Raw genomic sequence first — 42,132 nt, forward strand, 5'->3', positions numbered from 1 at the left:
AAATATGGTGCATTCTTATTTACCGAAAGTGGTGCAGTTGTAATTACCGATTACACACAACTGGTCACAATTAGCGTAGAATGGATCATAACAAAAAAACGATCCATTTTCTTTTAAAAACTACTAGTCTCTTCATTATAGTCATAATTAAACTGTCAACCTCCTCCTTGTAAAAAGAAAGGATTAAAAACGCATTTAAAAATGTAGTTTTAATTTTTGCTATCCTAATTATTCTCCCAGCTCCTCGGAATTTGTAATTCCGTGGTACAGATACAGGGGATTTGTAATCCCCGTAATTGCCAAAAGTAACACACGGTGAATAGGTTTCGGAAAGCAGAACCGAACCGCTTGTCCCATCATGTGATGGTTCGATGATGCGATGAATCGGGCTGTTCGGTAGTTGCAACGCCGATTCCGGATTGTCAGGTTTTTACTTCTGGCAGTTTTGCCCAAATCTTTTTATCTTTAGAAACAGTTCTTAATTGGTATAGCAACTATGGAAAAGCCCCAAGATAAGATCAAAGAACCCATTGCCGGTTATGGACACTATTCCTATGCGGATTACCTTTCCTGGCAGTTGGACGAGATGGTGGAGTTGATCAAGGGAAAGGTCTTCCGGCAGGCCGCCGCCCCAAGGCGGATTCACCAGGAAGTCTCGATGATATTGGCTAACAGGTTTTATGAATTTTTGAAAGAAAAAACTTGCAAAGTATATCCGGCACCCTTCGATGTGCGGCTTCCGGTAGTATCAAGGCGACACGAGGATATTGACACCGTGGTGCAGCCGGATCTCTGTGTGGTCTGTGATCCGGAGAAACTGGATGAACTGGGCTGCGTGGGTGCCCCGGACCTGATCGTTGAGATCCTCTCTCCGGGAAATAACAAGAAAGAGATTCAACTAAAATACGAAGTGTACGAAGCCTCCGGTGTGAAGGAATACTGGGTGGTACATCCCGACGAGCGTACCTTGCTGATTTACACCCTGAAAGCCGGAAAATACCTCCCCTCCCGGCTGTTTACTTTTGGGGATCGGGTAAGGTCCATGGCGCTTCCTGGTTTTGAATTGGATCTGGATGGGGTGTTTGGAGAGTTGTAAGTTCACGTTAGACAGTTTTATTCAATTATAATAAATGGGAGCACCCTGATCCTAAGGACAGGTAATCTAATAGTATATTTGTCGACAATTTTTGACAATTATTGGTTACTCTTGTCATCTAAAGATGACAAAACTATCTCTTACCTGTCCGAATCGGGTGATTTTTATGCACCCGGAATCATTATTGAAGTAGAGGGTAAAAAATAAAAATCCACCCAAAATGAACAAATCCCCCCTTATTTTAGCTTTTCTCAGCATTTTAATCGTTACGATCGCTTGCTCAGCGCCTAAAAACCGTAATCAAACCTCAGAAGATGTACCAACTCATTTTTTGCAGGATAAAACGTTTTTGGAAAAATACGATCCCCAACTTGTAGAGTTGAGTACGGAAGACAAACAGGCCAAAGTCCTGGTATCCCCCAAATACCAGGGCAAGGTTTTTACTTCCACCGCAGCAGGGGACGATGGAGAAAGCTTTGGCTGGATAAACTACGAGGCATTTGAAGGGCCCCTGAACAAGCACATGAATGCCTATGGTGGCGAAAGCCGCCTATGGCTGGGACCGGAAGGAAATACCTACTCTTTGTTCTTCGAACCAGGGAAAAAAATGGAATTTGAAAACTGGCATACCCCTGCAGCCATCGACCACGAAGCCTGGGAAAAAATCGAGGCAAGCCCCAGGGAATTATCCATGGCCAAATCCACATCGATTACCAACTATCAGGGCACCGAGTTTGCATTGAAGATCCAACGGACCATTACCCTTCTTGAAAAGGAAGGTATTATAGCAAACACCGGATTGACCGCCGACGTTTCCTCCATCAAGATGGTAGGATATGAAACCATCAATTCCATTCGAAATACCGGAGACTTTCCATGGACCCGAGAAACCGGAGCTCCCTGCATCTGGGTCTTGGACATGTTCAAACCCAGCCCGGAAACCACCATTGTGCTACCTCTCCAACCAAACGAAACAAAAGCAGGCCTCACCACCAACTATTTCGGAGCGATTCCCGAGGAAAGAATGGCCATCACGAACAACTACCTGTTCTTAAAGGCCGATGGTCAAAGCAGAGGGAAGGTGGGTGTCTCTCCCGAAAGAGCCCTTCCTATGGCCGGCAGCTACGATCCCCTCCACAAGGTGTTGACGATTACTACCTTCGATATAAAGTCGGAATTGCCCTACCTCAATCAGGAATGGAACACCGAAGCCGATCCCTTCAAAGGGGATGCGGTCAACGCCTACAACGACGGACCATTGGAGGATGGTAGCCAGATGGGGCCGTTTTACGAATTAGAGAGTGTTTCTCCCGCTGCTTTTCTTTCTCCGGGCGAAAGCATGGAGCATTTCCACCATGTTTACCACTTTACCGGAAACGAAAATGAATTGGATAAAATCACCCGGCAATTATTGGGGATTTCCATCGCTGAGATAAATGGGGTATTTAATCCGAAATAAGCAATTACTCTCAAGCGGATCCGCCCCATCGCAAGATTCATCCTTTCAGGTGACCTATTCAGGCCTTCGAACCCAAGCTTAATTGATTTTTTCTGCCTTCAAGACTATATATTCTGGATCCAGATAGCGCAATATACGCCCTGGAAAATAGCCATTACAATGGTATCGTGAACCAATGTTTTCCTCCGATATCTGATAGGAAAACTTCATTTTGAACCCATCACGACTCTCTTCTGGCAAAAAACTGTGCCATTCCAGTGGAACATCAAACATATCGGTTGGTACCCCAAACAGCATCAAGGTATCGGGATTGGCACCAGTAGTAGCCACCAGATAGCCTTTGCCTTCTCCTTTACTTGTTGGTACTGTAGCATCGCGAACGCAGGGGTGGTGGCCAATCAGGTACCCTTCGGCCTGAAATACGGGTGTTTCATCGTAATCCCGGCAAGCACCAAGAATCGATAAAAGGAAAACCATGCCCATAATTACCTCCCATTTGCCCGTAAAAATTGCAAATGGCTTGATCTTGAAAAATTTAATTTTCGGAATAGTCATGACACCTGGTTTTAGAGATAGTTGAAATGGTAATAAACGGGGATGGTTCGCAAATGCTGTACTGTTTTCGGGGATACCCCCCGATTCTGTATTGAAAATAGAAACTATTTCCAGCTAGAATATACTCCTCAAGCTCCGTTCTATCAGGTAACTGAGAGAGAAAAAGGGTGTCTACACTGGCAACTACGGAATGGGTGTAGGCCTCGGAATTGAACATTCCTTCCCAATTCATTGCGATATCACTTTCTCCCAAAATCTCAACGACCATACCCTCGCAATACGCCCCTGTATACCTCCCTTGAAGACAGACTTCTCCAGCCTCTTTTTCCAAACAACCTCCAGCGCAAAAACCGACCAGAGCAAGCAGGATCAAAAGAAAATGGCTATTCCCAATCGACTCCTTATTCATTTCTTTTTTTATCTGCTTAAAAACACAATTCGATTAGAATAGAAGAATCTGATAAAGACCTGAATCAATGGTCTAAATTTTATGCCCCGTATAGCCATTACGCATCAAGTGGTGAAAACGCTACATCTAAACCTATCAATAAGAAAACAAGCCACAGGCTTAAATCTGACTATCGTTGTTGGTTTCTTTCTCCAACTATCCCTATCCCAAGTAAGCAAAAAGAGTGGATAGGTTTTGCCGCGATAGAAATTACAAACCAACTCCGGGCAAATATAAAATATATTTAAATATATAGTTTAAATTTTTGCTTTCCTAGAAGCCTATGAGAAAGGTACCGAACTGGAAGTGGTGAAGCTTCAGGTAGCCTGACTGAAAGTAAATGGGTTGAAGCAAATGTACGCGTGAAGCATAAAAATTATGATTAACCAATTGCTTAAAAGCTAGTCTTTTAAAACTTTGAGAAATTGGAACAGACACATGGTAGAAAATCAATTGCCCCTCTTTATCAAATTGAAGGGTTTTTCTCCTTTCTGTACCATTTTCAAGGCTATTTATAACCAGCCAAAACGTGCTATCAAACCCATCACTCCCTGTAGTTATTCCTACCTTGTAATGAAGATTTAATATTTGGTTCCCGTCATATACATTTAGTTCACTATTTTGATGAAAATTATAACGGACTAATTTATTTTCGGTTTGAGGATTAACTACAAGGATGGATCCATCTAACCTATTTAAACTAGTAGTTTCAATCCATTCCCATTCTCCAACCAAAAATCGCTACCCCATCCGGGTAAAAAAGAAAGGATTAAAAACTTTTTTAAATTTTGGTTTTCCAATTTTTGCGTCTTCTTGTAATTTAAGACTAAACAAACTTGAGAAACGCTACATGGATAAGATGGCCCGGGACCAAACCTGCTGTTCGGTAGTTTCGATGCCGAACTATATTATCAACCTGAGATTAATCTATGCTTCTCGGAGAATCCGCTTTTTTTGTTAAGAAGTAGCTTTCTTAAATCAGGCCCATAAAAAGCAGATCAGGTAACATGCGGGTAAGAACCTGTCCCTACCTAAGTGAGGAGTCTTTTTACGCAAGTAGCAATAAATTAATATATTAAAAATTGAAAATCCTTGAAAAAATCCCCCTTTGTCCCCCTTTGAAAGGGGGATTTGTGTACGTTCAAATAGGTTATAAGGGTTTGCAACCCTGGCGATTTTACCCAAATATTAGTATCTTTAGAAACCCTGGAAGCCGGAAAATACCATCCCTCCCGGCTGTTTACCCTGGGCGATCAGGTACGTTCGCAAGCACTTTCGGGTTTTGAATTGGATCTGGATGGGGCGTTTGGGGAGTTGTAGACTAAGGTCCTCATCTTTAGCCTTTCTTCGAAAGACCTGACAAACAAAACGGTTGATCTAAATGGTTTTTGTCGATGGAATGCCGTATAAAAATTTCAAATGACATATTAAACTTGATGTTCTTTTCATTAATACGATACCCTAAAAGATCTTGATGATCTTTTGCAAGCGATAGATGGAAAATAGCTTTTAAGGTTCTACATTTGTTTTTCAATAAGTTCTTTTTTATTTCTTATCAACCGAAACAGGTTTTACTTAATGGTGAATGAATAGGGAATCGTGTGCAAATCACGAACTGTCGCGCAACTGTAAGTAACGCCCAAGGTTTTTACCCATAGATATCCACTGTCCCGCATCCAGCGGGGTGGGAAGGATGGTAAAAATGTTACAAGTCAGGAGACCTGCCTGTTTCGCCCTGTTTACCGTCAGACAGGATTGACAATGCTTTCGCGATTTGAAGCACGGTGTCATGTTCGGTGCATTTTTAAGAGGACAGCTGTTTCTGAAGGGAAGCGGTGTGTCCATACTTTTGCATTTGATTTGCTCCACCTACTTCCATTTTTCAAGGCATTGTGAAATAAAGCAAAAGGGCTTTTAACTCAATTTTAATCTTTTAAAAGTTAAAAGAACATGCAAACGCACAATCTTGGCTACCCGCGTATAGGTGGCAAAAGAGAACTCAAGAAAGCCTGTGAAAACTACTGGTCAGGCCAAATCACACAGGAAGAACTGGTAAAAGTGGGATGGGATATCCGGATACGGAATTGGAAATGCCAGCAAAAGGCTGGTATTGACCTGATTCCGTCCAATGATTTCTCGTTTTATGATCAGGTTTTAGACATGTCTTTGGCGGTAGGAGCCGTACCAGAGCGGTATCACGATGTGATCCTCAACCAGAAAAATACGGACCTGGACCTGTATTTTGCCATGGCTAGAGGCTACCAAAAAGAGGGATTGGATATTACCGCCATGGAAATGACTAAATGGTTTGACACCAACTACCATTATATCGTTCCCGAATTTCATAAAAATCAAAAATTTCGCCTATTCTCATCCAAAGCCTTGAATGAATTTTTGGTAGCGAGGGAGGCCGGAATTAACAGCAAACCAGTCCTGATTGGTCCCGTATCGTATCTTTTGTTAGGCAAAGAAAAAGAAAGTGGATTTGAACGGCTGGATCTGATTGAAAATTTGCTTCCCGTATATCTCGAAATTATCCGTGAATTGGAAGATGCCGGCACAGAATGGATCCAGTTTGATGAACCTTTTTTGGCAATGGAACTAAACCAAAAGGCCCAAAAAGCCTATTTGAAAGTTTATCATCAGATTCGAAAATCCTTTCCTCACATTAAAATCCTGCTGGCTACTTATTTTGGCCCTTTGAAAGAGAATCTGAATTTAACTTTAAATCTACCGGTGTGCGCCTTGCATGTGGATCTTTCCAGGTGTCCTGAGCAGTTGGATGAAATCTTAAACCAACTTCCTGACAAGATAAGCTTGTCTCTGGGGCTGGTTGATGGAAGAAATATTTGGAAAAACCCATTCCAACGTTCACTACAAATCATTCAAAAAGTCAGGGCCAGGCTTGATGACAACCGGATTCTGATAGCTCCCTCGAGTTCATTACTTCACGTTCCACTTGATTTAAACGAGGAAAGTCAGAATTCCGGTAGATTGGCCGAAATCAAACCCTGGCTGGCATTTGCACAGCAGAAATTAGAGGAACTGGGGCAAATAAAAAAAATCGCTTTAGCTCCAGAAGAAACCCAGCATCAACGTCTTCTTCAGGAAAACATCAATGCTATTGAGAACAGAAAAACATCCCGCCTTATCCGAAACGAATCATTGAAAGAAAAAGTAAATGCCGTTATAAGTTCGGAGGTCCGCCGCAATAACCCATTCTCCCAAAGGACGACAACGCAGCGGAAGGCATTAAACCTCCCTCTTTTTCCAAGTACCACCATTGGTTCTTTTCCCCAGACCAAGGAAGTAAGGCAATGGAGGTCCGACTTTAAGAAAGGAAGAATTACGCGAGGGCAGTATACTACTTTAATAAAAAAAGAAATAGCATCCACTATCCAAAAACAAGAGGCGCTTGACCTGGATGTATTGGTTCATGGTGAGTTTGAAAGAAACGATATGGTGGAGTACTTTGGTGAACAGTTGGAAGGTTTCGCATTCACACTACATGGTTGGGTACAAAGTTACGGTAGCCGCTGTGTAAAACCACCCATTCTATTCGGTGATATCGACCGACCGAAACCCATGACCGTAGCCTGGACTTCCTATGCCCAATCCTTAACTAATAAATGGGTAAAGGGAATGTTGACAGGCCCGGTTACCCTGCTTCAGTGGTCCTTTGTGAGAGATGATCAACCCCGATCAGAAACCTGTCTGCAACTTGGGCTGGCCATACAGCGAGAAGTAAAGGATTTGGAGGCAGCAGGTATTGCTATCATTCAAATTGATGAACCTGCTCTTCGCGAGGGAATGCCTCTAAGAAAGGAATTACAGAAGGAATACCTGGATTGGGCTATAAAGGCCTTCCGTATTGCGTACGCGGGTGTCAATGACGCTACCCAGATCCATACCCACATGTGTTATTCGGAATTTAATGACGTATTGGAATCCATCGCCTTAATGGATGCCGATGTAATCACCATCGAATGCTCTCGCTCCCAGATGGAATTATTAAATGCCTTTGCTGATTTCGAATACCCCAATGCAATCGGTCCGGGAGTATACGATATCCATTCGCCACGAATTCCCTCAAAAGAAGAAATGATCTATTTGATGAAAAAAGCAATCCAGGTAATTCCAGTCGATAAGCTTTGGATCAATCCCGACTGCGGTCTGAAAACCAGGAACTGGTCGGAAACAGAAAAGGCACTTCAAAGTATGGTGGCAGCAGCCAGGGAATTAAGAAACGAATATACCCCGTCTTAACCTGGTGAGTTCATCATCCCCAAATTAATCCGGCAGACCCTGATACATAGGCTTTACAATCCTGGGTTTGCCGGATTCCCTTCTTGGCTGCGGCATGCGGAAATAATCGCAAACAATATAAAAATTTGAAAAAATTACGTAACTTTTAGAATCGAAATACCAGTATCTTTGCTGTGAAAATAATGAATCAGCCGAAAATCAACCATTACGGAATTGTTGATGATCGGGTAATCGCATGAACGCACTAAAAAACATAGCGTCCCTTTTCCTTTCCCTGCTGGTCGTGCTCAGTTCCATGAGTTTTACGGTCAACCTGCACCTGTGTATGGGAGAGCTGGAAAGCGTGCGTATACTGACGGATGCGCCCGCCTGCGACATGCACCGCAAGTCCTGTCATGCACCCGATCCTGACAAAAGCAGCAAGGAAGATTGCTGTGAGGATGAGCAACGAATCCTCCACGGACAAGACGAGTTGAGCAAAGCGTCTGCTTTCCAGAAAACGCAACCCGAGCTTGTCGCCGTTCTTTCCCTGCTTGTTTCCTACCTTACCGCCAATACTGAACTACCGCTTATTGAAGCAACTGAGGTCTATATCCCTCCACTCCTTCCCCGGGACATCCCAGTCCTCATTCAATCCTTCCTTATTTGATCATTTGATGTAATCGGAATCCTGCCTGGATGCTTTATCCCGGCTTCCCGAATTCCCATGCCGTTTCCTTTATAATCCAGGGAACCATTTCGGCCATTTCCAACGATCATCAAATAAGAAAAAAATGCTCAATCGAATTATCAGGTTCTTTTTGGAGAACAAGCTGGTTACCGTACTGCTCCTGCTACTTATCATTGGCTGGGGTATCGCTACTGCACCCTTCAACTGGCAGATCGACTTCCTGCCGCGGGACCCCGTGCCGGTAGATGCCATTCCCGATATTGGCGAAAACCAACAAATCGTCTTTACCGAATGGATGGGCCGCAGCCCGCAGGATGTGGAAGACCAGATTACCTATCCCTTGACCACCACCCTCTTGGGTTTGCCCGGTGTAAAAACCGTGCGCAGCAGCTCCGCGTTTGGGTTTTCCAGCATTTATATTCTCTTCGAGGAAGACATTGAATTCTACTGGAGCCGCTCCCGCATCCTGGAAAAACTGAATGCCCTGCCCGCAGGCCTGCTTCCGGAAGGGGTGCAGCCCCGTCTGGGCCCGGATGCCACGGCTTTGGGGCAAGTGTATTGGTACACCCTGGAAGGCAGGGATGAAGCCGGCAATCCGGCCGGCGGCTGGGACTTGCATGAACTGCGAGCCGTTCAGGATTTTACCATTCGCTATGCCCTTAGCAGTGCCTCGGGTGTGGCAGAAGTGGGTTCGGTAGGGGGCTATATCAAGGAATACCAGGTAGACGTAGACCCTGCAGCGCTGAAAGCCCACAACATCGCCTTGACGGACGTGGTCCGGGCAGTAAAAAACAGCAACCTGGACGTGGGGGCCAATACGATCGAAATCAATAAGGTAGATTATTTTGTCCGCGGCCTGGGCTATGTGGAACAACTCAGCGACCTGGATGCCACCGTGGTAAAAGTCAGCGATAACGTGCCCATACGCATTCAGGATGTGGCCCGGGTTACCATCGGTCCCCAACCCCGGAACATGACGGGCATTCTGGACAAAGCCGGTGCCGAAGCAGTGGGCGGCGTGGTCATCGCCCGCTACGGAGAAAACCCACTCGCGGTCATTCAGGGGGTAAAGGAAAAAATCGAACAACTCTCCGGCAGTCTGCCCAGCAAGACACTGGAAGACGGCAGGGTTTCCCAATTGACGATTGTTCCCTTTTACGACCGGACCGGGCTCATTTACGAAACCCTGGGCACGCTCTATCAGGCCATCAGCTTGCAGGTTTTGATATCCATTTTGGTAATCATGGTGATGGTGTACAACCTCCGGGCCTCGCTGTTGATTTCGGCCTTGCTGCCCCTTTCGGTCCTGATGTGCTTTATCTTTATGAAATACCTGAACGTCGACGCGAATATAGTCGCCCTTTCCGGTATTGCCATTGCCATCGGTACCATGGTGGACCTGGGGATCATCTTGAATGAAAACATCCTGCGCCATCTAAAGGAATCCGATCCTTCCGAGTCCAAACTAAAGATCATCTATACCGCTACCACCGAGGTGGCCTCTGCCATACTCACCGCGGTAAGTACGACCATTATCAGTTTTCTTCCGGTTTTCACGCTACAAGCGGCCGAAGGAAAGCTGTTTGGTCCCCTTGCCTATACCAAGACCTTTGCGCTGATCGCTGCCGTTATTTTTACCTTACTTATCATGCCAGCCTTTAGCCATTGGATATTTTCCATCCGCAATGGATCCGGAAAATCCACCCGGATAGTCAATGGTATCCTGCTGATTTCAGGGATTCTCACCTGGATATTTGTCTGGTCCTGGGCGGGATGGGTGCTGGTCGGTTTTGGACTCATCAACCTGGCCCTGCACTATTTCCCGGAAAAGGTAGAACCCTGGCGGAATTTGTTGAAAGTGGGCTTCACCTTGCTTTCCATCGCCTGGCTTCTTGCAGGAGAATGGATGCCCCTGGGCGTATCACGCAGCCAATTGACCAATTTTCTGTTTATCTCCGTAATCATCGGACTGGTGCTGGGTGCTTTCCTGCTGTTTATGCACTACTACTCCCGCATCCTGAGCTGGTGCCTGGACAACAAAGGAAAATTTATCCTAGCACCCTTGCTGGTTTTATTGACCGGAATTACCATTTGGCTGGGTTTTGACCGTACGTTTTCCCTGATACCAAGGACCCTGGAAAAAATAGGCTGGGATATTCGGGACAGCTCCCCGTGGAAAAGCATGACCGCTACCTTCCCAGGCCTGGGGGAGGAGTTTATGCCCAGCCTGGACGAAGGCACCTTTCTCCTGATGCCGACCTCCATGCCCCATGCCGGGGTGGAAGCCAACCGGGAAATCCTTCAAAAACTGGACATGCTGGTCAACGCCATTCCCGAGGTGGAAATGGTGGTGGGAAAAGCAGGTAGGGCCGAAACGGCCATTGACCCCGCTCCCATGACCATGTTTGAAAACACCATCCAATACAAAAGCGAATACGCCAGCGATGAAAACGGAGACCGACTCCGATTCAAAGTGGACGATGAAAATCACTTCCTCCTGGAAAACGGAGAAACCTACGACCCGGAATCCGACCGGCCGGAAACCGTTTCGCTTTCCCAGCTTATTCCGGATCCAAAAGGAGCCTATTTCCGACAATGGCGGACGCACATTCAACGTCCGGATGATATCTGGGACGAAATCGTAGCAAGGATTACGATACCAGGCGTCACTTCTTCTCCTAAGCTTCAGCCCATAGAGACCCGGCTGATCATGCTGCAAACCGGCATGCGGGCACCCATGGGAATCAAGGTGTACGGTCCCGATCTGGAGACCATTGAAGCCTTTGGCTTTGAATTGGAAAAATACCTGAAGGAGGTTCCTTCTGTCAAAAAAGAGGCAGTTTTTGCCGATCGGGTGGTGGGCAAACCCTATCTGGAAATCGATATTGACCGGGAGAAAATCAGCCGGTACGGATTGACGATTGGCGAGGTGCAGGATTTTATCCAGACCGCCATTGGAGGCATGCAAATCAGCACTACCGTGGAAGGCAGGGAACGCTACCCAATCCGGGTGCGCTATGCCCGGGAGTACCGGGACGATCCCACGGCTATCGAAAACCTGCAGGTACCCACGCCCGGAGGCGCCTACCTTCCCCTCAATCAACTGGCATCCATAAGCTACCGTCCCGGACCGGGGATGATTAAAAGCGAAGACAGCTTTTTGGTAGCCTACGTTTTACTGGACAAAATGCCCGGATTTGCCGAAGTGACGGTGGTGGAAGATGCACAGAACTACCTGCAGGAAAAAATCGACAACGATGAACTGACCGTCCCTTCCGGCGTGAGGTATGAATTTTCCGGCAATTACGAAAACCAGGTCCGGGCAGAAAAGCGGCTGTCTCTGGTCATTCCACTCTCCCTGATCATCATCTTCCTGATTCTGTATTTCCAGTTCCGCTCCGCTTTCACCTCGCTGTTTGTATTTGCCGGCATCGCCCTGGCCTTTGCCGGGGGATTTCTGATGCTGTGGCTGTACGGGCAAAGTTGGTTTATGGATGTGGACATCCTGGGCACCTCCATGCGGGAACTATTCCAGATGAAGACCTACAACTTAAGCGTAGCGGTGTGGGTGGGGTTTATTGCCTTGTTTGGGATTGCCACGGATGATGGGGTGGTCATGGCCACCTACCTGGATCAGAGCTTTGAAAAGCACCAGCCGGATACCATTAAGGAAGTCCGGAAAGCGGTCATGGAGGCCGGACAGAAACGTATTCTGCCCTGCCTGATGACGACTTCCACTACACTGTTGGCCCTCTTGCCCATACTCAGCTCTTCCGGCCGGGGGTCCGATATCATGATTCCCATGGCACTCCCGGCTTTTGGTGGCATGTCCATCGCCCTGCTTACGCTGTTTTTGGTTCCCGTGCTGTATTGCTGGAGAGCGGAGAGCAAGGTCAGTCAGGAAGGAGTTACAAAGGCTTGATTGGAAATTGAAGGTGAGATATATGACACTGTAAAAAGAATACCAATGATACAAAAACTGAAAGATTTAGAGGTGTTTGAATGGAGCCGATCTTTTCCTAAGGAAGAAGTTTATACATCGCAACTAATAGGTGAAATGATCAAAAACCAGCAGAAATAATGGAAAAGCGCATAAAATTTAGTGAAAGGAAGGTGTCGGATAGCAGCTGGCAGCGCCTGTTGAAGCGGTTCGGAAGCCTGGTGTTTTTGGCATGCTTCGTTGGCCAGACGCTGCAGGCGCAGACGCTGGAGGAGTACCTGCAGCTCGCTCTGGAAAACAACCCCGAACTTAAGGCTTACGACCGGGACTACCAGGCCAGCCTGGAGACGGTTTCCCAGTCGGGTATCCTGCCCGATCCGGAATTCAGCGCTGGGATTTTTCCGGCCCCCATGGATCGGCTGATGGGCCGGCAGCATGCGGATCTGCAACTTATGCAGTCCTTTCCCTGGTTTGGAACACTGGGTACCCAAAAAGAGGCGGCCAACCAACAGGCACTTGCCACTTTCCAGGAATTCCGGGGAGTTCGAAATCAGTTGATCTACCGGGTAAAATCTTCCTGGTATCAACTCTACCGGCGCCAGGAAGAAATCCGGATCACCGAGGCGCATGCTGCCATTCTGAATCGATTGGAACGCCTGGCATTGGTCCGCTACCAATCTCAGGGGGCTACGGTAAACCCCGCTCCGGGATCCGGAAGATCCGCCGGAATGAGCGGCGTGTTGCGGTTAAAAATGGAAATCAACGAACTTGAAACCAGCCTGGCCAATCTCAAAAGCACGCAGAAGGGCTTGATCGAAGCGTTTAATCAGTTGCTCAACCGGGACCCGGGAGAAGCAGTATCCCTACCCGATACCTTACCCGCGAAGAGTCTCCCCGGGGAACTTGCGGAAAACCCGGAAATCCTTACCGGAGAGCATCCCCGGCTGAAACAACTGGAAGCCACCGAGGCCGCCCTGCAGTACCAAACGGAACTACAGGTATTGAAGGGAAAACCCATGATGGGTGCAGGGATTAGTTACATGCCCTTTAGCCCAAGGCTGGAAAACGGAATGCCCATGGGCGGACGGGACATGGTCATGCCCATGGTCAAAATCAGCCTTCCTATTTACCGAAAAAAATACCAGGCATTGCAGCAAGAAAGCAAATACCGGGAAGAGGCGATCCGTCAACGTAAAGAAAATACGGGCAACGAATTGCTCGCTCAGTGGAGTCAAACGCGTAGCGACTGGGAAAATGCAGAACGTTCGGTAGCCCTCTATCAGGAACAGATTCGCCTGGCGAACCAAACCCTGGAACTGCTGACCAATGCCTATGCAAACAACGAAGGTGATTTTGAGGCCCTACTGGAAACCCAGCGAAGAGTACTGGATTACCGGTTCAAGTTGCTCGCCACCATCGTCGACCTGCACCTGCTGGAAGCACGGTTTGAAAATTTGGCCGGTAGCTGATGTGGGGATGTGATAATGTGAGGATGTGGGAATTGTAATCAATAGGAAAACCCTTAATGAAATGGAAAAGAGAAATGAAGTTTTGGAATTGAGTTTTGAATTTGCGTTGCAGGTCATCGAATTTTCGGAATTGTTGGAGGAAAAAAGAAAATTCGTAATAGCCCGGCAATTATTGAAATCAGGCACAGGTATCGGTGCCAGTGTAAGGGAAGCCCAAAGTTGCGAAAGTAGGGCTGACTTCATTCACAAGCTCAAGATTTCCCATAAAGAGGTCCAAGAAACGGAATACTGGCTTCTTTTATGCTCCAAAGCCGCCGCGTATCCGGATCCCCCAGAGACGATGGCTGGGCTGCTTCTTAGCATACAAAAGTTACTGAATAAAATTATTGCAACCTCCCGTGCGAATAATAGAAGATAAAAACAAACCATGAAAAAGCTTAATAAACAGGTGTTGGTATTTACAGCGATTGGAATGATCCTGGGTTTCCTGGTTGCGATGCTAATCAGCCCATCAGCAAATCAGCAAATCAACACATCATCAAATCAACACATCAACGCATCAGACCACCAAACCACCGGATCATCAGATCATCAAACCTGGACCTGCTCCATGCATCCACAGGTACGGCAGCCGGAACCGGGGCAATGTCCCATCTGTGGTATGGACCTAATCCCTGCATCCACCGCCGGAGGCAATGGCAATTCCTCTCCTGCTGTGCTGGAAATGAGTGAGGCGGCCATTGCGATGGCAGAGGTTCAAACGTTTATTGTAAAGGAAAATGAAACCGCGAAAGAGATATCCACTACCGGTAAAGTCCAACCCAATGAACGAAGCCGCTCCACCATTACGGCCAATTTTCCAGGAAGGATCGAGCAGCTTTTCGTAAATTTCACCGGACAAGCCGTGCAAAAAGGCGAAAAATTGGCGGAGGTCTATTCACCCGAACTGATAAATGCGCAAAAAGAATTATTGGAAGCCTCCAAAACCAAATCCGACTTTCCCGACCTGTATGTGGCTGCCAGGCAAAAACTACAATCCTGGAAAATCACTTCGGAGCAAATCGAGTCCATCGAATCCGGCGGGGCATTGCTGGAACGTTTTGCTGTTTTAGCCGACCGCTCGGGCATTGTCATCCAACGAAAGGTGACCGAAGGAGACTACGTAGGAACCGGTACTGCCCTTTTTGACCTGGTAAACCTGAGCTCGGTATGGGTCATGTTGGACATATACGCAACGCACCTTCCCTTCGTTCGGAATGGCGATTTGGTCTCGCTGACCATAGAAGGAATTCCAGGCGAAACCTTTGAAGCCCCGATTTCCTACCTGGATCCGTTTATTGATCCGGATACCCGAACGGCTCAGGCAAGACTTTTGCTGAATAATCCCGGGGACCGCCTGAAGCCGGAAATGTTTGTAAATGCCCGGATACAGACAAGCGGAAACCTGGAAGAGGGGATCTTCAACATACCCCGGACCGCTTTACTCTGGTCCGGAAAAAGATCCGTCGTTTACGTGCAGGTGCCGGATTCCGAATACCCTGCCTACGAAATGAGGGAAGTAAGCATCGGTCCCAGAAACGGGGAAACCTACCCGGTAATGTCCGGGCTGCAAGCGGGAGAAGAAGTGGTGAGCAATGGGGTATTTTCCATTGATGCCGCGGCACAGCTGGCCGGTAATTACAGCCTGTTAAACCGACCGGAAAGCAAGACCATGGAAGTCTCTTCCACCTTTCAAGAGCAGCTTACCGTTTTGGCAGAAGCCTATTTTGAGCTTAAAAATGAGTTGGTAGCCGACGATGCCGAAGCAGCACGAAACGCCGGCAACCAGGTTGGAGAAGCGTTGAATCAGGTGGATATGGAATTGGTAGAAGGAGCGGCACACGCCCACTGGATGGAATTAAAAGTGGAAGCCGAAAAGGCCTTGGAAGGCATTGCGAAAGCTGATGGTCTTCAGCCGGTCCGCAAGCAATTTATGCTGCTTTCGGAAAGCATGCTGGAGATGACCGAATCTTTTGGCCTGGAAAAAGACAAGGTATACCGCCAATATTGCCCCATGGCTTTTGGTGACGAGGGTGCCTATTGGCTGAGCGAAACCGAAGAAATCCGCAATCCCTATTTTGGTGCCGATATGTTGCGCTGTGGGGAAGTACGGGAGACCTACGAAAAAGGGAAGCTGGTAATGGAGAAAAGCCCCAACACCGGCAGCCCGGGCGGGGGCGGGCACAACCACTAAACGCCTCGGCCCAACGAGTTGAATAAACCAGTAATAAACCAAGAAGCGATCATGAAAGAAGAAAAGCACGAACACGAGCAACACGAAAAGCATTCTAATAACCACTCCCACCACGATCACCACGCCATGATGATCGAAGACTTCAAAAAACGTTTTTGGATCTCCCTGGTGCTGACCCTTCCGATCCTGGTGCTATCCGAAATGATCCAGCAATGGCTGGGGTTCACCCTATCCTTTGAAGGAGACAAATACGTATTATTTGGTTTGTCCACCGTCTTGTTTTTTTATGGGGGATGGCCGTTTTTGAAAGGCCTGATTGACGAGCTCCGTGAAAAAAATCCGGGAATGATGACCCTGATAGCCGTGGCGATTATCGTGGCCTACGGCTACAGCAGTGCCGTGGTCTTTGGGCTCGACGGTACCGATTTTTATTGGGAGCTGGCCACCCTGATCGTAGTGATGCTTCTGGGACACTGGATCGAAATGAAGTCAGTGATGGGGGCTTCCCGATCACTGGAATTGCTCGTCCAACTGATGCCTGCGGAGGCGCACCTCATGGACGGAAAGGATGTCAAAGAGGTGAAAGTAAGCGAACTAAAAAAGGGAGACCGGATCCTGGTCAAGGCCAACGAAAAAATCCCAGCTGACGGAGTCATTGAGAAGGGGGAAAGCCATTTGGACGAAAGCATGATCTCCGGTGAAAGTAAACCCATAAAGCGCTCCAAAGGAGATGAGGTAGTGGGCGGTTCTGTAAACGGCAACCAATCCCTGGAGGTAAAAGTCCAGAAAACAGGAGAAGAAAGTTACCTGAACAAGGTAATCGGCTTGGTAAAGGAAGCGCAATCCAGCAAATCCAAGACGCAACACCTGGCCGACCAGGCAGCCAAATGGCTTACCTTTATCGCCCTGGGTGCCGGAACCATAACCCTGGTAGCCTGGCTGCTGATGGGCAAACCCTGGGATTATGCCCTGGAACGAATGGTTACCGTGATGGTCATTTCCTGCCCCCATGCCCTTGGACTGGCAATCCCTTTGGTGGTGGCCATTTCCACCTCGGTGTCGGCCGGAAAAGGCTTGTTGATCCGAAACCGGACGGCCTTCGAAAATGCCCGGAAAATAACGGCCATGGTATTTGATAAAACGGGCACATTGACCGAGGGCAACTTTGCTGTGTCTCGTTACGAAAGCCTGTCGGAAGATCTCAGCGAAAAGCAGTTGCTGGCTTTTGCCGCCTCGCTGGAGCAGGGATCGGAACATCCCATCGCGCAGGGAATCGTGAAAAAAGCCAAAGAAGAAAAGCTGGATCTGCACGAAGTGAACCAGTTTGAAGGCATAACCGGAAAAGGGGTACAGGGAGAAGTGAATGGCGAATCCTGGAAAGTGGTCAGTCCCGGCTACCTGGAAGAAAAAAACATCTCTCTACCGGAAAAATCCCAGTCCGAGAAAGCGGAAACCATCGTTTTTATACTCAAAGGAGAAGACCTGGTAGGTTTTGTGGCACTGGCAGACAAGGTCAGGGAAGACAGCTTGCCGGCCATCAAGTCGCTGAAAGAAGCTGGTATGAAGGTGTTTATGGCCACCGGAGACAACGAAAAAACCGCCAAAGCGGTGAGTGAGGAATTGGGTTTAGATGATTACTACAGCGAGGTGCTGCCGGATGAGAAAGTAGAACTAATTAAAAAACTGCAAAAGGAAGGGTATTTTGTAGCCATGACCGGAGACGGGGTAAACGATGCGCCAGCCCTGGCCCAGGCAAATGTAGGCATCGCCGTAGGTTCCGGTACAGATGTAGCCGCTGAGACGGCGGACATTATCCTGGTCAACAGCAATCCCAAAGACATTGCGCAATTGGTCCGGTTCGGCACGGCTACCTACAAAAAGATGATCCAAAACCTGGTTTGGGCCACCGGCTACAACGCCGTTGCGATGCCTTTGGCTACCGGGTTTATTCCCGGCCTGCTGATCAATCCTGCCATCGGTGCGATCTTTATGAGTTTGAGTACTGTTATCGTCGCGGCCAATGCCCAACTATTGCGTAGGCAGATGGATTGAGTAATGAAACTATCTAGAAATAAACAAAGGCAAATAAAAATTGGTCCTCCCAATCCGAATGATCGTTGGTGCCGTGTTTCTATCCAGAGAGTTTCTTTCTTCGTTACTTTTTGCTGCAGTGCCTGTCCCGTGGAGCCAAGCGAATCGGGATCAAAAAGTAACCAAAAACCCCGCCGCTGTGCATATTTTGGCTAAAATCTGAACGCCACCCGCGCATAGGCAAACTCCTCAGGTTTTGGTGGAAATACTGGCTTTAAAAAGGCACTGACAGACCAAAACCTTCGTCAGACAGGCCTCTGCCTTTACCTGCCCTCCGTCCAGATTTCTAAACGCCAAAATCTGCAAGGCGGAAATGAGAACCTTTCGCTAAATTTAAAGAGGCTATATGAGTTAAGGCACTATGATCGTCTTTACCAGTATCCAACTATTGCGTAGGCAGATGGATTGAGTAATGAAGGCTAATAAAAGCTAGCATGGCTTAGGCATATAACCACTAAAAACAATTATAAACAGATGAAATCGAGCCTGCCTAAGACAGACAGGCATGACGCAAGGGACCCAGGGAGGGATGTTGATAGAAAATGCGAGATTCTCCCGATTAAGGATAGAGACAGGCATTTAAAAAGTAAATTATAATCCTATGAAATCATTTCTTTCCCCCACCAATGAAAAATCCACCCTGCTGATCCGAATGATGGTTGGTGTGGTATTCTTTTCCGAAGGATGGCAAAAATTTCTTTTTCCTGCCCTTCGCGGAGCCGGTCGGTTTGAAAAAATCGGACTTCCTAATCCGGAATTCCTCGGTTACTTTGTAGGAGGTATGGAAATTCTTTGTGGGCTGTTTATTTTGGTAGGTTTGCTTACACGCCTTGCTGCTATTCCTACTTTGATAATCATGATCGTTGCCATTGCCAGTACCAAAACCCAGGTTTACGCTGAAGGGGGATTTTGGCCTGCGATGCACGGAAGCCGAACAGACTGGGCGATGCTCCTGGGTAGTTTGTTTTTAATCCTGAAGGGTAGCGGCAGATGGGCATTAGACCAAGTGCTTTTTTCCCGAAAGTAGCCTAGCCTTCTATTCTGTTGCAGGTGAGGCTAATTGCTGGCGCAGTTGGTCTTCTTCCATCATCCGCTGATCCAGCTCCCGGGCATAGCTGCGTCCGCCTTTGAAGGCAAATTGGGTATAGGCCTTTCCTGCCCATTCCTTAGCCAGCGGCAAATCCCCTAAAACCTCATAGGCCAACGCCAGGTTATAGCATATTTTCCCATGTGTTTTGGCATCGGATGGTTGTGAAAGGCCGTCTTTCCAGGCCAAGATCGCCTCTTCCCACTGATCTATCTCTGCATACCGGGCTCCTACTTCCAACGCCGGATTGTCTTTGGATTTGCCATAATACGAACGGTTGATGGCCACATACATGGGTGCGACCCTCCGGGCATAGGCCGCTCCTGCCAACTGTCCCACGTAGCGGGTGGCCTGCACTTTATCGATCAGCAGGGCCAGTGCCTGGGTTTTGGACTCTGCCTCGGCTGACCATGTATTGGTTTTTGAAAAGTCTGCCTGATCTACGAGCGTACCCGAGGCAGGGTCATACAGGCGAAAGCCCACTTGCACGGATGCTAGTCCTTCTGCCAGAATTCCCGGTACTTCAATGGTACGTTCCTCATTCCCGGAACCAACTTGTTTTTTCAGGTTTACTTTTTTTTCCGTCACCACAAAATCCGAATCGAATTTCTCCAGCGTTAGCACCCCATCCGCCTGGTATTTGTCGCATAAATAGTCAATTTGATCCCATGACAGTGGTTCCGGAAAAACCTGCCCGAAAAGCCCCCCTTTCAGTCTTTCGCCTGCACGGATGATTTCATAGCGGGGAGATGTAGCCAGTTCCTGCTGAATGGTAGCCATGGTCGCGTCTATGGCATTACGAATTTCAAAAGGAGCCTCCCCGGTCAGGATTCCTTCAATAATGGCAACTCCCTGACTTTCCGGAACCGTTCGGTCCACCAGCAGCAAACGCTGAACATGGTTAGGAACCGGGATCTCCGCTGGCATCAAGCGTGTAAGGGAAACGTTTTTGGTACAGGATACCAGTAGAAAAAAGAGGATAAAAAAAACCGAATTGCCTGAAATCCATTTTGTTGAAGCTTCCATAGATCATTTTAAAATTTCGTCAAATTTACGGAATCAATGGTGCTAACGTTCAAAAATAATCGAAAAAAATACGGGACCATCCCGAAATCGAAATGGCCCCGTAACCGTGTGTTATTGTAAATTACCAGGGCTTTCCGGTTCCCTGAATCACCCAGGGCTTGGACCAGGCACTGTTTTGACCATCTACTTCTGAAAAGCTGGTTGCCTCCAGCCTGGAAATGGCCTCTTCTGTCTCGGCGGAATTCAGGTTCCGCTCCTGGATCATATAATAGAATCGTACCGGTATGGCCGATCGGATGGCAAAGGGACCCGCTTCCAGTTCCGGGAATCCGGTCCGACGGTAGTCAAACCAGGATTCGGCGGCGGCTGTCCAGGAAGCAATCCATTTTTGCTCCATAAGCTGGGCGAGCGATCCTTCAAATTGAACTTCATCCTCTTGCAGGTAACTTTCTACCTGATCTGACAGCCCCCAGGTGGCAAAAGAAGCCTGGATCGCAGCGTTGTAGTAATTTTCTGGGGTGTCTCCTACGTTCCATCCGTTCAAAGCGGCCTCCGCCAAAATAAAATTCACTTCCGAGGCAGAAATAATCCGCGCCCGCAATAGGGGACCGGTTGCGTCACGATACCTGTCATTCAGCCAGGAAACATGGGGATTGAAAGCGGCTTGATTGGCATCCGGGCTGAGGTTGTACACTTGCGGACCGGGGATGCCCGGAGGAATGCCCACGTAGTCGGGATTCTGGTTGATGTCTTCCAGCGCTACATTTCGTTCTTCCAGCACATCCGGAGAGAGCAAGCGTCTGCCATTTTCAATTTGATCCGTTCCGGAAGGAAGCGTTTCATCCACCACCAGCGGTATTTGAACCGGATTTGCCCAAACGGATAGCCTGGGATCGCTTTTCGAGCGCATGGCCTCCACAAGGGTGCGGCACATTTTTATTCGGCGATAACTGCTGGCATCTGCATCGTAACGGGTAGTATTCGGCCAGGAAGTGTCTTCACTGATACCAGCAAAACCCATACTGGCATCATCCGCCGGGTTTAGAATCAGGGGGTTGCCCTCTGGATTGGAAAGGATCTCCTCTATTCCCTGCTGCGCAAATTCGGGCAGTTTTTCGGATACCCTCATGTAATAGCGCAATCTCAGCGAATTGGCCATCATTCTCCATTTTGCCGGATCTCCGTTAAAATATACATCCGCGCCCTCAATGCTGCTGTTATAGGCACCGGCTGGCTGAGAAAGGAGCTCGTTGGCTGCTTGCAGGTCGGCCAGTACCCCGCGATAGATGTCCTCCTGCGTATCAAATGCCGGAAAGGTAGCTTCCGGTGTGCCTTCTGCTCCTCTCAGCGCCTGCGTGTAGGGAGCATCTCCCCACAAATCGGCTATCAGGCCAAACATCATGGACTTCATGACCAGTGTCACGCCTTGATGCAAGTCCTGATCCAATTCTACAGCTTTATCGTAAACGAATTGATTGTTTCGGAGAATGGCATAATAGCCCGTCCAGCTATTACTACGGTTCCAGTCATACAGGTTATGCGCCCCGGACCATCCGTCTTTTTGGGTATGCTGCATAACCCCCGCAATATCCTGATAACCCAGGTTAACGATGGTTTTGCCCGCTTCCGTCAGAACGGTAGAAAGCACCAGATTCGGATTAGCCGTTTCAGGATTTGCTCCATTGGGATTGATGTTCATTTCCACCAATTCTTCCGTGCAGGAAAAGGTACACAGGCAGGTCAGTACAAATCCGAGAATAAATTTATTATTGATTTTCATAGCCATTTCTTTTTTTTGTGATCACCAAACCCTGATTAAAACGTTGCGTTTACCTTAAAACCGATGGGCATCACCCAGGGCATCACATTCCATCGCTCAATGCCCTGCTTAAACTGGGACCCGGCCTGGACTCCGGAGGAAGGCTGAAAGGCCATTTCAGGATCCACGTTGATTTTAGCCGCTGTCCACAGGATGATATTCCGGCTATAAACCGAGAAGTTCAACTGTTGCATTCGTAATGCCTGGGCAAATTTCTGCGGCGCATCGTATCCAAAGGAAACCTCCCTCAGTTTTACAAAAGAAGCATCGTACAGGAAAGCCCTCGCAAAACTCCAGGCCGTGCTTCCCGCATAGGGAAGGGTAAGGGTACCTCCGTCCTCTCCAATATTCTCTCCCAAATTTTCGGCAAACTCGGTAGGATTCCCATCCTCATCAAAGGCTGTTGCATACACTCCGGGGATAAACACCCCGCCATAAGGCAGCGTGAAAGGTCCGAAGGTGAAAGGATATCCTCCATAATCCGGAGTAGGCCCACCCACAAGGGGGAAATTGTTTCCATTGATAAGGATCATGGATTCCTTATTTTCCAGCAGGTAGTCCTTCAGGGCGGCTCCGGAGCGGTCACCCGGATGGATCAATTTATCCAGAAAAATCTGAGACCTGCCGTGTTCTTCTCCGAAACGGTAGGTTTGAGACACAAAATCGCCTCCATTTCTCCAGTCAAAGGTCAGGTTAAGGTGAAAATTTTTGTAGGACAGGGAGGTTTGCATTCCCAAAATAAAATCAGGATTGAAATTTCCGATTTTATTACGGCTGTTTACCGCGTCCACATCCTGCCATTTTCCGGTCTGATCCAGGATTGGAAACCCAAAATAGGGTGATTCCGGGTCTTCTACGGTCACCACTTTGGCATCGTAAATATCGCCGATTTCTTCTCCCACATAGGTCCAGGCCCCACCTCTGGCATCGGTCCATAAGGTATAATAGGGTAGTTCATCGGCCAGCTCCACTATACGCGTGCGATTCCGGGTAAGATTGAAACTCGTGGTCCAGTTCCAGTTTGGACCCTGTACCAGGTCTGCTCCCAGGGTAAGTTCTATGCCTTTACTACGCAGGAGTCCAGCATTGATATTTTTGGCAGAATAACCGGTAGAGGGCGGAAGTCCGGTCCTGAAAATTTGATTGCGATTTTCTACCATGTAGTAGGTACCGCTAAACCTGATCCGATTGTTGAATAGATGCAGATCCACTCCCCCTTCGTAAGATGTCGCAATTTCGGGCTTCAGCGAGGGGTTTAGCAGCGTCCCAGGAAGAGAAAGCCGGGGCACATTCCCCCAGGCTCCGGCATTGGACAGCGCCGCAATAAGCCGGTAGGGATCTGCGTCGTTTCCAACAGAAGCATAACCGCCTCTTAATTTAACAAGACTAAAGGGCTCAGGGAGGGCCAACATTTCATTGAAAAGCAAGCTAAGCGAAGCAGAGGGGTAAAAATAAGGGGCCGCATCCGGCAAGGTACTGGACCAATCGTTTCTGGCAGTTAAATCCAGGTAAACCATGTCTTTGTACCCCAGATTCGCCAGTCCGTATAAGCTATGGATACCCCGCTCAAACCTGCTATTGGAATACTCAATATTATCGGGTGCAATATTTTGTACGGTGTAGACACCCGGTGTAATCAGACCGGCACCTGCCTTGGAGCCTGCAAAGAAGTTGCTGCCATTTTGGTAGCGGATATTACCTCCTCCGGAAAGTGAAAGGCTAAAATCCCCGGCATCTTTGCTATAGGTAAGCAGAAAATCGGTATTGGATTCAAATCCCTGCAACTCGGTAATACCATAAGCTCCTTCCGGTTCCTGGCTATAGCTTCTGCCAATTTTGCTTTCCCTGGTTTCCCGGTACAAGTCGATGGCATACCGGGCAAAGAAGCTGAAAGAGGGAGAAATCTGCCAGTCGAGCTTCATGTTTCCAAAAACCCGGTCCCGGGTAAAACTATTGTTTACCTCATTGGCCAAAAAGTAGGGGTTGTTGGTGACGCGCACTTCCTGGTCGGCATCCACCGTTTTTTGTTCCAGGCCTTCCTGTCCGGGCATCCAATAGTCCTTCAGGTCCAGTATGTTCACATGCGGAGAGGTTTCGTACACCCATTGAAGCGGGTTGGTACCCCGCTCTCCGGCGGGCCGGTTGTTCGAATTGTTTCGGCTAACATCCAGATTGGTGCTCAGACGCAAGCCCTTACCAAGTTCCATGGTAGAATTGAAGTTCAGGGTATTCCGAAACAGGTCAGCATTGGGGATGATGCCTCTGTTACGCATATTGGAATAAGATACCCGGTAATTCATGGCGCTAGTACTGTTTGCGATGGAGAAGCTATTGGCAGAGGTAATCCCTGTTTGCATAAAATTCTGCACATTGTCCGGATAGGATACCAGGGGAATGGGGACTCGGTTGCCATTTTCATCCATCGGACTGTTCCATTGCACGGCTTCGTACCCCTTATCCAGCGCAGCACCAAAAGCGGCGTTTACATTTTCCTGAACCAGGCTCCCAAAAGGGTTTGATAGCGGCGTTCCACTAATATCCGGCGGGATGGCCGAAAATTGCCCGGAACCAAAATCACTGTGCCACTTCAGGAATTTAAATGGCACATCGAAAACAGTATTGGAGGTCACATTTATTGTCAACCGGTCTACATCTCCCCGCTTGGTAGTGATGAGCACCACGCCGTTACCTGCTCTGGAGCCGTATAATGCTGCCGCACTCGGTCCTTTCAAAATGGAAATATCGGCAATATCATCAGGGTTTAGGCCTGAAATAGCATTTCCGTAATCCACTCTATTTTCCGTACCCACGGAAGAGACGTTATTCAGGGTATTGGCAATGGGAACCCCGTCTACAACAAAAAGAGGCTGGTTATCCGAGCTCAGAGAGGTCGCACCACGTATGACCATGCTTACGGATGAACCCGTGGCGCCCGTGGAGCTGATGGTAGCTCCGGCTACTTTTCCAGCCATGGCATTTAGAAAACTTTCCTGCGCTACGCGGGTCATTTCTTCCCCTGCCACGCGTTCGATCGAATAGCCCAACGAAATTTCCTCCCTTCGAATACCCAGTGCCGTTACGACTACTTCTCCCAAGGCCGCCGCATCGGGTTTCATTTGCACATTGATTTCCGATCGGTTCCCTACCGTTTCCTCGACCGGCTCGTAACCGATGTAGGAAAAGACAAGTACTGCATTTGCTCCGGGAACCTCGAGGGAATAAGCTCCATTGACATCCGTGGCGGTGCCTTTCTGACTGCCTTGGATCAGGACATTTACCCCCGGAATCCCCAACCCATCTTCTGAAGAGATGACGGTCCCGCTTACCTGCCGGCTTTGTGCCAGCACTTCAAAATTGAAGGTTCCAGATAGGAACCATAACAGGAGCAGCCCCATGCTAAACCTGTTTGGATGTAACTGTTTTACCATAAACGTAGCCTTATCGTTTTTAACCTGATTTCTTATAGTACTCTAAGAATCAAAAACATACAGCTTGAATGAGTCTATTTTATGGCAAATAGCAGAATAATCCAACATTAATACATACGCTTTTCGTTAAGATTACATATCTATTATGTTAATAAATTAATAAGCATAGCCTTTTTGGAAGGAATTAATAAAAATCGGAATCTTAAGCGTGTAGGTAAAAACACAGCCTTCTTACTTGCCCGAGAGCTTGTTAAGGGTTCGGTCTATCCATACTAGCTTTTTCGATAGCTTTGGGCCGGGGGCAAAGCGATAAACGAGGTTAAATCGGTAATTTCCGGTACCCGTATTCACCCGATAGCCCGCAACGGGAGCCAGGTTTACCTGATTGTAAACGTAATTAATATTGACCGACCAGCGTTCTGAATTATAACCGGTAAATCCGCGCAAGAAATAATTTGGTCGTACGGCCCAATTCAGGTCCTCATTTCCATCTGCAAAGTGCAGGGAGGTACGTCCTAAAGAAAGCCCTGAGGCAGCCGAAAGGGTAATGAAAAAATGTTTTTTAAGCACCAATGAATACGCGTAGCCGATATTAGGTCCCCATTCCATGTATTTAACCTGCCTAAGATCGGCCTCACGGCCCAAGGTTGTCGGGAGAATTCCTTTCTGATTGCGAATTTGACCACCGTATAGTTCCATCCCAGCCAAAAATGACCCGGCAGATCGTTGCTGCCATTCATTTTGTAAGAAGGCGGCCCGGTAGGAAAATTTATCTCCGTTGAATAAGTATTGTACAGAAGCCCCCACCTTTCGTAGCTTCATGTCAGGAAAGCTCCTGGACTGCCCATCAAGGAGCTGCCCATCGCTCCGCTGCAAGTAATAACCGTTGTAAAACTGGCCGAATAAATCAATGACCCAGTTTTTAGGATAGGCATGAACTTGCAGGTCCAGGTAATTCGTTTCCCCCCTCCCTCTTTCAGGATTGATAAAACCAAAGCCATAAGCCAGATTTAAGGTCAGGTTCTGATAAGTAACGCCCAGACCCATATTCAAGGTGGAGTTGGGCATGTAGAGGAGTTTATACCCTTCTTTTTCCAATCCCAACCCGGTATATTTTCGGGAAAAGTAATACCTCCCGGTGAGTTTTGTAGGATAGGCCTGGTAATAGGAGCTGTCTTGTTCTGCTTCCTGAGCGGGAGAATGTGTATTAAACAGAATCCATGCACTTAGTACGAACAAGCAATGCTTCATGGCAGTAAATTAAAACCAATATAGGGAAGGAACAAGTAGCTGCAATAAGGAACGCGTTTCAAATAAGGAAAAAGGAGGTCAGTAAAAATAATTTCGAAATAACCTCCTCTTTAAGTATGAGAAAAAGATAAGTACAAAAAGTTGCTTAATCACCCGAGACAAAGGTAAGGAAATTAATCCTAATAAAGCAATCAATTCCTCTTAGTAGGTTTCGATAAAATAAAGAAATAATTACAATGAAGCCCTTCTAGAATATCCATTTTTTATAAAAACTTCCTAACCTTTCTCAGAAATTATATGTAATAGTACGGGGCAATCTACAGGAAAACAGAATCCCTGAAAAGGCGTAACCCAGCCTAATTTAATTATTTAAATTATCTTTTGGTTTTATTTTATTAGAACCCTTCATTTATTCCCGCTAATCTAGGATATTCCTTAGCGGGAATACCTCTCTGCGTAATCTCCTTCTTATGTCTGTCAAAATTAACGGGTATGCCGAAAAAAAATTTAATATTAAAATAATCCAATTAAAAAAAGTTAAATAATACGGTTGGCCGGCACTTTGCGTCGTTGCTCAACCTAAAATAAATGGCGAACGCCTGGAAAGGGAAAAACCATAAGCCCCCTCAATGCCGATCCTTTCGGAAGGCAGTTTCTAAAATTCAATAGCGTATCCCCTTAAATTTTATCTTTTCCGGAAAACCACTTTTTGAAGTAGTAATATAAGGGATTAGAATATTTCAGGTGCTTCCAGGGTCGGCTGCCATGTGGCTTGTGCCAAACAGGAAGGTCCATCAGGATGTAATTATCAAAGCCCATTTCCTGGGCCTTGTGGCTAATATGGGTATCGTACCAATCTTTTTCGAGATCCAGATTGGCGAAATCATATCGTTTCAAAAATTCAATACTTAGCAAGGTACAGCAAAAGCTAAGACTACGGTTGGTCTCAATAGCACCCTTCCTCTTTTCATTTTTAAATTTAAGGTACGGAAAATTTACCCTCCCCTGCTCATCTTGGGTAATGGCACCCACCAAACCCGCGTTGGGAGTATTATGAGCAAAAGAAAGAAGCCGTTCAATGGTGTCTGGCTGTACCGTTACATCCGATTCAATGATGATCAGCGGCACGTTGGCTTCCAGTGCTTCCTTCTGGGACATCCACAGCACCTTATCATAATTCGGAGAAGGATGATCGGTCAGCTCTTCCAGGTGGATCAATTTAAAATCCATCTCCTCGCTCGCTGCCTGCAGTGCCGATTTGGTGTCGTCAGAGGAAAAATCATTAAATACCCAGTAGGCAAAACGGCCCGTAGATTGCTTCACCGCCCGGATGGTATCAAGGGAAGCCTCCACGGCATCTTTTACGGGTGTGACTACGAGTGCTTTCATCTGTCCGAAAACATAAAACAGCCCCGGATGGTATCTCCGGGGCCAAATGATTATTTCAATTTAGCCAATGATTCCTTGATCCGTTTCAAGGCTTCCTTAAGCTCGCTTTCCGAAGCAGCGTAAGAAAGTCTGACGGAATTGGGAGCACCAAAAGCCGCCCCCGTCACCAGGGAAACGTGCGCTTCGTTAAGTAAATACAAACAAAAGTCATCCGCACTTTCGATCGTTTTATTTTCCGGAGTGGATTTGCCAAAAAAGGCAGAAATATCCGGAAAGAAATAAAAGGCTCCCTCAGGGACATGTGTTTTGATACCCGGAATATCCCGCAGCAACGCCAACACCAGATCCCTTCTTTTCAGATAGGCGGCTGCCATCTCTTCGGTGGGTCCCTGATCGCCTACCAGACCTGCCAAAGCTGCCCGTTGGGCGATGCCCGTGCCGCCGGAAGTAAACTGGCCCTGAATTTTCTCACAGGCTTTGGCGATGGCCAAAGGCGCACAAATGTACCCTACCCGCCATCCAGTCATGGCATAGCCCTTGGAAAAACCATTAACCGTAATGGTTCTGTCAAACATTCCGGGAAAAGACCCGATGCTGGCATGCTGACCGGTAAAATTAATCAATTCATATATCTCATCGGCAATCACTACCAGGTCTTCTTTCGATTTCACCACCTCTGCGATGGCTTCCAATTCTGTTTTACTGAAAACAGAGCCGGATGGGTTGCAGGGAGAAGAATAAATCACTGCCTTGGTTTTGTCGGTAATGGCCTCCTTCAACTGGGCAGCCGTGGCTTTGAAGTTATTTTCCAAATTCCCTTCAATCAACACCGGCACGCCTCCGGCCAATTTGATGATTTCAGAATAGGAAACCCAATAAGGCGCAAAAATCACTACCTCGTCCCCTTCATTGATCAGGCACATAAAAATATTGGCAATGGAATGCTTGGCACCTGTAGAGACCACGATATTCTCAGCTTTCGCCTCCCCAATATGGTTTTGTTCACGGAGTTTTTTGGCAATAGCCTCCCGAAGATCCTGGTATCCAGCCACTGGCGGGTACGAAAAATACTTCCCCTCATCAATGGCCTCCTTGGCGGCTTCCTGTATGTGTTTTGGGGTTTTGAAATCTGGCTCTCCCAGGCTAAGTCCAATGATATCAATGCCTTGATTTTTTAGCTCCCTGGCCGTTTTTGCCATAGCCAGCGTGGCTGACTCTTCCATGTTGTTGATGCGATCGGATAGGATGGATTTCATTTAGGGTATGTTTATTTATGTATGATTATCAGTATTATATCTATGCGTTTGAAGGGAAATAGTACCTGCAATCGTATGATCCTTTCGGTACATTTTTTAATTTTGCAAAAATAAGGATAAAGCCAACGATTCCTAAATCTTTTACCAGTTTTGACTGCTCGGGTCGCAGGGCTTGTTCCTGATTTCTATTAAGGAGGTTGCTAGCCTTCCAAAATAAAGCAAAGATCTTAACGTTATCTACTTGATATGAAAAGGCATTTTTACCTGCTTGGACTACTTATCCTTACCGGCTTTACACAGGGGTATGGTCAGGAAAACGCTCCGGTTCAGGATCCGGATTCCTCTGGTGTGGACAATAGCCGTTTGCTGCCAACCTCCACGCCCGTGCTGCTTTTCTCATCCGTAGAGGATGAGAAAAAAGAGGATAAAAAAAGCAAAAAGAAAAAACGTAAAAAAAATGTTTATTTCGGAGAAAAAACGAAAAAAACGCTGATTAAGACGAGTTTTAGGGATCAGGTAACCTATCAGGTTTTTCATTTTACCCAAAGCCACCGCCAACCCGATCCCTATATCCGTGATATTTATTGGTACGATTCCAGAAACAAGGCCATCAAGAACTCGGGCTATCAAGCTTCTAAAGGCTACCTGCTCCATGGGCCATACGAAAAGCGAATCGGTGAAAATGTGGTCGAGTCCGGCATGTATTATTTCGGGACCAAACACGGCAGGTGGATGTCCTATGATGGTAAAAACATCCTGCAGGACAAACGACATTACGCAGAAGGCTGGCCCAAAGATTCCAGAATCACCTATTACAACCGGGGAGAACGGAAAATTGAGAAACTAACTCCTATCGAATACGAATTGGAAGAGGGGAATTTCTATCATTTTTTTCCAAACGGGCAGGTGGCTGTGACGGGTGAGTACCAGTTTGGGGAAAAGGTTGGGTTATGGACGGAATATTGGCCTGGCAAAGATGAAAAACGGGTAAGAAAACGCGAAATCCAATACCAGGCCGAAGCCTTTACCAATAACTTTACGCCTTTTATCCGCGCAGAATGGGATCAGGAAGGGAATCTCATTTACCGGACAACGAATTAGTAAAAAGCATCTTCAAAGTGTTTAAAGGCGATATTGCCGTGGCGGTCACGGTACACGCCCACAATATCAAAACGAATATCCTGATGCCAGTCTATTTTATGGATAAAATAATCGGCTGCCCGGATGATCAATTGTCGTTTTCTATAATCCACAAATTCCTCGGCATAGCCATAGCCGGTTCCGCTACGAAATTTAACTTCTACGAAGACCAATAGGCCCTGATAGGTCATGATCAGGTCAATTTCGGCATGCTTGTAACGGAAGTTTTCTTCCACCAGCGCATAGCCCTTTCCTTCAAGCCAGGTTTTGGCGAGCTGTTCCGCCTCTCTTCCCTTGTCATTGTGTTCGGCCATTCTGTGATATTGACTATATTTGAAAAAACGATGGGATAAACGTGAATGAATTTATAAATAAAAAAGTTATTTTTCAGGATCTGGGCAGAAAAGATTACCGGGAAACCTGGGATTATCAGGAGCAATTGTTTGCCGATATCGTGGCGATTAAGGTCCAAAATAGGCAGCAGGAACCTGCAACGCAGCAAATCACCAAAAATTACCTGCTCTTCGTCGAGCACCCGCATGTATATACCCTGGGTAAAAGCGGCAAAGCTGAAAACCTACTCCTGGATGCCGAGGGCTTAAAAAAATACGGAGCCAGCTATTACCCCATCAATCGCGGCGGCGATATTACCTACCACGGCCCCGGACAACTGGTAGGCTACCCTATTTTGGATCTGGACAATTTCTTTACCGACATTCACCGGTACCTGCGGTATTTGGAAGAAGCCGTCATCGCCACACTGGGGGATTACGGAATAGACGCGGGGAGAATTGACGGGCTTACGGGTGTCTGGCTGGACCATGTCCACCAAAAAAATCCGCGTAAAATTTGCGCACTGGGAGTAAAATCCAGCCGTTGGGTGACCATGCATGGCTTTGCCTTTAATGTCAATGCCGACCTGAGTTATTTTGAGCACATCGTCCCCTGCGGCATCCGGGACAAGGCCGTCACCTCCATGCATGTGGAACTGGGCCGACCCATAGACGAGTGGGAGGTAAAAGAGCGCTTAAAAGGACATTTGGCCCGGCTTTTCGAAATGGAACTCGAGGATTTGATATGAAGAAGGATATTGAATTTCACCCGGTCACAGGAGTCAAGTTGGCCATTGCCAGGGAAAAGGATGCCGATGGATGGTCCGCCTACCTTATCAATAATAACCTGATCGAGCTGACCACCATGCTGATTACCTCCCGGGCCTATGGAAAAATGGAGGGTAAGGAAAAAAAATCCTCCGTTTTAAGGCACATGATAGAACGGCTGGAACCCACTAGTTTTGCCCGGATTGAAGGGATTGACCCCGATCTTTTTGCGCTGACAAACGAATTTTGGATAAGTTATTATATTGTGGATCAGATTTTTGACAAAAAGTTTATCTTTGTAGCAGGCAGTATACAGGAAAATCACATGAGTTATATTCCTGAACTTGATTTGCACGGCATTGTACATACTTAACCCATATGGCTGATTTTTTTGAACACCTAAACGATATTCTGTTTTTGGATCTGGAAACCATTTCGGGAGCCAAAAGCCTGGAGGAACTTCCTCCCCGAATGCAGGAGGAGTGGAAGAAAAAGGCCCGGTTTATCCCCGGGCAGGAGGAAAAAGAGCCGGGGGATTTGTATTTCGAAAAAGCGGGTATCTATGCCGAATTTGGTCAAATTATATGTATTGGCGTGGGCTATTTCACCTATCGCAAAGAGGAGGACCTGCTTCAGTACCGTACCAAATCTTTTGCTGCTGAAACAGAACATGAAATGCTTTGGGCATTCCGGGAGCTTCTTTGCAAAAGGGACTGGACCCTTTGTGCGCATAATGGCAAAGAATTTGATATCCCTTATTTGTGCAGGCGCATGCTGATCAACCAATTGCCCTTGCCGGAGGTGCTGCAACTTGCTGGTAAACGCCCCTGGGAAATCCGCCACCTGGACACTTTGGAGCTGTGGAAGTTTGGAGACTACAAGCATTACACGCGCCTGGATCTGCTTGCAGCACTGTTTGACATCCCCAGTTCCAAGGACGGCATCGATGGTAGTGGTGTCAATGCCGCCTACTATGCCGACAATGACCTACCCGCTATCCGCCACTATTGCCTTCGGGATGTAGCGGTTACGGCACGAATCTACCTGGCCTATCAGGGGCTTCCGGGGAATTTGGAATTTGAAACCATCAATCTGGATCTGGAGGAACCACCGGAAACACAAAGCCCGGAATAGTTTAAAATAAATATCCGTACCTTTAATGCATTAAATTACTTTTATGGGAAGAAATTCAGGAAGAAAAAAATCAGGTTTCAAAAATAAGAAGGAAAATCCTACCGGATTGCCAAAGGTAAAACACCAACTAACGCAATTTTTAGATAGCCATTTCGGGGAAGAATTTGCCGTAAAACAATTGATTAAAAAATTGTCGCTGCGGGATGCTACCGCCAAAAAATCATTGGACGAAGCCTTACAGGAATTGGTGGCCTCCGGAAGCATATCCAAAAGCCCCCGAAACCTCTATTCTTCAGCGGCCGATCCCGAATTCATCATTGGTGAAGTAGATTTTGTCAATGCGCGCTTTGCTTTCATCATTCCGGAGGATCAGGAAAAAAAAGAAAATGACATCCTGGTAAAGGAGGCAGACCTCAAAACCGCCTTGGATGGAGACAAAGTACGTGTGATGATTTTGCCCCATAAGGGCCGTGGTAATAAGCGAGAAGGAAAAGTGCTGGAAATCACGGAACGGAATCGGGATGAATTTGTCGGCAGGGTGGAAATTTCGCCACGGTTTGCGTTCGTGGTCCCGGATTTCAAAAAGATGCATCAGGATATTTTTGTAAAAAAATCAGACCTGATCGGCGCTCAACATAATCAGAAGGTGGTCGTCAAACTGACCGATTGGAAGGAAGGAGACAAAAGCCCTACCGGCAAAATTATTCGCGTACTGGGAGAAGCCGGTGACCACGAGGTGGAAATTCATTCCATTATGGCAGAATTCGGACTTCCTTTTGAATACCCGGAGGAGTCCATTGCGGAAGCCGATGCGATACCAGACAGTATTCCCTCCCGGGAACTGGAAAAAAGAAGGGATTTCAGGGCGGTTGATACCTTTACCATCGACCCGGCCGATGCCAAAGATTTTGACGATGCGATATCCTTTCGCTATCTGAAAAACGGAAACATGGAAATCGGCGTGCACATCGCTGATGTCAGCCACTATGTCACGCCCAAATCCATCATGGAAAAAGAGGCCTACGACCGGGCCACCTCCGTGTACCTGGTGGACCGGACCATTCCCATGCTGCCCGAGCGGCTAAGCAATGGCCTCTGTTCCCTGCGACCTAATGAGGATAAACTCACCTTTTCCTGTGTCTTTGAAATAGACAATGAAGCCCAGGTGAAGGATTTTTGGATCGGGCGCACCGTTATTCATTCCGACCGTAGGTTTAGCTATGAAGAAGCCCAGGAAAACATGGATCAGGGCAAGGGAGAATTTGCCGATGAACTGATCAAGATCAACACCCTCGCCAAAAAGCTCCGGCAAGAAAGATTTCGGAAAGGAGCCATTAACTTTGAAACGGTAGAAGTTAAGTTCAAGCTGGACGAAAAAGGCACTCCCGTCGGCCTACTGATCAAGGAGCGAAAAGACGTACACAAGCTGATCGAAGAGTTTATGTTGCTGGCAAACAAAACCGTGGCAGAATTCATTTATGATAAAAACAAAGGGAAAAGCACCTTTGTTTATCGGATTCATGATTACCCTGACCTGGAGAAACTCAACACCTTTGCTAATTTTGCGAGAAAATTCGGTCATGACCTAAAAATCAGTGATGAAAAAAAAGTAGCCAACAGCCTGAACAAGCTGATGGATGAAATCGTTGGTAAGCCTGAACAAAATGTATTGGAACAATTAGCTATCCGAAGCATGGCCAAGGCTAAATACACCACCGAACCGAAACTCCATTTTGGACTTGCTTTCCCCCATTACACGCATTTCACCTCCCCGATCCGGCGGTATCCGGATTTGATGGTACACCGCCTCTTGCAACATTACCTGGACGGGGGAAAACCACCGGAAAACCAGGCATGGGAAGAAAAATGCCTGCATGCTTCGGAACGAGAAAAACGGGCTTCCGATGCAGAAAGGGCCAGCATAAAGTACAAACAAGTGGAATACATGAAACTGGCAGAGGTAAAGGATTACGAGGGGATCGTCACCGGGATCACCGAATGGGGCGTTTACGTGGAAATCACCGAAACCAAATGCGAAGGAATGGTTCGCGTGCAGGACATGACAGACGACTATTATGATTTTGATGAAAAGAACATGCGTCTGATTGGGTCCAAAAACAAAAAAATCATTACGCTGGGAGACAAGGTCATGGTTCGTGTTACCCGAACCGACATTGACCGCAGAACCATAGACCTGGAATTTGTCAACGATGATAAATGAAAAACAACTAGGGGAAATCAAAGACTCCCTGGAAGCGCATATACTACAACTCGAATTAAAGGGCCAGCCACCGGAATTATACGATCCCATTGACTATTTAATGCGTCTGGGAGGCAAACGAATTCGACCGTTGCTGGCCTTGCTATCCTATGGATTGTATAAAGAGGATTACCAACGCATCCTAACCCCGGCATCCGCCATTGAAGTGTTCCATAACTTCACCCTGATGCACGACGACATCATGGACAAGGCTCCCCTGCGTAGAGGCATGGCTACGGTCCATGAGAAGTGGAATGCCAATACGGCCATCTTATCAGGGGATGTCATGCTGGTCAAAGCCTACGAATTATTGATGGATGTTTCGCCGGAGCACCTGCGCCAAAGCCTGGCACTTTTCAGCAAGACCGCAGCAGAGGTGTGTGAAGGGCAGCAACTGGACATGAATTTTGAACGTGTGGCACAGGTCTCGGAATCGGACTACCTGGATATGATCCGGTTGAAAACGGCGGTATTAATAGGATTTTCCCTACAATTAGGAGCCTTGCTGGCAGGTGCCCGTAAAGAAGATGTGCAGCATCTATATGATTTTGGTGTCAACATAGGCCTGGGGTTTCAATTAAAAGATGACCTGCTGGATGTATATGCCGATCAGGAAAAATTTGGAAAGCAGGTAGGAGGAGACATATTGGCCAATAAAAAAACGTACCTGCTCATCAAGGCCCAGGAGCTGGCCCGGGGTGAGGATAAAATAGAATTGGAGAAATGGCTACAGGCGACCGCTCCGGACCCGGACGAAAAGGTCCGTGCAGTGACGGCCCTCTATGACCGGCTGAAGATTCGGGAGCACACGCTGGGTATAACGACTGATTTTTTTGAAAAGGGGTTTAGCCAACTCAGCATCCTAAAAGTACAAAGGCCCGAGGGACTGCAAGTTCTTTGGAACCTTACACGTAACCTGGCTAACCGCGAAAAATAAAACCCATGGAGCTATCGCTAACGATCATTGTCATCGCCATCACTTGTCTGGTATCCTACTATGGCTGGAATAACCCTGGTTTTTTGCAAAACCAGCTATTTACTCCTTATCTGATACAGCGGAATAAATCCTACCAGCGGTTTATAACTTCCGGCTTTGTCCACAAAGACGGCACCCATCTGCTTTTCAACATGTTTACCTTTTATTTTTTTGGAAATGTGGTAGAGCAATACCTGATGTATAAATTTGGACAAGGTATGGGAGCCCTGGCATTTATCGGGTTTTACCTGCTGGCCATTGTCGTGGCGGATATCCCTACCTATCTTAAAGAAAAAGATAACCCCTCCTATCACGCCCTGGGGGCCTCGGGAGGAACTTCTGCTACCGTTTTTGCTAGTATTGTGCTAATGCCTCTATCTGACATTTGTATTTTTGGTATTTTCTGTCTTCCCGGGTTTATACTGGGGCTTTTGTTTTTAGGATATGCCTTTTACAAGGGAAAAATGGGCGACGATGCGATCAATCACGATGCCCACTTCTATGGGGCAGTATTTGGGATTGCCGTCATTGTATTGATCTCTCCTCAAAATGCCTTGTATTTTTGGGAAGAAATAAAAAGCTTCCGTTTGTTCTAACGGAAGCTTTTTGGAAAGGGATTATTTGTTCTTCTTTAATTGCCGGACCAATTTATCCACTACGTCTTTCAATAAAGGAATCCAATGGTCTCCCTTATCTTCGGCGAATACATCCGGGCCAGGTATCCCTACCCGCATGCCTACCACATGCTTTGCCGTACCTCCATGTCCTTCGGTTTTGAAGTAAATGTCCACTGCATTGATATCCGGTGTGAATTTGGATAACTTGTCTATGGACGAGCGGATTTCCTCCTGCACCGAGCCATTGATGTCTAGATTTACCGACTGCACGTCGATCTTTATTCCTCTGTAATTTTCAGTGTAATTCATGACAAAAACAAAATTTGAAACCGGTGGATTACCGGAAATAATATGAATGGTTTATTGGTGGTATATGCCTTTTACCAAGGACCTATACACAAAAAAAGGCCCCTAGCAGAGGCCTTACGTAATTTACTCCTCAAAAGGAATTTTATGCTTCACTGGGAAGTACATTCACGTAGGATCTTCCGTCGTGTTTCTTGGCAAAAGCCACTGTACCGGGAGTCAGCGCAAACAAGGTATGATCTTTTCCCAAACCTACGTTCAATCCGGGATGATGCTTTGTTCCTCTTTGCCTAACAATGATGTTGCCAGCTATAACTGACTCTCCACCAAATTTTTTCACTCCAAGCCGCTTGCTTTCTGATTCTCTTCCGTTTTTGGAACTACCTACACCTTTCTTATGTGCCATAATTTTATTTGTTTAGAGTTTCCTGTTCGGATACTTAAAGTACGATATCTTCGATTACGATTTTTGTATACTGCTGACGGTGGCCGTTTTTCTTCTTGTAGCCTTTTCTCCGCTTTTTCTTGAAAACAATCACTTTGTCTCCCTTTACGTGATCGAGGATTTTCCCCGATACCTTGGCACCTTCCAACAGGGGTGCGCCTACCGATACCGTACCGTTGTCATCTGCCAACAGCACCTGATCGAATTCTACGGAAGCGTCAACTTCACCTTGCATTTTGGGTGCAAAGATCTGCTGCTCTTTTGTTACTTTGAACTGCTTACCGGAAATGTTAACTATTGCGTACATAATAATTTGATAGATTACAATTATCAAAATTGAGGTGCAAATATAAGAAAAAATCACAGATTCGTAAAATAATAACGAAATATTAATTACCAAAGCGCTGGCTTCTGACAGTAAGATGCCTGGAAAATAAAGAAAGCTGCATTTTTAGCGGTATGTATTTCGTATTTTATTTTACAAAATTCACAGTAATCGCTTATCTGTCTGTTTTTCAACAAGTAATCAAGCTAAGAGCGGGCTAAATTAAAAAATAAATTGACCATTGGTCAAAAAAAGAGTCGTTTTCGGGCTTTTTCAATTTGATTAAAATAATTTGAAAAAAGTTGGACCAACGATTCAGGTCATTTTAGATTAAAGTTTTGATTTATTTTAACCTAATTATTTATCTGTATATTAGTGCATTATGTGTATTTGACCATTAGTCAATATTTAGGACTTTGGCACTGTTTTGGGCTTTACTTTTTGAATTTTCTTGCCCATATTTGTTAAGGTGTTGTTACGAAAACGAACCATACCAAGTTAAAACGAACAAAAGGCACCTTAGCCATCTATTTAATTTAATAAACCAATTGGAGTAATGAAGTCAGAACCAATATTAGAACAAGGAGATAACAGCCGTTTTGTCTTATTCCCCATTCAGCACGATGACATTTGGGAATACTACAAAAAAGCCGAGGCTAGTTTTTGGACCGCGGAAGAGATCGATCTGGGTCAGGATTTCAATGACTGGAAAAATCTAAGTGATAACGAAAGACACTTCATATCTCACGTTCTGGCCTTCTTTGCGGCTAGTGACGGAATTGTAAACGAAAATCTTGCTGAACATTTTGTGTCCGAGGTGCAGTACACCGAGGCCAAGTTTTTTTATGGTTTCCAAATAGCCATGGAAAACATACACAGCGAAACATACAGCTTACTTATTGACACCTACATCAAAAGCCCAGATGAACGGGATCGCTTATTTAATGCTATCGAGCACCTGGATTGCGTCAAAAAGAAGGCGGAGTGGGCTTTGAGATGGATTGATCAGGGAGACTTTCACGAGCGGTTGATTGCCTTCGCTGCCGTAGAAGGTATTTTCTTCTCCGGTTCCTTCTGTTCTATTTTCTGGCTAAAGAAAAGAGGGCTGATGCCAGGGCTGACGTTTTCAAACGAACTGATATCACGGGATGAGGGATTGCATTGTGATTTTGCCTGTCACCTGTACACGAAGCACGTGGTTAACCGGTTACCTGAAGAAACCATCATCGGTATCATCAAGGATGCGGTGGAAATTGAAAAAGAATTCGTGACCGATGCATTACCGGTGAGGCTTATCGGAATGAATGCGGAACTAATGTGTCAGTATATAGAGTTTGTAGCCGACAGGCTGCTACAGGAATTGGACTGTCCCAAAGTTTGGAACAGTACCAATCCATTTGATTTCATGGACATGATATCCCTGCAAGGAAAAACCAATTTCTTTGAGAAGCGGGTTGGGGATTATCAAAAAGCAGGCGTAATGAAAAACAAAGACGTCGCCAACGGTTCAGGGAAATTTTCCGTAGAAGAGGATTTTTGATACTTTTTAACCATTTTAATAACCAATCAGTATGTTAGTAATCAAAAGAGACGGCAGAAGAGAGTCCGTCAGATTCGACAAAATCACTACCCGCATAGAAAATCTATGCTATGGCCTGGATGCCCGATACATTCAGCCCATAGAGGTCGCCAAAAAAGTGATCGACGGGCTGTATGACGGGGTGACCACCACCGAACTGGATAACCTGGCCGCAGAGGTCTGTGCATCCCTTACCGTAAAGCACCCGGAATACGCAGTCCTGGCTGCCAGAATTGCTATTTCCAATCTGCACAAAACCACCAGTCAGTCCTTTTCCAATACCATGAAAAGGTTGTATACCTACATCAATCCCAAAACGGATGAGAATGCAGCCCTGGTTGCTCCTGATGTGTATGGTATTGTGAAAAAACATGCCGCCAAGCTGGATGAAGTCATCGATTACAATCGCGATTTTGATTATGACTTTTTCGGGTTCAAGACACTGGAAAGAAGTTACCTGATCAAACTCGACGGTAAAGTAGTGGAGCGCCCGCAGCACATGCTGATGCGCGTTTCCATTGGCATTCACAAGGAAGACATCGATGCGGCCATCGAAACCTACCACTTGCTTTCGCAGAAATGGTTTACCCATGCCACTCCTACGCTTTTCAATGCCGGTACACCAAAGCCTCAGTTGTCTTCCTGCTTTCTGTTAACCATGAAAGACGACAGCATCGATGGCATCTATGATACCCTGAAGCAGTGTGCAAAAATATCACAATCTGCCGGAGGCATTGGCCTCTCCATTCATAATGTACGAGCCAAAGGTTCCTACATTCGCGGTACCAACGGGGTATCCAATGGAATTGTCCCCATGTTGCGGAATTTTGACATGACCGCCCGTTATGTGGATCAGGGCGGTGGTAAGCGAAAAGGCAGCTTTGCCATTTACCTGGAACCCTGGCATGCGGATATCAAGGATTTTCTGGACCTGAAGAAAAATCACGGCAAGGAAGAACTTCGTGCACGGGATCTATTCTATGCAGTTTGGATTTCCGACCTCTTTATGAAAAGAGTCGAAGCCAACGAAAACTGGTCCTTGTTTTGTCCGCATGAGGCACCCGGTCTGGCGGATTGCCACGGAGAAGAGTTTGAAAGACTTTATGAAAAATACGAGAAAGAAGGCAGGGCACGGGAGATCATCAAAGCTCAGGAACTCTGGTTTGAAATCCTCGAATCCCAAATAGAAACCGGTACTCCCTACATCTTGTATAAGGACGCAGCCAATGGAAAATCTAACCAGAAAAACCTGGGGACGATCAAATCTTCCAATCTGTGTACCGAAATCATGGAATACACCTCTCCGGATGAAGTAGCCGTTTGTAACCTGGCATCCATTGCCCTGCCCAAATTTGTCGCTACCGCAAAAGATGGAAAAAGGCATTTTGACCATCAAAAACTCTATGAAGTGACCAAGGTAGTGACCCGAAACCTAAACAAGGTGATCGATGTCAACTACTATCCGGTACCCGAAGCCCGAAAATCTAATTTCAGACACCGTCCGGTCGGTTTGGGGATACAGGGGCTGGCAGATGCCTTTATCCTGTTGCGCATGCCGTTCGATTCAGAAGAAGCCAAAGGCCTGAACGAAGCGATTTTCGAAACCATCTATTTTGCCGCCATGGAGACCTCTATGGAATTGGCAAAACTCCATGGAACCTACGAAACCTATGAAGGATCTCCGGTATCTCAGGGCTTGTTTCAGTTTGACCTTTGGGGAGTGACTCCGAAATCGGGCCGCTGGAACTGGACTGAGTTAAAGCAAAAAGTAAATAAATATGGGGTTCGCAATTCGCTGTTGGTGGCTCCCATGCCTACTGCCTCCACTTCTCAGATATTGGGTAACAACGAGTGCTTTGAACCGTACACTTCCAATATTTACACCCGCAGGACCCTTTCCGGAGAGTTTGTGGTGGTGAACAAGCACCTGATGAGGGATCTGATCCGTCTGGGCCTTTGGAACGATAATATGAAAAACAAGTTGATCGGTGCCAATGGTTCTGTGCAGAACATCCCTGAAATCCCTCAGAATCTCAAAGACCTGTACAAAACCGTATGGGAGATTTCTCAAAAGGTAATCATCGATATGGCTGCCGACCGGGGTGCTTATGTGTGTCAATCCCAGAGCATGAACCTCTTCCTGCAGGAGCCCAACTTTGGAAAATTGACTTCCATGCATTTTTACGCCTGGAAAAAAGGATTGAAAACAGGCATTTATTACTTGCGTTCCAAAGCCGCCAGCAGTGCCATCCAATTTACCGTGGATAAATCGCAACTGGACAAAAAGCACGATCCAGCAGCAGCACCTGATGACAAAAAACAGCAGCAGGATGCCATCGCCTGCTCGCTTGACAATCCGGATGACTGTGAAATGTGCGGGAGTTAAACAGGATGGCTTTTTAGTAAAAAGCAAAAGCGGCTGTTCTCAGTGAACAGCCGCTTTTTTTTGTCTAGTAACCTGAGGTCGATTTTAGGCGGCGCTTAGTTGATTTAATTCTTTATTACCGGGTAGCTATCTCAGCCCGTTGAAATGGCTCCAATTCAGCTTTAGGCAGGCATTTTAGCAATTCCCTCCGCCGCGGAGGGCAACGCCTGTCCCGACCAGAGTCGGGAGGGGATTTTAACGAGAACTTTAATTTTTAAGCCATAAAAACCTCTAAAAACTTGTACCGCAAACACTATTTTTAATTTCCCGAACGATTTTCGTCCTTTAAATCCCCCTTACCCCCTTGGCAAGGGGGATTTGGATACGGATGGATTAACGGTC

General features: G+C 46.7%; 31 protein-coding genes and 1 riboswitch. Of the genes, 19 read left to right on the forward strand and 12 right to left on the reverse strand.

Annotated features, from left to right (window positions below; translation table 11 throughout):
• The first annotated feature begins 496 nt into the window (after positions 1-496).
• Positions 497-1,096, forward strand: coding sequence for a Uma2 family endonuclease (locus GJQ68_RS22355; protein WP_162419492.1), 600 nt, complete (start codon positions 497-499; stop codon positions 1,094-1,096).
• 220 nt (positions 1,097-1,316) lie between these two features.
• Positions 1,317-2,555 (forward strand): DUF6786 family protein, encoded by a 1,239-nt coding sequence (locus GJQ68_RS22360; RefSeq protein ID WP_162419493.1) that lies wholly within the window; start codon positions 1,317-1,319, stop codon positions 2,553-2,555.
• A 78-nt stretch (positions 2,556-2,633) separates the two neighbouring features.
• Here the strand turns inward: GJQ68_RS22360 and GJQ68_RS22365 are convergent, their stop codons facing one another.
• Complete coding sequence (locus GJQ68_RS22365) at positions 2,634-3,110, reverse strand: hypothetical protein (protein ID WP_235941852.1); 477 nt, start codon at positions 3,108-3,110, stop codon at positions 2,634-2,636.
• Complete coding sequence (locus tag GJQ68_RS22370) at positions 3,091-3,519, reverse strand: hypothetical protein (protein WP_162419494.1); 429 nt, start codon at positions 3,517-3,519, stop codon at positions 3,091-3,093. The genes GJQ68_RS22365 and GJQ68_RS22370 overlap by 20 nt, the downstream gene beginning before the upstream one ends.
• Positions 3,520-5,107: 1,588 nt before the next feature.
• A riboswitch (cobalamin riboswitch) is annotated at positions 5,108-5,301 on the forward strand.
• 207 nt (positions 5,302-5,508) lie between these two features.
• On the opposite strand from GJQ68_RS22370, the gene metE reads away from it, so the two are divergent.
• The 8 genes from metE to GJQ68_RS22410 all read left to right on the forward strand — a co-directional run bounded on the left by metE (position 5,509) and on the right by GJQ68_RS22410 (position 19,254).
• Positions 5,509-7,824 carry a 5-methyltetrahydropteroyltriglutamate--homocysteine S-methyltransferase gene (gene metE / locus GJQ68_RS22375; RefSeq protein ID WP_162419495.1) on the forward strand — a complete coding sequence of 772 codons (2,316 nt, stop codon included), beginning with the start codon at positions 5,509-5,511 and terminating at the stop codon, positions 7,822-7,824.
• Positions 7,825-8,059: 235 nt separating this feature from the next.
• Entirely contained in the window at positions 8,060-8,473 is a 414-nt protein-coding gene (locus tag GJQ68_RS22380; protein WP_162419496.1) for an HYC_CC_PP family protein, read from the forward strand.
• A 124-nt stretch (positions 8,474-8,597) separates the two neighbouring features.
• Entirely contained in the window at positions 8,598-12,416 is a 3,819-nt protein-coding gene (locus GJQ68_RS22385; RefSeq protein WP_162419497.1) for an efflux RND transporter permease subunit, read from the forward strand.
• 158 nt (positions 12,417-12,574) lie between these two features.
• The gene (locus GJQ68_RS22390; protein WP_162419498.1) at positions 12,575-13,903 is read left to right on the forward strand and encodes a TolC family protein; all 1,329 of its coding nucleotides are present in this window, start codon (positions 12,575-12,577) and stop codon (positions 13,901-13,903) included.
• Between the two features lie 61 nt (positions 13,904-13,964).
• Positions 13,965-14,321, forward strand: a complete 357-nt coding sequence (locus tag GJQ68_RS22395) for a four helix bundle protein (protein ID WP_162419499.1) — start codon at positions 13,965-13,967, stop codon at positions 14,319-14,321.
• Between the two features lie 9 nt (positions 14,322-14,330).
• The gene (locus GJQ68_RS22400) at positions 14,331-16,136 is read left to right on the forward strand and encodes an efflux RND transporter periplasmic adaptor subunit (RefSeq protein ID WP_162419500.1); all 1,806 of its coding nucleotides are present in this window, start codon (positions 14,331-14,333) and stop codon (positions 16,134-16,136) included.
• A 51-nt stretch (positions 16,137-16,187) separates the two neighbouring features.
• Positions 16,188-18,188, forward strand: a complete 2,001-nt coding sequence (locus GJQ68_RS22405; RefSeq protein WP_162419501.1) for a copper-translocating P-type ATPase — start codon at positions 16,188-16,190, stop codon at positions 18,186-18,188.
• A 640-nt stretch (positions 18,189-18,828) separates the two neighbouring features.
• Entirely contained in the window at positions 18,829-19,254 is a 426-nt protein-coding gene (locus tag GJQ68_RS22410) for a DoxX family protein (RefSeq protein WP_202927999.1), read from the forward strand.
• A gap of 9 nt (positions 19,255-19,263) precedes the next feature.
• Here the strand turns inward: GJQ68_RS22410 and GJQ68_RS22415 are convergent, their stop codons facing one another.
• The 6 genes from GJQ68_RS22415 to GJQ68_RS22440 form a co-directional block, all read right to left on the reverse strand.
• Positions 19,264-20,340: a DUF6340 family protein gene (locus GJQ68_RS22415; RefSeq protein WP_235941853.1), complete on the reverse strand. Its 1,077-nt coding sequence runs from the start codon at positions 20,338-20,340 to the stop codon at positions 19,264-19,266.
• A 121-nt stretch (positions 20,341-20,461) separates the two neighbouring features.
• Positions 20,462-22,120, reverse strand: a complete 1,659-nt coding sequence (locus GJQ68_RS22420; protein ID WP_162419502.1) for a SusD/RagB family nutrient-binding outer membrane lipoprotein — start codon at positions 22,118-22,120, stop codon at positions 20,462-20,464.
• Positions 22,121-22,155: 35 nt separating this feature from the next.
• Positions 22,156-25,587 carry a SusC/RagA family TonB-linked outer membrane protein gene (locus GJQ68_RS22425; RefSeq protein ID WP_162419503.1) on the reverse strand — a complete coding sequence of 1,144 codons (3,432 nt, stop codon included), beginning with the start codon at positions 25,585-25,587 and terminating at the stop codon, positions 22,156-22,158.
• Between the two features lie 231 nt (positions 25,588-25,818).
• Entirely contained in the window at positions 25,819-26,838 is a 1,020-nt protein-coding gene (locus GJQ68_RS22430) for a DUF4421 domain-containing protein (RefSeq protein WP_162419504.1), read from the reverse strand.
• A 678-nt stretch (positions 26,839-27,516) separates the two neighbouring features.
• Positions 27,517-28,227: a glycosyltransferase gene (locus tag GJQ68_RS22435; protein ID WP_162419505.1), complete on the reverse strand. Its 711-nt coding sequence runs from the start codon at positions 28,225-28,227 to the stop codon at positions 27,517-27,519.
• 50 nt (positions 28,228-28,277) lie between these two features.
• Positions 28,278-29,483 (reverse strand): pyridoxal phosphate-dependent aminotransferase, encoded by a 1,206-nt coding sequence (locus GJQ68_RS22440; protein WP_162419506.1) that lies wholly within the window; start codon positions 29,481-29,483, stop codon positions 28,278-28,280.
• Positions 29,484-29,729: 246 nt separating this feature from the next.
• On the opposite strand from GJQ68_RS22440, the gene GJQ68_RS22445 reads away from it, so the two are divergent.
• Complete coding sequence (locus GJQ68_RS22445; RefSeq protein ID WP_162419507.1) at positions 29,730-30,584, forward strand: toxin-antitoxin system YwqK family antitoxin; 855 nt, start codon at positions 29,730-29,732, stop codon at positions 30,582-30,584.
• Here GJQ68_RS22445 and GJQ68_RS22450 read toward each other — a convergent pair.
• Positions 30,581-30,937, reverse strand: a complete 357-nt coding sequence (locus GJQ68_RS22450) for a YraN family protein (RefSeq protein WP_162419508.1) — start codon at positions 30,935-30,937, stop codon at positions 30,581-30,583. The genes GJQ68_RS22445 and GJQ68_RS22450 overlap by 4 nt on opposite strands.
• A 41-nt stretch (positions 30,938-30,978) precedes the next feature.
• Between GJQ68_RS22450 and lipB the strand changes: the two genes are divergently transcribed.
• From lipB to GJQ68_RS22480, 6 genes are read left to right on the forward strand one after another with little or no spacing between them, the layout of a single operon-like run.
• Complete coding sequence (lipB, locus tag GJQ68_RS22455; RefSeq protein ID WP_162419509.1) at positions 30,979-31,704, forward strand: lipoyl(octanoyl) transferase LipB; 726 nt, start codon at positions 30,979-30,981, stop codon at positions 31,702-31,704.
• The gene (locus tag GJQ68_RS22460) at positions 31,701-32,096 is read left to right on the forward strand and encodes a hypothetical protein (RefSeq protein ID WP_162419510.1); all 396 of its coding nucleotides are present in this window, start codon (positions 31,701-31,703) and stop codon (positions 32,094-32,096) included. Before lipB ends, GJQ68_RS22460 begins: the two co-directional genes overlap by 4 nt.
• Before the next feature lie 5 nt (positions 32,097-32,101).
• Positions 32,102-32,857 carry a 3'-5' exonuclease gene (locus GJQ68_RS22465; protein WP_162419511.1) on the forward strand — a complete coding sequence of 252 codons (756 nt, stop codon included), beginning with the start codon at positions 32,102-32,104 and terminating at the stop codon, positions 32,855-32,857.
• 43 nt (positions 32,858-32,900) lie between these two features.
• A complete protein-coding gene (gene rnr / locus GJQ68_RS22470) occupies positions 32,901-35,078 on the forward strand; it encodes a ribonuclease R (protein WP_162419512.1) in 2,178 nt (725 codons plus the stop codon).
• Entirely contained in the window at positions 35,068-36,054 is a 987-nt protein-coding gene (locus GJQ68_RS22475) for a polyprenyl synthetase family protein (protein WP_162419513.1), read from the forward strand. Before rnr ends, GJQ68_RS22475 begins: the two co-directional genes overlap by 11 nt.
• A 5-nt stretch (positions 36,055-36,059) precedes the next feature.
• Entirely contained in the window at positions 36,060-36,689 is a 630-nt protein-coding gene (locus GJQ68_RS22480; protein WP_162419514.1) for a rhomboid family intramembrane serine protease, read from the forward strand.
• Between the two features lie 21 nt (positions 36,690-36,710).
• Here the strand turns inward: GJQ68_RS22480 and GJQ68_RS22485 are convergent, their stop codons facing one another.
• The 3 genes from GJQ68_RS22485 to rplU all read right to left on the reverse strand — a co-directional run bounded on the left by GJQ68_RS22485 (position 36,711) and on the right by rplU (position 37,768).
• Positions 36,711-37,019, reverse strand: a complete 309-nt coding sequence (locus tag GJQ68_RS22485) for an HPF/RaiA family ribosome-associated protein (protein WP_162419515.1) — start codon at positions 37,017-37,019, stop codon at positions 36,711-36,713.
• A 142-nt stretch (positions 37,020-37,161) separates the two neighbouring features.
• Entirely contained in the window at positions 37,162-37,422 is a 261-nt protein-coding gene (gene rpmA, locus GJQ68_RS22490) for a 50S ribosomal protein L27 (protein WP_162343306.1), read from the reverse strand.
• 34 nt (positions 37,423-37,456) lie between these two features.
• On the reverse strand, positions 37,457-37,768 hold the full coding sequence (rplU, locus tag GJQ68_RS22495; protein ID WP_162343347.1) for a 50S ribosomal protein L21: 312 nt from the start codon (positions 37,766-37,768) through the stop codon (positions 37,457-37,459).
• Between the two features lie 574 nt (positions 37,769-38,342).
• Between rplU and GJQ68_RS22500 the strand changes: the two genes are divergently transcribed.
• Both GJQ68_RS22500 and GJQ68_RS22505 read left to right on the forward strand, forming a co-directional pair.
• Positions 38,343-39,326: a ribonucleotide-diphosphate reductase subunit beta gene (locus GJQ68_RS22500; RefSeq protein WP_162419516.1), complete on the forward strand. Its 984-nt coding sequence runs from the start codon at positions 38,343-38,345 to the stop codon at positions 39,324-39,326.
• A 31-nt stretch (positions 39,327-39,357) separates the two neighbouring features.
• Complete coding sequence (locus GJQ68_RS22505) at positions 39,358-41,751, forward strand: ribonucleoside-diphosphate reductase subunit alpha (RefSeq protein ID WP_162419517.1); 2,394 nt, start codon at positions 39,358-39,360, stop codon at positions 41,749-41,751.
• Positions 41,752-42,132 lie beyond the last annotated feature (381 nt).

Source organism: Cyclobacterium roseum, assembly GCF_010119225.1.
Lineage (GTDB): Bacteria > Bacteroidota > Bacteroidia > Cytophagales > Cyclobacteriaceae > Cyclobacterium > Cyclobacterium roseum.

What these genes read in the sequence shown, in the direction of transcription:
- GJQ68_RS22355 (WP_162419492.1), top strand. Translation starts at nt 497, where the DNA reads ATGGAAAAGCCCCAAGATAAGATCAAAGAACCCATTGCCGGTTATGGA.
- GJQ68_RS22360 (WP_162419493.1), top strand. Translation starts at nt 1,317, where the DNA reads ATGAACAAATCCCCCCTTATTTTAGCTTTTCTCAGCATTTTAATCGTT.
- GJQ68_RS22365 (WP_235941852.1), bottom strand. Translation starts at nt 3,110, where the DNA reads ATGACTATTCCGAAAATTAAATTTTTCAAGATCAAGCCATTTGCAATT.
- GJQ68_RS22370 (WP_162419494.1), bottom strand. Translation starts at nt 3,519, where the DNA reads ATGAATAAGGAGTCGATTGGGAATAGCCATTTTCTTTTGATCCTGCTT.
- metE (WP_162419495.1), top strand. Translation starts at nt 5,509, where the DNA reads ATGCAAACGCACAATCTTGGCTACCCGCGTATAGGTGGCAAAAGAGAA.
- GJQ68_RS22380 (WP_162419496.1), top strand. Translation starts at nt 8,060, where the DNA reads ATGAACGCACTAAAAAACATAGCGTCCCTTTTCCTTTCCCTGCTGGTC.
- GJQ68_RS22385 (WP_162419497.1), top strand. Translation starts at nt 8,598, where the DNA reads ATGCTCAATCGAATTATCAGGTTCTTTTTGGAGAACAAGCTGGTTACC.
- GJQ68_RS22390 (WP_162419498.1), top strand. Translation starts at nt 12,575, where the DNA reads ATGGAAAAGCGCATAAAATTTAGTGAAAGGAAGGTGTCGGATAGCAGC.
- GJQ68_RS22395 (WP_162419499.1), top strand. Translation starts at nt 13,965, where the DNA reads ATGGAAAAGAGAAATGAAGTTTTGGAATTGAGTTTTGAATTTGCGTTG.
- GJQ68_RS22400 (WP_162419500.1), top strand. Translation starts at nt 14,331, where the DNA reads ATGAAAAAGCTTAATAAACAGGTGTTGGTATTTACAGCGATTGGAATG.
- GJQ68_RS22405 (WP_162419501.1), top strand. Translation starts at nt 16,188, where the DNA reads ATGAAAGAAGAAAAGCACGAACACGAGCAACACGAAAAGCATTCTAAT.
- GJQ68_RS22410 (WP_202927999.1), top strand. Translation starts at nt 18,829, where the DNA reads ATGAAATCATTTCTTTCCCCCACCAATGAAAAATCCACCCTGCTGATC.
- GJQ68_RS22415 (WP_235941853.1), bottom strand. Translation starts at nt 20,340, where the DNA reads ATGGAAGCTTCAACAAAATGGATTTCAGGCAATTCGGTTTTTTTTATC.
- GJQ68_RS22420 (WP_162419502.1), bottom strand. Translation starts at nt 22,120, where the DNA reads ATGAAAATCAATAATAAATTTATTCTCGGATTTGTACTGACCTGCCTG.
- GJQ68_RS22425 (WP_162419503.1), bottom strand. Translation starts at nt 25,587, where the DNA reads ATGGTAAAACAGTTACATCCAAACAGGTTTAGCATGGGGCTGCTCCTG.
- GJQ68_RS22430 (WP_162419504.1), bottom strand. Translation starts at nt 26,838, where the DNA reads ATGAAGCATTGCTTGTTCGTACTAAGTGCATGGATTCTGTTTAATACA.
- GJQ68_RS22435 (WP_162419505.1), bottom strand. Translation starts at nt 28,227, where the DNA reads ATGAAAGCACTCGTAGTCACACCCGTAAAAGATGCCGTGGAGGCTTCC.
- GJQ68_RS22440 (WP_162419506.1), bottom strand. Translation starts at nt 29,483, where the DNA reads ATGAAATCCATCCTATCCGATCGCATCAACAACATGGAAGAGTCAGCC.
- GJQ68_RS22445 (WP_162419507.1), top strand. Translation starts at nt 29,730, where the DNA reads ATGAAAAGGCATTTTTACCTGCTTGGACTACTTATCCTTACCGGCTTT.
- GJQ68_RS22450 (WP_162419508.1), bottom strand. Translation starts at nt 30,937, where the DNA reads ATGGCCGAACACAATGACAAGGGAAGAGAGGCGGAACAGCTCGCCAAA.
- GJQ68_RS22460 (WP_162419510.1), top strand. Translation starts at nt 31,701, where the DNA reads ATGAAGAAGGATATTGAATTTCACCCGGTCACAGGAGTCAAGTTGGCC.
- GJQ68_RS22465 (WP_162419511.1), top strand. Translation starts at nt 32,102, where the DNA reads ATGGCTGATTTTTTTGAACACCTAAACGATATTCTGTTTTTGGATCTG.
- rnr (WP_162419512.1), top strand. Translation starts at nt 32,901, where the DNA reads ATGGGAAGAAATTCAGGAAGAAAAAAATCAGGTTTCAAAAATAAGAAG.
- GJQ68_RS22475 (WP_162419513.1), top strand. Translation starts at nt 35,068, where the DNA reads ATGATAAATGAAAAACAACTAGGGGAAATCAAAGACTCCCTGGAAGCG.
- GJQ68_RS22480 (WP_162419514.1), top strand. Translation starts at nt 36,060, where the DNA reads ATGGAGCTATCGCTAACGATCATTGTCATCGCCATCACTTGTCTGGTA.
- GJQ68_RS22485 (WP_162419515.1), bottom strand. Translation starts at nt 37,019, where the DNA reads ATGAATTACACTGAAAATTACAGAGGAATAAAGATCGACGTGCAGTCG.
- rpmA (WP_162343306.1), bottom strand. Translation starts at nt 37,422, where the DNA reads ATGGCACATAAGAAAGGTGTAGGTAGTTCCAAAAACGGAAGAGAATCA.
- rplU (WP_162343347.1), bottom strand. Translation starts at nt 37,768, where the DNA reads ATGTACGCAATAGTTAACATTTCCGGTAAGCAGTTCAAAGTAACAAAA.
- GJQ68_RS22500 (WP_162419516.1), top strand. Translation starts at nt 38,343, where the DNA reads ATGAAGTCAGAACCAATATTAGAACAAGGAGATAACAGCCGTTTTGTC.
- GJQ68_RS22505 (WP_162419517.1), top strand. Translation starts at nt 39,358, where the DNA reads ATGTTAGTAATCAAAAGAGACGGCAGAAGAGAGTCCGTCAGATTCGAC.